The sequence below is a fragment of the Candidatus Krumholzibacteriia bacterium genome (genome assembly GCA_035649275.1).
Lineage (GTDB): Bacteria > Krumholzibacteriota > Krumholzibacteriia.
The window spans coordinates 1-57,671 of sequence record DASRJW010000150.1; the positions used below are offsets into that span (position 1 = coordinate 1).

43 protein-coding genes (1 of these 43 running past the window's edge) are annotated in these 57,671 nt (G+C 68.0%); 19 read left to right on the plus strand and 24 right to left on the minus strand.

All coding sequences use genetic code 11. The features are described 5' to 3' along the window. Nucleotides 1-207 precede the first annotated feature (207 nt). On the minus strand, nucleotides 208-738 hold the full coding sequence (locus VFE28_16755) for a DUF4136 domain-containing protein (GenBank protein HZM17647.1): 531 nt from the start codon (nucleotides 736-738) through the stop codon (nucleotides 208-210). A gap of 62 nt (nucleotides 739-800) precedes the next feature. Beyond that, complete coding sequence (locus tag VFE28_16760; protein HZM17648.1) at nucleotides 801-2,933, minus strand: hypothetical protein; 2,133 nt, start codon at nucleotides 2,931-2,933, stop codon at nucleotides 801-803. 444 nt (nucleotides 2,934-3,377) lie between these two features. On the opposite strand from VFE28_16760, the gene VFE28_16765 reads away from it, so the two are divergent. The 3 genes from VFE28_16765 to VFE28_16775 all read left to right on the plus strand — a co-directional run bounded on the left by VFE28_16765 (nucleotide 3,378) and on the right by VFE28_16775 (nucleotide 12,567). Continuing rightward, on the plus strand, nucleotides 3,378-10,838 hold the full coding sequence (locus VFE28_16765) for a S8 family serine peptidase (protein HZM17649.1): 7,461 nt from the start codon (nucleotides 3,378-3,380) through the stop codon (nucleotides 10,836-10,838). 130 nt (nucleotides 10,839-10,968) lie between these two features. Further along, nucleotides 10,969-11,199, plus strand: coding sequence for a DUF2905 domain-containing protein (locus tag VFE28_16770; GenBank protein HZM17650.1), 231 nt, complete (start codon nucleotides 10,969-10,971; stop codon nucleotides 11,197-11,199). 102 nt (nucleotides 11,200-11,301) lie between these two features. Beyond that, a complete protein-coding gene (locus VFE28_16775; GenBank protein HZM17651.1) occupies nucleotides 11,302-12,567 on the plus strand; it encodes a nucleotide sugar dehydrogenase in 1,266 nt (421 codons plus the stop codon). Here the strand turns inward: VFE28_16775 and VFE28_16780 are convergent. The 7 genes from VFE28_16780 to VFE28_16810 all read right to left on the minus strand — a co-directional run bounded on the left by VFE28_16780 (nucleotide 12,552) and on the right by VFE28_16810 (nucleotide 18,257). Further along, the gene (locus VFE28_16780; GenBank protein ID HZM17652.1) at nucleotides 12,552-13,307 is read right to left on the minus strand and encodes a nucleoside phosphorylase; all 756 of its coding nucleotides are present in this window, start codon (nucleotides 13,305-13,307) and stop codon (nucleotides 12,552-12,554) included. The genes VFE28_16775 and VFE28_16780 overlap by 16 nt on opposite strands. A 53-nt stretch (nucleotides 13,308-13,360) precedes the next feature. Further along, entirely contained in the window at nucleotides 13,361-13,684 is a 324-nt protein-coding gene (gene erpA / locus VFE28_16785) for an iron-sulfur cluster insertion protein ErpA (GenBank protein ID HZM17653.1), read from the minus strand. Between the two features lie 31 nt (nucleotides 13,685-13,715). Beyond that, complete coding sequence (locus tag VFE28_16790) at nucleotides 13,716-14,126, minus strand: MerR family transcriptional regulator (protein ID HZM17654.1); 411 nt, start codon at nucleotides 14,124-14,126, stop codon at nucleotides 13,716-13,718. 41 nt (nucleotides 14,127-14,167) lie between these two features. Next, nucleotides 14,168-14,665, minus strand: coding sequence for a dihydrofolate reductase (locus tag VFE28_16795; protein HZM17655.1), 498 nt, complete (start codon nucleotides 14,663-14,665; stop codon nucleotides 14,168-14,170). A 3-nt stretch (nucleotides 14,666-14,668) separates the two neighbouring features. Then, nucleotides 14,669-15,463 (minus strand): thymidylate synthase, encoded by a 795-nt coding sequence (locus VFE28_16800; protein HZM17656.1) that lies wholly within the window; start codon nucleotides 15,461-15,463, stop codon nucleotides 14,669-14,671. 522 nt (nucleotides 15,464-15,985) lie between these two features. Further along, nucleotides 15,986-16,672 carry a response regulator transcription factor gene (locus VFE28_16805; protein ID HZM17657.1) on the minus strand — a complete coding sequence of 229 codons (687 nt, stop codon included), beginning with the start codon at nucleotides 16,670-16,672 and terminating at the stop codon, nucleotides 15,986-15,988. Beyond that, nucleotides 16,650-18,257 (minus strand): PAS domain S-box protein, encoded by a 1,608-nt coding sequence (locus VFE28_16810; protein HZM17658.1) that lies wholly within the window; start codon nucleotides 18,255-18,257, stop codon nucleotides 16,650-16,652. Before VFE28_16810 ends, VFE28_16805 begins: the two co-directional genes overlap by 23 nt. Nucleotides 18,258-18,784: 527 nt before the next feature. Between VFE28_16810 and VFE28_16815 the strand changes: the two genes are divergently transcribed. Together VFE28_16815 and VFE28_16820 are read left to right on the plus strand one after the other, a co-directional pair. Then, nucleotides 18,785-20,713, plus strand: coding sequence for an MASE1 domain-containing protein (locus tag VFE28_16815; protein ID HZM17659.1), 1,929 nt, complete (start codon nucleotides 18,785-18,787; stop codon nucleotides 20,711-20,713). A 9-nt stretch (nucleotides 20,714-20,722) separates the two neighbouring features. After that, nucleotides 20,723-21,442: an HAD-IA family hydrolase gene (locus VFE28_16820; protein ID HZM17660.1), complete on the plus strand. Its 720-nt coding sequence runs from the start codon at nucleotides 20,723-20,725 to the stop codon at nucleotides 21,440-21,442. Here the strand turns inward: VFE28_16820 and VFE28_16825 are convergent, their stop codons facing one another. Next, on the minus strand, nucleotides 21,443-23,560 hold the full coding sequence (locus VFE28_16825; protein HZM17661.1) for a prolyl oligopeptidase family serine peptidase: 2,118 nt from the start codon (nucleotides 23,558-23,560) through the stop codon (nucleotides 21,443-21,445). A 203-nt stretch (nucleotides 23,561-23,763) separates the two neighbouring features. Between VFE28_16825 and VFE28_16830 the strand changes: the two genes are divergently transcribed. After that, nucleotides 23,764-25,077 carry an NAD(P)/FAD-dependent oxidoreductase gene (locus VFE28_16830; GenBank protein ID HZM17662.1) on the plus strand — a complete coding sequence of 438 codons (1,314 nt, stop codon included), beginning with the start codon at nucleotides 23,764-23,766 and terminating at the stop codon, nucleotides 25,075-25,077. 838 nt (nucleotides 25,078-25,915) lie between these two features. Here the strand turns inward: VFE28_16830 and VFE28_16835 are convergent. From VFE28_16835 to VFE28_16855, 5 genes are all read right to left on the minus strand, one after another. Further along, nucleotides 25,916-26,524 carry a Reeler domain-containing protein gene (locus tag VFE28_16835; GenBank protein HZM17663.1) on the minus strand — a complete coding sequence of 203 codons (609 nt, stop codon included), beginning with the start codon at nucleotides 26,522-26,524 and terminating at the stop codon, nucleotides 25,916-25,918. A 29-nt stretch (nucleotides 26,525-26,553) separates the two neighbouring features. Then, nucleotides 26,554-27,597 carry a flippase-like domain-containing protein gene (locus VFE28_16840; GenBank protein ID HZM17664.1) on the minus strand — a complete coding sequence of 348 codons (1,044 nt, stop codon included), beginning with the start codon at nucleotides 27,595-27,597 and terminating at the stop codon, nucleotides 26,554-26,556. Next, on the minus strand, nucleotides 27,594-29,246 hold the full coding sequence (locus VFE28_16845) for a phosphatidylglycerol lysyltransferase domain-containing protein (GenBank protein HZM17665.1): 1,653 nt from the start codon (nucleotides 29,244-29,246) through the stop codon (nucleotides 27,594-27,596). The genes VFE28_16840 and VFE28_16845 overlap by 4 nt, the downstream gene beginning before the upstream one ends. 87 nt (nucleotides 29,247-29,333) lie before the next feature. Beyond that, nucleotides 29,334-29,783, minus strand: a complete 450-nt coding sequence (locus tag VFE28_16850; protein HZM17666.1) for a response regulator — start codon at nucleotides 29,781-29,783, stop codon at nucleotides 29,334-29,336. Continuing rightward, nucleotides 29,771-30,214 (minus strand): response regulator, encoded by a 444-nt coding sequence (locus VFE28_16855; protein ID HZM17667.1) that lies wholly within the window; start codon nucleotides 30,212-30,214, stop codon nucleotides 29,771-29,773. Before VFE28_16855 ends, VFE28_16850 begins: the two co-directional genes overlap by 13 nt. A 323-nt stretch (nucleotides 30,215-30,537) precedes the next feature. Between VFE28_16855 and VFE28_16860 the strand changes: the two genes are divergently transcribed. Beyond that, nucleotides 30,538-31,971, plus strand: a complete 1,434-nt coding sequence (locus VFE28_16860; GenBank protein HZM17668.1) for an AcvB/VirJ family lysyl-phosphatidylglycerol hydrolase — start codon at nucleotides 30,538-30,540, stop codon at nucleotides 31,969-31,971. A 12-nt stretch (nucleotides 31,972-31,983) separates the two neighbouring features. On the opposite strand, the gene VFE28_16865 is transcribed toward VFE28_16860, so the two are convergent. Then, on the minus strand, nucleotides 31,984-33,363 hold the full coding sequence (locus tag VFE28_16865; GenBank protein ID HZM17669.1) for a sigma-54 dependent transcriptional regulator: 1,380 nt from the start codon (nucleotides 33,361-33,363) through the stop codon (nucleotides 31,984-31,986). Then, entirely contained in the window at nucleotides 33,360-34,874 is a 1,515-nt protein-coding gene (locus VFE28_16870; GenBank protein ID HZM17670.1) for an ATP-binding protein, read from the minus strand. Before VFE28_16870 ends, VFE28_16865 begins: the two co-directional genes overlap by 4 nt. Before the next feature lie 392 nt (nucleotides 34,875-35,266). Between VFE28_16870 and VFE28_16875 the strand changes: the two genes are divergently transcribed. From VFE28_16875 to VFE28_16905, 7 genes are all read left to right on the plus strand, one after another. Then, complete coding sequence (locus VFE28_16875; GenBank protein HZM17671.1) at nucleotides 35,267-35,695, plus strand: peptidoglycan-binding domain-containing protein; 429 nt, start codon at nucleotides 35,267-35,269, stop codon at nucleotides 35,693-35,695. Nucleotides 35,696-35,946: 251 nt separating this feature from the next. Then, a complete protein-coding gene (locus VFE28_16880) occupies nucleotides 35,947-37,293 on the plus strand; it encodes an NAD(P)-dependent oxidoreductase (GenBank protein HZM17672.1) in 1,347 nt (448 codons plus the stop codon). Next, nucleotides 37,290-38,804 carry a glycosyltransferase family 39 protein gene (locus VFE28_16885; protein ID HZM17673.1) on the plus strand — a complete coding sequence of 505 codons (1,515 nt, stop codon included), beginning with the start codon at nucleotides 37,290-37,292 and terminating at the stop codon, nucleotides 38,802-38,804. The genes VFE28_16880 and VFE28_16885 overlap by 4 nt, the downstream gene beginning before the upstream one ends. A gap of 118 nt (nucleotides 38,805-38,922) precedes the next feature. Further along, nucleotides 38,923-39,615: a succinate dehydrogenase cytochrome b subunit gene (locus VFE28_16890; protein HZM17674.1), complete on the plus strand. Its 693-nt coding sequence runs from the start codon at nucleotides 38,923-38,925 to the stop codon at nucleotides 39,613-39,615. After that, nucleotides 39,612-41,546: a fumarate reductase/succinate dehydrogenase flavoprotein subunit gene (locus VFE28_16895; protein ID HZM17675.1), complete on the plus strand. Its 1,935-nt coding sequence runs from the start codon at nucleotides 39,612-39,614 to the stop codon at nucleotides 41,544-41,546. Before VFE28_16890 ends, VFE28_16895 begins: the two co-directional genes overlap by 4 nt. Then, nucleotides 41,546-42,349 carry a succinate dehydrogenase/fumarate reductase iron-sulfur subunit gene (locus VFE28_16900; GenBank protein ID HZM17676.1) on the plus strand — a complete coding sequence of 268 codons (804 nt, stop codon included), beginning with the start codon at nucleotides 41,546-41,548 and terminating at the stop codon, nucleotides 42,347-42,349. Before VFE28_16895 ends, VFE28_16900 begins: the two co-directional genes overlap by 1 nt. A gap of 9 nt (nucleotides 42,350-42,358) precedes the next feature. Continuing rightward, the gene (locus VFE28_16905; GenBank protein HZM17677.1) at nucleotides 42,359-43,237 is read left to right on the plus strand and encodes a DUF72 domain-containing protein; all 879 of its coding nucleotides are present in this window, start codon (nucleotides 42,359-42,361) and stop codon (nucleotides 43,235-43,237) included. Between the two features lie 59 nt (nucleotides 43,238-43,296). Here VFE28_16905 and VFE28_16910 read toward each other — a convergent pair whose 3' ends face one another. Together VFE28_16910 and VFE28_16915 are read right to left on the minus strand one after the other, a co-directional pair. Continuing rightward, on the minus strand, nucleotides 43,297-43,842 hold the full coding sequence (locus VFE28_16910; GenBank protein ID HZM17678.1) for a GNAT family protein: 546 nt from the start codon (nucleotides 43,840-43,842) through the stop codon (nucleotides 43,297-43,299). A 144-nt stretch (nucleotides 43,843-43,986) separates the two neighbouring features. Beyond that, nucleotides 43,987-44,484 carry a hypothetical protein gene (locus tag VFE28_16915; protein ID HZM17679.1) on the minus strand — a complete coding sequence of 166 codons (498 nt, stop codon included), beginning with the start codon at nucleotides 44,482-44,484 and terminating at the stop codon, nucleotides 43,987-43,989. Nucleotides 44,485-44,595: 111 nt separating this feature from the next. Here VFE28_16915 and VFE28_16920 point away from each other — a divergent pair, with 111 nt between their 5' ends. Continuing rightward, nucleotides 44,596-46,137, plus strand: coding sequence for a fused MFS/spermidine synthase (locus VFE28_16920; GenBank protein HZM17680.1), 1,542 nt, complete (start codon nucleotides 44,596-44,598; stop codon nucleotides 46,135-46,137). A 77-nt stretch (nucleotides 46,138-46,214) separates the two neighbouring features. Here VFE28_16920 and VFE28_16925 read toward each other — a convergent pair whose 3' ends face one another. Both VFE28_16925 and VFE28_16930 read right to left on the minus strand, forming a co-directional pair. Then, entirely contained in the window at nucleotides 46,215-46,442 is a 228-nt protein-coding gene (locus VFE28_16925; protein ID HZM17681.1) for a hypothetical protein, read from the minus strand. Nucleotides 46,443-46,766: 324 nt separating this feature from the next. Beyond that, nucleotides 46,767-47,909 (minus strand): hypothetical protein, encoded by a 1,143-nt coding sequence (locus VFE28_16930; GenBank protein HZM17682.1) that lies wholly within the window; start codon nucleotides 47,907-47,909, stop codon nucleotides 46,767-46,769. Between the two features lie 356 nt (nucleotides 47,910-48,265). Between VFE28_16930 and nrfH the strand changes: the two genes are divergently transcribed. Together nrfH and VFE28_16940 are read left to right on the plus strand one after the other, a co-directional pair. Beyond that, the gene (gene nrfH, locus VFE28_16935; GenBank protein ID HZM17683.1) at nucleotides 48,266-48,721 is read left to right on the plus strand and encodes a cytochrome c nitrite reductase small subunit; all 456 of its coding nucleotides are present in this window, start codon (nucleotides 48,266-48,268) and stop codon (nucleotides 48,719-48,721) included. 52 nt (nucleotides 48,722-48,773) lie between these two features. Further along, nucleotides 48,774-50,207, plus strand: coding sequence for an ammonia-forming cytochrome c nitrite reductase subunit c552 (locus VFE28_16940; GenBank protein HZM17684.1), 1,434 nt, complete (start codon nucleotides 48,774-48,776; stop codon nucleotides 50,205-50,207). Between the two features lie 123 nt (nucleotides 50,208-50,330). Here the strand turns inward: VFE28_16940 and VFE28_16945 are convergent, their stop codons facing one another. Together VFE28_16945 and VFE28_16950 are read right to left on the minus strand one after the other, a co-directional pair. After that, nucleotides 50,331-50,888 (minus strand): hypothetical protein, encoded by a 558-nt coding sequence (locus tag VFE28_16945; protein ID HZM17685.1) that lies wholly within the window; start codon nucleotides 50,886-50,888, stop codon nucleotides 50,331-50,333. 369 nt (nucleotides 50,889-51,257) lie between these two features. Next, a complete protein-coding gene (locus tag VFE28_16950; protein ID HZM17686.1) occupies nucleotides 51,258-52,199 on the minus strand; it encodes a hydroxymethylglutaryl-CoA lyase in 942 nt (313 codons plus the stop codon). Nucleotides 52,200-52,564: 365 nt separating this feature from the next. On the opposite strand from VFE28_16950, the gene VFE28_16955 reads away from it, so the two are divergent. Further along, complete coding sequence (locus tag VFE28_16955; GenBank protein HZM17687.1) at nucleotides 52,565-55,303, plus strand: FlgD immunoglobulin-like domain containing protein; 2,739 nt, start codon at nucleotides 52,565-52,567, stop codon at nucleotides 55,301-55,303. 21 nt (nucleotides 55,304-55,324) lie between these two features. On the opposite strand, the gene VFE28_16960 is transcribed toward VFE28_16955, so the two are convergent. Further along, nucleotides 55,325-56,740, minus strand: a complete 1,416-nt coding sequence (locus VFE28_16960; GenBank protein HZM17688.1) for a trypsin-like peptidase domain-containing protein — start codon at nucleotides 56,738-56,740, stop codon at nucleotides 55,325-55,327. Between the two features lie 673 nt (nucleotides 56,741-57,413). Between VFE28_16960 and VFE28_16965 the strand changes: the two genes are divergently transcribed. Continuing rightward, on the plus strand, nucleotides 57,414-57,671 hold the start of the coding sequence (locus VFE28_16965) for a hypothetical protein (protein HZM17689.1). Its footprint extends 840 nt past the window's final position; 258 of the gene's 1,098 nt are visible here — the first part of the coding sequence; its start codon is at nucleotides 57,414-57,416; its stop codon lies beyond the right edge, outside the window.

Genomic DNA, 57,671 nt, shown 5'->3' on the forward strand with positions numbered 1-57,671 from the left:
TCCTTCTTTGCGCCTTTCATCACCGCCAGGGCGAGCACGGTGGTCTGGCCAGTTGCCGAGGCAAAGCCCCCCTTGACGTCGTCTGGCGCCTCGGTCGTGGCGAGCTCGCCGTGTGGTACCAAAACGAAAGGAGACTGACGAGGCGAAAGTGAAGCATCGGCACGCTGGAGACAGCAGTGGGGCAGCAGGGGCGACCTCTCGCTCGTCCTACTTCTTGGGCGGGAACTCTTGCAGGATCTGCACGATGACGCCCTGGACTCGCTCACGCCCTTCGCCGCTCATCATGTCGGTCATGGCGGCGCCCCTCCAGATCCGGGTGTTCGTGGCCGGGTCGAGGAAATCCAGGGCCAGGACGACGGAGCCGTATTTTTTCGGATCCTGCGTCGGATTCCAGTCGGTGGTGCTCGGGGTCGGGTTGCTCAGCATGCGCTCGCTTGCGGCGACCCCATAGGTGAGGATGAGTGCGGCTTCCTCGCTCTTCTGAAAGCCCTTCTCCGCCAGCTCGGCGTCGGCCGCCGCTTTGATGCGCGCGTCCAGCTCGTCCACCGACACGTTCGCCGCCGTGAAGAGGTTCTGAAAGATGGTGGCCGCGGGCGTGTTCAACCAGCGATACGTGCGTGCCTTGGAAAAATCGAAGGCCGGATCGACGTTGGTGATCACGTCGACCTTACGCCCGGCGCAGCCCGCGAGAAGGACCAGCGCCAGCGCCGCGCACTGTTTGCCGAAGCTCGTCTTCAAGAGGCTCCTCCGGATTCGCATCCGAACAGGCCGCGCGAGAGTAGTGACCACGGCCACCGGGGTCAAGGCCTGGGAGCCTCATCGAGGCCGTTGAGCGTGCGCACGACGCGGAACAGATCCCCGGTGCGGTAGAAATCCACCGCCACCAGATTGGCCTTCTTCCGGCGCTCTTTCTCGCATTGCCGCACGCGCTTGAGCAGGAAGTCGTAGGCGTTGACGATCTCGGCGTTGCTCGGCTTCGGCGCCGGCGCGGTCTGGATCCAATGATTGATCTGGAACAACGGCGCCGTGGGGCCGCCGCGGTTCTGGGCGCAGGAGAACTCGTCCGGCGTGAGGAAGCGGTACGGCGTCTCCTGGTACGTGCCGAAGGCTGGGTGGATCCACGGCACACCCTCGCTCTGGTTCTCCATGCACACGAGTACGCGCTGATCCGTCGCCGCCATCTCCCGCAACGTCGGCCAAGGCGGCGCCGGATTGCCTTGGAAGACGAAGGGCAAGAGACCGCTGGTCTCGAAGCATGCCGCAATGTCCTGGGGTGTCACTCCCTCGTCTTGGATGACGACCACCAACACTTCCTGCGGATGGGCCACCAGGAAGTCGCGCATCTCCTCGAAGGCATCGGAAAGACGCGTCGCCCCCAGTTCGCAGAAGCCGTGGCACATGTAGAGCGACTCCTCGCCTTCCTGGCCTCCCAGGAGGTTGTTGCGGATGCGCATGGCGGCGTCCACGCCCTGCTTGCCGAGGACCTCCTCGTACTTCTGCTGCGCCGCCGATTCGTCCTCGATCATGGTCTTCACCTTGTCGCCCACGCGAACGCCGTGGTGCGCGTCGATGAGGAAGCCGCGGATGCCGTCCTCCAGCTGAGTTCGAATACCTTTCTCCTGGTTCGGGAACATCCAGTCCGCGATGTCGGCCCCCGACATCGAGTTGTGCGACGTCGGGAAGGTCACCTGGTCGAAGTGCCGATCGCAGAGTCTCGGATCTCCGTTGCAGCTATCCTCCTCGGCTGCCGCCGCTGCCGCCGGCGCCTGATTGCGCACCAGCCACAGGGCGCCGGCTCCGGCCAGGAGCACCACCAGGCTCCCCACCACCACGACCCCCGGCCAAGGCGACGCCTGCCTTTCGGCCGGCGCACCGAGGGCCGCTTCCAAGCGCCGCATCGAGCGCAGAGCGCTCGCGAAAAGTTCCTGGATTCCGAAGAACAAGAGGACCGAACCGGCCGGCACCAGGAGAACTTGCACCACCTGCAGCGGGCGGAGCATGACCGCGAGCCCCGCGGCGATGAGCAGGAGCCCGCGCAGGACGCCCCAGGCGATGTGCCGCGGCCGTCCAGCGACCAGGCGGTTGACGAAGCGAAGCGCCACACCCAAGTCCGCTTTCTCCAGCAGCGACGTCACCGCAGCGACCAGGACGAGGCCCAGGCTACCGAGAATCAGCGCGCGCAACGTCAAGGGACCGATGAAAGCCGCCCAGAGGCCGCGCACGAGACCTCCCGTGCTCTCGGAGCGGATGAGGAGCGCCGCCAGGCCACCGCCGCAAAAAGCGATCGCCGCCAGGAGGTAGGCGGTCACCGTCAGCCCCAGCCCCAGCCGCAACAGCGTCGCGTCCTTGCGACGCGACAGGGCCACTGCGGCGACCCCCGAGCCCAGGCCGAGGAGGAGGAGCAACACGGCACGGCGTCGCATGCGACGGGCGATGCTGAGCAAATCCTGCAGCGCTTTACCGCCTGGCAGGTCCCCGAGGGAGGCAATGGCGGCGCTGGCGCGCTGCGGCACCTTCTCCATGAGCTGCGGGTGCATGGCGAGAGCGTTGCGGAGCACGACACCGACGTCGGCGACCGTGAGGGAGATCTGCACCCCCGTCTCCGAGACCAGCTTGGCGTGACCCTCCCGTGCCGCCCGGCGCACGAGCGCCCGGAAGGGGCTGGAGGACACCACGTACTCCGTCGTCCCGAGCAGGATCGGACGGTAGGGAGTGAGATCGCGATATTGCGATATGAGTGCGTCGGTCAAATGGGAGGCCACCACCCGGGCCACTCCGGGTTCGTCGAGGCTGGCAGCGACCCGGCGGGCGAAGACGTCCGGATCGAAGAGCGTGCGCGCCACGAAAGTGACCAGGAGGCCGAGGACCAGGGCGGCCACACTGAGAACGCTGAGGACAGCGACCGCCAGGCGTCGGCTCCCAGTCATCGACATGGACCCTCCTCCCGCGGTTTGTATCCCGAGGACACACTACTGCAACGCAAAAGGTGCGGCCAGGCCCCTCGATCCGGGTGGAACCACCCAGCGGCCCCCCGCAGAGTCCAGCACGGCACGAGTCCCTACACCACGCGCAGTCTCTGCACCTCGCGAGTCTCTGAACCTCGCGAGTCTCTGAACCTCGCACGTCCGCTGAACGGATTTCTGGTCCACCACCGAGGGCCCACCATGAATCTTCATTCATGAACGGAAAATGTTGCTTCCTCGCGGCCAGCTCCCCTAGAGTGCCGATGCTGCTACGACATGGACCCACACGCTCGGGAGGTGTCACAACCTCGCGCTAGGTGCGCTTTCGCCTCCGCTCCGTTGCAACGTCGCTATCGACGTCCCCTGTCAGGGTGGGCGGCCCGCCTCCGCCTGCCCACTGATCGGAGGTATCGCATGACCTTCTCGCGCTTACGCATCGCCGCGGGGCTCCTCGCCGCGCTGACTACGCTGGCTTCCTCCGCGCTTGCTCAACCACCACCTCGACAAATCCCCGACGAAGTCCTGATCAAGTTCAAGCGCACCGCTCCGGCCAGCGAGCGCGCCCTCGTGCGGGCGAACCTGCACGCCCAGACCCTCCACGACTTTTCCCGTATCGGCGTGGAGCATCTCAAGGTTCAGGGCATGACCGTGGACCAGGCCATCCAGCGCTATCGAAACAACCCGCACGTCGAGTTCATCGAGCCCAACTACGAGATCCATGCGGAGCTCGTACCCAACGACCCGCGTTTCCCGGAGATGTACGGCCTCCGCAACACCGGGCAGACCGGCGGCACCGCCGGCGCGGACATCAAGGCCGTCAACGCCTGGGATGTTTTCACGGGCAACCCCAATACGATGATTGGCGTCATCGACACCGGCGTCGACTACAACCACCCCGACCTCGCCGCCAACGTCTGGACCAACCCGGGGGAGATCCCGGGAAACAGCATCGACGACGACCACAACGGCTACGTCGATGACGTCCATGGCTACGACTTCTTCAACAACGACGGCGATCCCTTCGACGACAACGGCCACGGCACGCACTGCTCCGGGACCATCGCCGCGGTGGGCAACAACAACATCGGCGTCACCGGCGTCAATTGGAACGCCAAGATCGTCGGCATCAAGTTCCTGAGCAGCGGCGGCAGCGGCTCCACGGACGGCGCCATCGCCGGGGTGAACTACGCCATCACCGTGGGCGTGCGCTTGACCAGCAACTCCTGGGGCGGCGGCGGCTTCAGCCAGGCGCTCCTGGACGCCATCAACGCCGCCGGCGCGGCGGGCCAGCTCTTCGTCGCCGCGGCGGGCAACTCCTCCGCCAACACCGACGTGAGCCCGCACTATCCCTCGGCATACAACAGCCCCTACATCATTGCGGTGGCCGCTTCGGACCACAACGACAACCTGGCGTCCTTCTCCAACTACGGCGCCACCACGGTCGACCTGGCGGCGCCGGGGGACGACATCCTCTCCACGCTCCCGGGCAACAGCTACGGCTTGCTCTCGGGAACTTCCATGGCGACGCCGCACGTCTCCGGCGTCGTGGGTCTGACCTGGGGCCGCTTCCCGAGCATGCAGAATCTCCTGGTGAAAGACCTGATCCTGAATCGCGTCGACGTGAAGGCCTCGCTGCAGGGACGGGTGCTCACCAACGGGCGTCTCAACGCCTTCATGACCATCGCCGACCCCGACACCCTCCCGCCCGGCGCGGTCGCCAACTTGAGCACCAGCGATCCCAGCTCGAACGCGCTGGTGCTGCACTGGACCGCCACGGGTGACGACGGCGGCACGGGCCGCGCCTCGAGCTACGACATCCGTTACTCCACCTCGCCCATCACCGACGCCAACTTCGGCTTGGCCACGCCGGTGACGGGACCGGACCCGCAGACCGCGGGGTCGGCGGAAACCTTCGAGGTGGGCGGCCTCGACTTCAGCACCACCTATTACTTCGCCCTCAAGGCGCTCGACGAGTACAGCAACCCAGGGCCCCTGTCGAACGTCGCCACCGGGACGACTCTCGGCATCCCCGACATCACCGCGGCGCCGGCGAGCTTCATGGCGGAGCTGCTCACCGGCGGCACCGACACCCAGGTGCTGACGCTCACCAACGATGGCGCCGGGACCCTCGACTTCACCATCCCGACACCGGTGCTGGCGTTTTCCACCCCGGTGATCTTCCCCTACGTGCCGCTCGCCAAGGGCGAGGACGACTGGCGCATCGGCGCCCCCGTCACCGACTCCCAGGGCGGCCCGGACGCTGCCGGCTACCGCTGGATGGACAGCAACGAGCCCGGCGGCCCGGCCTTTTCCTGGGTGGACATCACCGGCGTGGGCACGCAACTCGCCCTCACCGGCGACGACGCGATCTCGCCGGCGCTGCCGCTCGGCATGTCCTTCCCCTTCTACGGCACCTCCTTCAACTCGGTGCGCGTCTGCACCAACGGCTTCCTGTCGTTCACCGACGGCAGCACCGCTTTCGACAACCAGCTACTGCCGAACTCTGGCGCGCCGGCCAACCTGCTTGCCGCCTTCTGGGACGACCTGGACTTCGGGACGACGCCGCGGGTCTACACCTACTTCGACGGCATCCGCTTCATCGTCTCCTGGGTGGGCGCGCCGCACTACCAGAGCGGCGGCCCCTACACCTTCCAGGCCATCCTGTATCCGACGGGCGAGATCGTGGTGCAGTACCAGACCATGGGAGCACCGACGAACAGTGCCACGGTCGGCATCCAGAACGCCGCCAAGAGCATCGGCCTCACCACCGCGTACAACACCGACTACGTGGTGAACGGCCTGGCGGTGCGTTTCGCTCAGGTGCCGCAGTGGCTGACCGTGAGCCCGACGAGCGGCCGCATCCACGCCGGTCAGAGCCAGCTGGTGCAGGTGCACTTCGACGCCTCGGGACTCCTGGGCGGCAACTACAGCGGCTCGATCCACGTGCAGAGCAACGATCCCGACGAGAGCGACGTCGCTCTCACCGCCTCGTTGCACGTGATCGGCGCCCCGGACATCGGCGTCACCCCGGCGTCCCTCGCCTTCGGCACGGTGTTCGTCGGTGCTTCGCCGACGCAGAACCTCACCGTCTCGAATCCGGGCACCGATGACCTGGTCATCACCGGCATCACGAGCGACGATGCTTTCGTCACCACGGCGCCCTCGTCGTTCACCTTGCCGCCGCGGTCAGCGCAGCTCGTCACCGTCACCTACCATCCGACCTCGGTGCGGGCGACGAACGCGACGCTCTCCATCGCCAGCAACGACCCGGACTCGCCGACCACCACGGTGGCGGTGACCGGCGACGCCGTGCCGGCGCCGAGCTTCAGCGTCAACCCCGAGTCCTTCGACGTGTCCCTGCTCACCAACACGGCCACGACGCAGAACCTGCGGGTGACGAACAGCGGTGGCAGCAACTACGTCTTCACCGCCCAGGCCCTCACCTTCGCCGCTTCGGGCACCGTGGACGTCCAGGGCGACGCGGACAACGTCTTCATCGACAAGGGCATGCAAGACGTGCTCTCGGGGCCCCAGGCCGAACAGTCCGGCGGGCCCGACGTCTTCGGCTACACCTACCAGGACAGCGACGTGCCCGGCGGGCCCACCTTCAGCTGGGTGGACATCCGTGCCGTGGGCACCAACATCCCGATGACCGGGGATGACGTGAACACCGGGCCCTATCCCATCGGGTTCAACTTCCCGTTCTACGGGACCAACTTCAGCAATTTCCGGATCTCCACCAACGGCTTCGTGTCGTTCACCAGCACCCTCTCGGCTCTCAGCAACACGACGCTGCCGAACACCGGGAGCGGCGTTCCCGAGAACCTCTTGGCGGTGTTCTGGGACGACATGAACTTCCTCACCGTGCGCCGGGCTTACTACTACAACGACGGCACCCGCCTGATCATCCAGTACCAGGAAGTGCCGCGTTTCGGCGACTCGACGCACCCCAACACCTTCGAGATCATCCTCTATCCGACCGGTCAGATCGTGTACCAGTACCTCTCGATCACGGCGACGACGCGGAACAGCCACACGATCGGGATGCAGAACGCAGCCAAGACCGACGGCTTGCAGGTGGTCTTCAACAACGCGGCGTACATCCATGACGGCCTGGCGATCCGCTTCCGGCCGCCGGCTCGCTTCCTGACCGTGACTCCCCCGTCGGGCAGCGTGCCCCCTGGCGGTTTCGTGGATCTCACCGTCGGTTTCAACGCCGCCGGACTCTTCGGCGGCGACTACCACGGCGCCGTGCGACTCTCCGGCAACGATCCGATCCTGCCGCAACGGGACGTACCGGCCACGCTGCACGTGACGGGTGTGCCGGACTTGGCCACGACGCCGACCTCCATCGATTTCGGCGACATCTTCGTCGGCTTCCCGGCGCTCCGCCAGCTGACGGTGTTGAACGTCGGCACCGACGACCTCACCGTCACCAACATCGTCCCCAGCCATCCGGCTTACGGTGTCGACCAGACGGCCTTCACCATCCCGCCGCTCGGCAGTGCCGTCGTCTTCGTGAGCTTCAGCCCGCCCGGCCCGGGAGCGGTGCCGGCGACACTGACCATCGCGAGCGACGACCCGGACTCGCCGAACACCGTCGTTCCCCTGGCAGGGAACGGTCTGATCCCGCCGGACGTGGGCGTGGCGCCGACGTCGCTGGCGGCAACGCTGCCGATCCCCGGGAGCGACAGTCGGACCTTGACGGTGTCGAACACTGGTGGCAGCGAGCTCAACTTCGTGGCCGGCACCCTCCTCACCGCGAGCGAGGTGACCGTCTACGAGGACCTGCCGCTCGGCAAGGGCGACGTCGACCCGCGCCAGGGCATCCTGGGCTCCGGTGGACCCGACTTGTTCGGCTACACCTGGAGGGACAGTGACGAACCCAGCGGGCCGATCTTCGACTGGGTGGACATCTCAGGGATCGGCACGCCGCTTGTTCTGGCGAGCGACGACGAGACGCAGACGGGCATCCTGCTCGGCTTCGACTTCCCGTACTACGGCGGCACGTTCAACAGCGTGAACGTCTGCAGCAACGGCTGGTTGTCCTTCACCAACACCACCACCGACTTCACCAACGACCCGCTCCCCAACAGCGGGGCGCCGGAGAACATGCTGGCGGCGTTCTGGGACGACCTCACTCTCTCCTCGGGCAGGGCCTACAGCTACCGCGACGGCACCCGTTTCATCCTGGCGTACGTCGGGGTGCCGCGGCTCGGCTCGGGCGGTCCCTACACCTTCGAGGTGATCCTGTATCCCTCCGGGCGCATCGTGTACCAGTACTTGGAAATGCAGGGCACCCGGCTCAACGAGGCCACCATCGGCATCCAGAACGGGGCGCGGAACGACGGCCTCACCGTGGTGCACAACGCCAATTACGTGCACAACAACCTGGCCATCGAGCTCCGCACCATCCCCGACTGGATGGTCGTGAGTCCATCCTCGGGCACAGTGCCGGCCGGCGGCAGCCTGGATCTCCAGGTGGCGCTGAGCTCGGCCGGTCTCTTCGGCGGCGTCTACAACGGCTCGGTGCGCATCACCAGCAACGATCCGGATGAAGGCGTCGTCAACGTGCCGGCCGTGTTGACGGCCACCGGCACCACGGACATCGGCGTCGTGCCGGCGAGCCTCGACTTCAGCTGGCTGTACGTGAGCCAGTACCGCGATTTGGTGCTGCAGGTGCGCAACGAGGGCAGCGACGTGCTCACCGTGAGCGGCGCCTCGTTCACCAACCCGGTGTACGGCCTGGTGGGCGCCACCTTCCCGCTGGTGCTCGGCAACCACGGGGTGGCGAACCTCACGGTGCGCTTCGCACCGACCGGGGAGTGCAACCCCTGCAGCGGCGAACTGGTGCTCGCCTCGAACGACCCCGACGAGGCCCAGCTCCACGTGCCGCTCACCGGCATCGGGATCATTCCGCCCGAGGCCTCGGTCGATCCGACCAGCCTGCACGCGGCGACGGCCACGACACTCGGGCCCACGGCGATCCAGAAGACCAAGACGCTGCGCCTCTACAACACCGGCGGCAGCGACCTGAACTGGAACGCCCAGGCCTTGAGCCTGCTCCCGGCGGCGCTGGACATGACGCCCTCCGCCGAGACCGGAAAGGACCAGCCGGGCCTGCCCGGCGTGGCGCCGGAGGCTTCCGGCGGACCCGACGCCGCTGGTTATCGCTGGGCGGACAGCGACGATCCGACGCAGTGCCCACCCTTCGACTGGGTGGACATCACCGGCGTCGGCACGCAGATCCCGTTCACCGGCGACGACCAGAACCAAGGTCCGTTCCCGCTGCCCTTCCCGGTCACCTTCTACGGGAACACCTTCAACTCCTTCCGTGCGTGCACGAACGGCTGGATCTCGTTCACCAGCACGGTGACCACGTTCAGCAACACGACGCTCCCCAATGCGGGGAGCAGCGTGCCAGAGAACGCGCTCGCGGCCTTCTGGGACGATCTCACCTTCAGCGCCGCGGGCGATGTCTACTATCACTACGATGGACAGAAGTTCATCATCTCGTACGTGAACGTACCGCGCCTCACCTCCGGCGGGCCGTACACGTTCCAGATCCTGATCTACCCGAGCGGGACGATCGACTTCCAGTACCTGAACATGCAGGGCACCCGCCTCAACGAGGCGACCATCGGCATCCAGAACGGGACCAAGGACATCGGCTTGCAGGTCGTCTTCAACGCTGCTTACGTGAAGAACAACCTGCGGATCCGCTTCTCCAACGCCCCGGGCTGGTTGACCGTGGCACCCACGAGCGGCACCGTGCCCGTCGGCGGTCATGCCGACCTGGCGGTGACCTTCAACGCCACCGGTCTGGCGGACGGCGACTACTCCGGCGGCGTCCGGATCGCGAGCAACGACCTCACGAACCCGACCCTCGAGGTTCCCGCCTCGATGCACGTCGGGGTCGTGCAGGTGGCGTTCGATCTCGATCCGGGCAGCCTGAACCGCAGCTCCAACGGCACCTGGGTGTCGGGATGGATCGAGCCGGGCGGCAGCTACGACCCGCACACCATCCTGAGACCGTCGGTGCTGCTGCAGCGGACCGTGCCCGTGGCGCCGAACTCGGCGTCGTCGTATGGCGACCCGGACAATGACGGCCTGCTGGAGGTGCAGTACAAGTTCGATCGCCTGCAGCTGTCGTCGCTCCTGCCCACGGGGAACGCCGTTCCGGTGGAGGTCATCGGCGAGATGGCGGACATCACCTGGTTCGCCGCCATCGACGAAATCCGCGTTCTCAAGCCGCGGGTCACCACCGTGGCGGGAGGTGGCGAAGGGACGAAGGACCTGACGCCGACCTACCGTGTGGCGGCGGTCGTGCAGCTCGACTGGGAGGCCCCCGAGGGCTACACCCCCGACTACTACGAGCTCTGGTTCTCCAGCGACGCCGGCGAGAGCTGGAGCCTCGTGGCGGGCAATGTGCACTCGCTCCAGTACGACTGGGTGGTTCCCGACGAACTGACCACGGCCGGCTTGCTCGAGCTCGTCGCCATGGACGACAAGGGCGTCATGGGCTCGTGGATCTCGCCGCAGTTCACCATCACCGACACGCCGACGGACACCGGGCCGCTGGCGCTGCCCACGGAGTACTCCGTGCGTCCCATCGGTGCGAACCCGGTGACAAACGGCAAGGCCAGCCTGGAGCTGGCGCTGCCGCAGGACGGCCCCGTCTCGGTGCGGATCTACGACGTGCGCGGCGCGCTGGTGCGCGACCTCGTCACCTCGCGGCCGTACCCGGCAGGGCGTCACGTCGTCGACTGGGACGCCACCAACCGCGCCGGTGTGCGGGTGAGCTCCGGCGTCTACTTCGTCCACACCCAGGCAGGTGCCAAGGACCTCAAGGTCCGCCTCACCGTCCTGCGTTAGCCTGAGCGCCGGGACGCCGCTACGGCGGCGCCCGCGCCGACACTCGAAGCCCCGGGGGTGCGAACTCCCGGGGCTTCGTCTTCGCTATCATCCAGCCGGCGAGTCATTGGGACGGAGGCGCGCGGTGAGCATGGACCCACAGCGGGAAATCGGCAGGCTGCTCCTCGTCGTGGGCCTCCTCCTCGCGGCGCTCGGCGTCCTGCTCTCCCTCGGCTCCAAGCTGCCGTTCCGGCTCGGGCGTCTCCCCGGCGACATCGTCATCAAGCGCGACCACTTCACCTTCTTCCTCCCCCTCGCCACCTCGCTCCTGGTGAGCCTCGGGCTCTCTCTCCTCTTCTGGCTCTGGCGGAGAAAGCCCTAGAGCCGCCGCCCAACCTGGCTATAATGGCCCGGTTTCATGCCTTCCGCCGGCGCGCCCGCGCTCGAACCTCTGCGGCCGCGGTGGGAACAGGAGGAAGCGCCGATGGAATCCCTGCAGGGCCGCACCGTCTGCGTCGTCGGGCTCGGCTACGTGGGCCTGCCGCTCGCCGTCGAGTTCGCCCGGTTGCACCGCGTCATCGGCCTGGACATCGACAAGGCGAAGATCGACGAGCTGCAGCGCGGCCACGACCGCATGCGCGAGGTGGAACCCGCCACCTTGCAGTCCGTTTCCATTGTCTACACCTCCGACCCGGCGCAGATCCGGGAAGCGGAGTTCGTCATCGTCTGCGTGCCCACGCCCATCGACGCGCACAACAATCCCGACCTGACGCTCGTCTGCGAAGCGAGCAGCATGGTGGGGAAGCATCTCGGCCCGGGCAGCACGGTGATCTACGAATCCACCGTCTACCCCGGCGTCACCGAGGACATCTGCCTGCGCATCCTGGAGCGGGAGTCCGGGCGGCGCTGCCCGGGGGACTTCGCCATCGGCTACAGCCCGGAGCGGGTCAACCCGGGCGACCGGGATCACACCATCCCGAACATCGTCAAAATCGTCTCCGGCTGCGACGGGCCGACCACGGAGCGCGTCGCCGCCCTCTACTCCGGTATCGTCCGCGCCGGCGTGCACCGGGCGCCGAACATCCGCACCGCCGAAGCGGCGAAGGTCATCGAGAACGTGCAGCGCGACCTGAACATCGCCCTGGTCAACGAGCTCGCCATGATCTTCGAGCGCATGGGCATCCGCACCCGCGACGTCGTCGAGGCCGCCGGCACCAAGTGGAACTTCCACAAGTACACGCCGGGTCTCGTGGGCGGGCACTGCATCGGCGTCGATCCCTACTACTTGACGCACAAGGCGCAAGAGCTCGGCTACCACCCGGAAATCATCCTCGCCGGCCGGCGTCTGAACGACAACATGCACCGTTACGTGGTGGCACGCTTGGTGCGCGAGCTGAACAAGAAGGGCGTGGCTTCCGCTCATGCCACCGTTCTCGTCCTCGGCCTCACCTTCAAGGAGAACTGCTCCGACGATCGCAACAGCCGCGCCCGGCATCTCATCCGCGAGCTCGAGACCTACGGCTACAAGGTTCTCGGCTGCGATCCCTGGCTCGCCGACGCGCGCATCCGCCAGCGCTTCGGAGTCGAGCCGGTGAGCCTGGCGGAAGCCAAGGCGCGCCTCGCCGCCCGGGCCGTGCAGGGCGTGGTCGTCGCCGCGCCGCACCACGAGTTCCGGGACCTGGCGCTCGATACCGCCGCTGTCGTCATCGACATCAAGGGCGGGTTACCGGGGAATTACGATTCTCTCTGAGCTTCGATGAGCCGGCGCACGGCGTCCACCGCGATCTGGATGACCCGGTCGAGGCCGGCCTCGAACTCCGGGCCTCCTTGCAGCCTCTCGCCTTGGGCGCCGTACTCCTCGCGGAGAGCGAGGATGCAGCCGGTGCGGATGCCGCACAGGCGCCCGACGACGAAGAGCGTCGCCGCTTCCATCTCCACCGAGAGCACGCCGGCACGTTGCAGCAGCGCGCCCCGCTCCGCCGCCGCTTCGCCCTTCCAGCGCCCGGCATAGTAGGCGTCGGAAGATTCGACCAAGCCGAGATGGGTGCGCTGGCCGCTCGCCGCCGCCGCTTGGCGCAAGGCCTGGACGACGTCGAAATCGGCGACGGCGGGATATCCGGCTTCGATGTAGGCGTGCGAAGCACCTTCGCTGCGTAGCGCGGCGGTGGCGATGATGGCGTCGCCGCGCCGCGGCCCAGGACCGACGGCGCCGGTGGTGCCGACGCGGAGGATGGTGTGGACGCCGGCGCTGCGCAGCTCTTCCACCGCGATGGCGACCGCAGGGCCGCCCATGCCGGACGACATCACCGACACCGGCGTGCCATCCAGCGTCCCGGTCACCGTGCGGTACTCGCGGTTCTCCGCCACCCGGCGCGGCTCTTTCAGGTGGCGGGCGATGCGGTCCACGCGCTCCCGGTCGCCGGGCAGGAGCACGTAGCCCCCGACCTCGCCGGGCTGCACGCGGATGTGATAGCGGGGATCCTCAGGCATAGGGCGCCCAGTGTGCCCGAGCCCGGCGACGGGTCAACGTCGCCGGGGCGGCGTCACACGGAGAAAGACTTGCCGCAGCCGCAGCTGCCCGTGGCGTTGGGGTTGGAGAAGCGGAAGCCCGCGCCGGTGAGGCTCTCGGTGTAGTCGACCTGCAGGCCCGCGAGATACACCGCGCTCATCGGATCGATGATGACCTCGACGTCGTCCTGCGCCACCACCGCATCCTCATCGTGTTTGTCGTCGAAGCCGAAGGTGTACTGGAAGCCGGCGCAGCCGCCGCCCTGCACGAAGAGCCGCAGCGCTTTCCCCTGCGCCTCGGGCTCGCTCTGCAGGATGTTCTTGATGCGGCCGACCGCTCGTTCCGTGAGGGTGATCATGGTTCTCCGTCTCCTTCGCGTCCCTTGCTCTTCAGTGACCCTCGACCGCCAGCCGTCGCGCTCCCGGGGCCTCGACCGGCTGGTAGTGGCCGCAGTCCTTGCATGCTTCCGGGGCCTGGCCGTCGAACAAGCGCTCCACCGCCGCGGCAGCCCGGGCGCAGTCGAACTTGCCCGGGCTCACGTCGAGCCGCGTGCGCCGGGCGCAACCCCGCAGGGCCCAACAGGGCAGGTAGTTCATGAAGGCCCGAATCCCCGCCAGGCTGACGCCGCCCTCGTGATTGATCTCCCGGATGCACCCCAACCAGCGCAGGTCGTCCTCGGTGTAGCGCCGCTGCTGGCCGCGCCGCTGGGGTACGAGCAGGCCCAGGCGCTCGTAGAGCATGAGGGTGCGCGGGTGCAGGCCCGCCCGTCTCGAGGCCTCGGCAATCCGAAAGGGCGCCACCGTTTCCATGCTCCCAAGCTACGACCTGACAACGTCCACTGTCAACTTCCAGGCGCCTGCCGCTCCAGAACGAGGAAGGTGCAAGCGTGGGGATTCTCGGCATCCGCCGGCTGTTCGCTGCGCTCCACCTCACGCCATTCCTCCGGGACGAGCGCCGGGAAGTGGGTATCCCCGGGCAATGGCGCCTGCACGAGGGTGAGGTAGATGCGCTCGGCCTGGGGCAGGAACGCCGCGTACACCTCGGCGCCGCCGATGACGAAGATGGCCGCGGCAGTCCGCGCCAGCTCCAGCGCCTCCTCGGCGCTGTGCGCCACCCGGCAACCCGGAGCGGCGAAATCGCGCTGCCGGGTGAGGACGATGTTGTCGCGCCCGACGAGGGGCTTGCCGATGGAGGCGAAAGTGCGCCGCCCCATGATCACCGCGTGCCCGAGCGTGAGACGCTTGAAGCGGCGCAAGTCCGCCGGCAGCCGCCAAGGCAAGGTGCCGTCGCGGCCGATGACCCGGTCCGGCGTCATGGCGACGATGAGGGCGAGGCGCATGCTTCACACCGCGATGGGGGCTTTGATCGCCTCGTGGCAGTGGTAGTCGCGGATCTCGATGTCTTCGAAGCGGAAAGCGTCGATCTCCCGCACCGCCGGGTTGAGCCACAGCTTCGGGGCCGGGAAAGGGGTCCGCGACAGCTGCAGGTCTGCCTGCTCCACGTGGCTCTTGTACAGGTGCACGTCGCCCAGGGTGTGGATGAACTCCCCCGGGCGGTAGCCGGTCACCTGGGCCACCATGGAGGTGAGCAACGCATAGGAAGCGATGTTGAAGGGGAGGCCGAGGAAGACGTCGGCGCTGCGCTGGTAGAGCTGGCAGGAGAGGCGCCCATCGGCGACGTAGAACTGGAAGAGCACGTGACAGGGCGGCAGCGCCATGCGCTCGAGATCACCGACGTTCCAGGCACTCACCAGGTGCCGGCGTGAATCCGGATCCGTCCGCAGCCGCGAGAGGACCTGCGCCAGCTGGTCTACCTTGCCGCCGTCCAGCGTCCGCCACGACCGCCACTGCGCTCCGTAGATCGGCCCGAGGTCGCCGTCCGCTCTCGCCCACTCGTCCCAGATGCGTACGCCCTCTGCCTGCAGCGCGCGCACGTTGGTCTCGCCGCGTAGGAACCAGAGGAGCTCGTGGATGATGGAGCGGAAGTGCAGCTTCTTCGTCGTCACCGCCGGGAAGCCCCGCTCCAGGTCGAAGCGCAGTTGCCAGCCGAAGAGACTGGTTGTCCCCACCCCAGTGCGGTCCTGTTTGGGGATGCCTTCGTGGCGCACACGGCGCAGCAGCTCGAGGTACGGCCCCACGTGCAGCCTCTCTGATTGCAAAGGGTTGCAGCGACGCTCCGGGCTGGAGTGTGGCAGCCGTCGGAGGCAGCGTCAAGCCGGTGGGATGTGATGGGGAATGGGGAGCGGATCCTTCACGGGGCCCGAATGGGGCCGGCGCCGGAGTCTACCTAGTGGTTGTGCCGGCCGGCCCCATTCGTCGCTGCACCGCGGAGAGCGCAGGATCGCGGTGCGGAGCCGCGAGGTCAGGGGTGCGTGGGGAAGGCGGTCTGACCTCGCACAGCTCTCTTTTCTCCCCCCTCGACTGCTGCTGACGGGGAGCATCGTAGCTGTGCGCGAGTTTCTATGGAGTCGGGCGTTCTGCCGTTTCTCGCCTCGGAGAGATCCTCAAGATGTGATCAGGAAGCACCTGATCCCACGGTCAGGGGGGAGGAGGAAAGCCGCGGAAGTCGGCCCCCGTCGCGGGCCTCGAGCGGAGCGCCGGAACGCACTGAAGCGGACCTCAGCGAGGGCGCGCCCGCAGGTGGGCCACGCCGACGGCCTTCAGATCGGCTCCATGAACCAGGTCGCCGAGAAGCGCACCAGCTCGCGCCCCGATTCCAAGCCCAGCTTGGTCTTGATGTGATCCAAGTGGGTCTCGATGGTCTTGACGCTGAGACAGAGCTGCTCCGCCACTTCGCGGGTCGACAGCCCCCGCCCCACCAGCTGGAAGACCTCCATCTCGCGATCGGTCAGCACCTCGAGGGGGGACGTGGTTTGCACCGTACCGTTCTCCCCCACCAGCCGATGCAGGAGCCGCTCCTTCATGCGGGTGCTCAGGTAGATCTCCCCACGGAGCACCTGCCGGATGGCCTCGACGATGCGCTCGGTGGCTTCGTGCTTCATGACGTACCCCATGGCGCCGGCGCGCAGCGCCCGCTCGGCGTGCAGGGATTCGTCGTGCATCGACAGCACCAGGATGGGCAGGTCCGCGACCCAATGGCGCATGTCCTTGATCAAACCCAAGCCGCCCCCGCCCCCGGCCAGCGTCAGGTCCACCACCACCACGTCCGGGCGACTGGTGCGGAGCACCTCGATCGCTTCCGCCGCCGTGGCCGCCTCGGCGTGCACGATGAAATCTTCCTCCCCACCGATGAGCTGGGCGATTCCGCGCCGGACGATGGGATGGTCGTCGACGATGAGCACCTTCCAGCGTCGCCCGTTGGGTTCAAGACGTCCTCGGACGGTCACCGCTCACTCCCTTCACGCTGCAACGGACGACGGTACCGCCGCCGTCCCCACCATGGATTTCCAAGCTGCCACCGATGAGACCGGCCCGTTGGCGCATGGTGTGCAAGCCGAGGCCACCGGCGCCGGGCGCAGGAGGGAAGCCGCGACCGTCGTCGGCGACCTCCAAGACGATCTGCTCCGTGTCGGCGCGTAGTGCGAGGCGCACGTGCCGCGCCTGGCCGTGACGAAGCGCGTTGTTGATCGCCTCCTGGGCGATGCGATACAGGTGCGTGGCGAAGATGCTGTCGTGGATGGGCACCGCTTTCGGGCAATCGAAGCTACAGAGGAGGCCGAGGCGGCTGGTGGCGCTCGCGAGGTCCGCCAACGCCGCGGTGAGACCGTTCGTCTGCACCTCCACGGGGAAGAGACCCTTGGCGATCCGGCGCACCTGCTCCAGCACTTGTTTGGCGCCGGCGGTGATGAACGCGGCCTCGCTCGTCAACGCCGAACCCTGCGCCGCGAGCTTCGACTCCAAGCTCTTGGCCAGGAGCGACAATCCGGTCAGCTCGCCGCCCAGACCATCGTGCAATTCCTGTCCCAACTTCTGCTCTTCGCGCCAGACCGACTCGGAAAGCTGGCGTTCCAGCTGTTTGCGCCGCGAGATATCGCGGATCGCCGCCGTCACCACCAGGCCGTTCTCCATCTGCAAGGGACTCAAGCTGATCTCGGCGGGGAACTCGCTGCCGTCCCGCCGGCGGGCGTAGAGGTTGAGCCCTGCCCCCATCGGCCGGAAGCGCGGATCGGCCTCGAAGCTCTGTCGATGTTCTGTGTGCAGCCCGCGTTTCTCTTCCGGCACCAGGAAATCCACCGCTTGCCCGAGCAACTCCGTTCGCGAATAACCGAACATGCGCTCCGTTTGCGCGTTGACCATGACGATGCGCCCGTCTCGTCCGACCATGACCATCGCGTCCGGTGCCGATTCGAGGAGACTCCGGAACATCTCCTCCGCCCGACGGCGCTCGATCACCTGTCCGAGCTGCGTGCCGATGACGGCCATCGCCTCGAGAAACGGCTCCTCCGCTTCCATCCCTTCGTGGGTGAAGCACTCGAGCACCGCCACGATATCGTTGGCACCGCGGAGCGGGAAGGCAAAACCGGTGTGTAGACCCGAAGCGCGCGCCGCCTCTCGCCGTAGGAATTCGGGCCGCTCCTGCAGCTCCGACCACCAGAGCGGTCGCTGCTCCGAGACCACACGGCCCGCGAGGCTGAGGCCGGGCCGCCCGCGGGTGCCCATGGTCGCGGCGACGAAAGCGCTACAGCGCGACGGATCGGTGAGTTGCCAAACATCCAACGGGATCAGATCGCGCGTCGTCCCGTCCAGACGCCAGGCGTGGCCTACGGGCCAGCCGGTGTAGGCGCAGAGGCGCTCCACCACCGCTCGCAGCAGGGCCTCGTTGGAGTCCGCCGCACTGGCAGCGAGGGTCACGTCGTGCAGGAGACGTAGCAGGTCCAAGTTCATCGTTGGTACGAGCTGCACGACGTCGTCCTGCGTTTCCCGCTTGGCAGTCACCTTGTCCTCCGCTCCGGCGCCTCGTGACCAGAACATCTCGACCTTCCCGACTCGCATTCATGCGAGACCGGTGGCCAATGCCAAGCCCCCCTAGGTGTCGTCGCGTGGCGGAGTTCCCAGAGCATAACACTTGTGAGCCAGGAACTTGCACGCGAAAACAGCCCTCGTTAGGGGTTCTCCGGGTCACTCGCCTAGGGGTTTACCTGATGCCTATTCCAGGGCCTCCCTGGCGTCTCCACCCGGAAGTTCCCCGCTGTTAAGGGAGGGTGAAGACCGGAGAGAATGGGTTGCATCCGGGGCGAAACAGCAGTTAAAAGAGCCCAGCGACGCCGGGAGGCCTTCCATGGTACGTGGCCCGCGCAAGCCCTCGGCATCCCCCGCCGCGGCGCGGATCGTGCGAGAGGGGGGATTCCACCAGCGATCCGCACACAGGCCGGGCTCGGCCCGGCACTTCGTTCGAACGTGCATTCCCACCTGGCGTGACTCTGCACCCGATCGGGGGGCTCCTCTGTACGGCGACTCCTGGAGTCGTCGCGTGCCCCCCTCTCGCATTCTCTGGCGACATGCATCGACGTGCTTGGCTCCATGACGGCGGCTGGATCGTCGCCCTTGCGCTCGTCTACCTCCTGACCGCGCGGCTCGGGCTGAGCCTCGCTTTCCTGCACCGCAGTGCCAGCCCGGTGTGGCCGCCGACGGGCATCGCCCTCGCGGCGCTCCTCCTCCGCGGTCTGCGCCTGTGGCCGGGCATCACCCTGGGCGCACTCGCGGCGAACCTGCTCACCTCGGGGAACTGGCCCACGTCGCTGGGGATCGCCGCTGGCAACACGCTCGAAGCCGTGGTGGGAGCGCTCCTCGTCGGTCGCTACGCTCGAGGCGCGCGCGCCCTCGAACGGCCGCGTGACTTCTTCCGCTACGTCGGTCTCGGGGCTCTCGTCAGCCCCTTGCTGAGCGCCAGCATCGGCGTTACCAGCCTCTGCCTGGGCGGGCTGGCTGCCTGGTCGAGCTTCGCGCCCATCGCTTCGACCTGGTGGCTCGGCGATGCGGTCGGCGCCCTCGTGGTGGGACCGCCGTTCCTCGTTTTCCGGGGTTGGCGCCCGCGTCTCGGCGCGGGAGTGTCGCTCCGGGCCGCCGCGCTCTCGTGTCTCGCCCTTCTCATCGCCTTTCTCGTTTTCTGGGGCCTCGTTCCGGGAGCAGGGCGCACCGCGCCCCTCGCTTTCCTCTGCATCCCCTTCTTGGTGTGGGCCGCGTTCCGCTTCGAGCAACGCGGCGCTGCCCTCCTCGGCCTCGCTCTCACCGCCATTGCGGTGAGCGGCACGGTGCGAGGCTACGGGCCCTTCGTCCGGCAGGCGCAGAACACCTCTCTCTTCATCCTGCAGGCCTTCCTCGGCACCGTGATGGTCATGGCGCTCGCGCTCGCCGCCGTCGTCTCCGAGCGCCGGCGCGTCGGCGAGGCCTTGCGCGCCCGCGCGCAAGCCCAGCTGAGCGCGACCGAACACAACCTGACCAAGGCGCAGGCTCTGGCACACCTCGGGTCCTGGGCCTGGGACATCGACAGCGACCGCGTGCAGTGGTCCGACGAGCTCTACCGCATCTACGGTCTCGAGCCCGGATCTCTCGCCTTGAGCTACGACGCCTACCTCTCCCGCGTGCACCCGGAGGACCGCGATCTCGTCGCCTCCGCCATCGATCGGGCCCGTCATACCGGCGAAGCATTCGGCTTCGAGGACCGCATCGTCCGGCCCGACGGCTCGGCGCGCTGGCTCCACTGCCTGGGAGAAGTCGTGCAGCGGGACGGCAGAGCGGTGGCGATGCACGGCACGGCGCGGGACATCACCGAGCACAAGGTGATGGAGCTCGAGCGCCGCCGGCTCGAGCTCGAGCTCCTGGAGGTGAGCCACCGCGAGCAGCTCCGGCTCGGGCAGGACCTGCACGACGACCTGGGCCAGCTCCTTACCGGCGTCTCTTTCCTGGCCAAGACGCTGGAGAAGAAGCTCGCCGCCCTCGCCCTTGCCGAGGCCGGGGCCATGGGAGAGATTCTCTCTCTCCTCGATCTCGCCATGACCAAGACGCGCAGTCTTGCCCGGGGGCTACCGGAGGCGGTCGTGCTCGGCGAGGGGTTGCCGAGCGCGCTGCAGGATCTCGCCGCCGACACGGAGAGGCGCTTCAACGTCGCCTGTGTCTTCACCGGTGATCACTTCGACCATCACTGCGGCCGCCACGTCACGATGCATCTGTACCGCATCGCGCAGGAAGCCACGAGCAACGCCGTGCGCCATGGCAAAGCAGCGCGGATCGCGATCAACCTCGCCGCCGTCTACTCCGGTCTCACCCTCGCCATCCAGGACGACGGCGTCGGCTTCGACCCCGACGGGAACACCGAGGGCCTGGGGCTCCGCCTCATGCGCTACCGCGCCGAGCTCCTCGGCGGTCAACTGCAGGTCCAGAGCGCTCCGGGCGAAACCACCGTCCGCTGCTCGATCAGTTCGCTATGATCCCGAGGTATGGACCGGCGCCTGACCCACGTCTTCTTCGACGTGACCCACACCTTGCTCGACGTTCGCGGTTCGGTGGGTGAGATCTACGCTCGCTGCGCGGCTCGGCACGGCTTGCAGGTCGAGCCCGGGTTGGTGGAACGCAGCTTCCAGGAGGCCATCGCCGGGATCCCGCAGCCTGTCGCCCCAGGTCTCGCCGAGGCGGAGATCCAAGCCCGCGAGCGCGGCTGGTGGCACGAGGTGGCGCGCCGCTCGCTCGCGCCTTTCGGACCCTTTCCTGATTTCGAGGCTTTCTTCGCCGAGGTCTTCGAAGCCTTCCGCCACCGCGATGCCTGGGTGCTCCTGCCGGGAGTCGCCGAGGCCCTGCGGCTCTTCCGCACCCGGGGTCTACGTCTCGGCATCATCTCGGACATCGATTCGCGGCTGTTCGACGTGCTCGCCGCCTTCGGCCTCGAAGCGACCTTCGACGTCGTCTGCCTCTCGTTCCGCTGCGGCTACCAGAAGCCCGATGTGCGCCTGTTCCACGCGGCTCTCGGCCTCGCCGGTGTCCCGGCGGCGCAGGCCGCGCACGTCGGCGACAGCCTGCGCTCGGACGTGCAAGGGGCGCTCGGCGCCGGCATGCACGCCATCCATCTGGATACAACCCGAGACGGCGGCGCGCCCTCCGGCGCCCACGTGGTGCACCGCTGGTCCGATCTGCCGGCCCTCCTCGAGCGCCTCGGCCGCTGATCAGGGCGCCGCCGCGGCCGGCGTCGCGAGCGTCATGTGCAGCCGGTCCATGGCGAAGCCATAGAGGTCGGCGTTCTCCTCGATCTGCTTCGCGGTCGGCTTGCCTCCGCCATGCCCCGCCTTGGTCTCCACCCGGAGCAGGATCGGATGGTCCGAGACGTTGCAGGCTTGCACCGCGGCGGCGAATTTCTTGGCGTGCGCCGGGTACACCCGCGTGTCCGTGTCCGCCGTGGTGATCAGCATGGGAGGGAACTTCGTTCCCGGCCGCACGTTGTGCACCGGCGAATAGGCATAGAGGAAGCGGAAGTGCTCCGCATTCTTCGGATCGCCGTATTCCGGCACCCAGTAGGAGCCGATCGTCCACAGCTGATAGCGCAGCATGTCGGTCACGGGCACGCGGGAGATGACGGCGCCGTAGAGATCCGGCCGCTGCAGGGCGCAAGCCGCGGTGAGGAGACCGCCGTTGCTGCCACCCTCGATGGCGAGGCGCGACGTGCGCGTGTAGTCGTTGGCCACCAGCCACTCGGCGGCGGCGATGAAATCGTCGAAGACGTTCTGCTTCTTCTCCAGCATGCCAGCCTTGTGCCACTCCTCACCGAACTCGCCGCCGCCGCGCAGGTTCGGCAGGGCGAAGACGCCGCCCTGCTCCAGCCAGAAGAGGCGCGAGGTGGAGAAGTTCGGCGTACGGCTGATGTTGAAGCCACCGTAGCCGGTGAGCCAGACGGGGTTGTTGCCGTCCAGCATCAGGCCGCGCTTGTGCACCAGGAACATCGGGACCTTGGTGCCGTCCTTCGACTCGTAGAACACCTGCCGGGTCACGAACGGCGCCGGGTCGAAGCGCATCTCCGCCTTCTGATAGAGGGAGAGCTTGCCCGTCGCGAGATCCAGGCGATAGTTCTGCGTCGGGAAGAGGAAGGAGCTAAAGCCGACGAAGCAGTCCGGGTCCTCGGGCCTGCCGCTCACCCCGGTGACGGCGCCGAGAGTCGGCATCTCCACTTCCTGCTGCAAGGCGCCGTCCAGGCCGTAGATGCGCAAGCGGTGGTAAGCATTGTGCATGCTCGACACCACGAGCTGCCGCTGCACCAAGCGGGAGGTGCTGATGACGTCGCTCACGTGCTCCGGGACCACCGTCTTCGGCTCGCGGCTCGGTGCTTCCATGTCCACCACCACGATGCGCCGCCGCGGCGCTCCCAGGTCGGTCTCGAAGAAGAGCTTGCTGCCGCTCGCTTCGATGAACTCGAACTCGGCAGTGAAGCCGGCGAAGAGCGGCGCGAGCGAAGACGACTTGGCCTGCAGATCCTGGACGAAGATCTCGTCCTTGCCAGCGCTCCCCTTCCACACCTGCACCACGAGCCAGCGGCCACCGTGGCTCACGTCGGGGCTGAAGCCGAGATCCCCGTCTTCCGGCCGTTCGTAGACCAGGCGGTCCTTGCTCTGCGCCTGCCCCAGGACATGGAAGTAGACCTTCTGGAAGTGTTCTTCCTTCTCGGGATAGCGACAGTAGAAGAAGCCGCTCTTGTCTCCGGCCCAGGCGATCTCGGTAAAGCGCACGCGCTCCAGCTTGTCGGCGCGATCCTTCCCCGAGGCCACGTCGCGGACGTGGAGCACCTGCCAGTCGCTGCCGCTCTGACTGAGGCCGTACGCCAGAAGGGCGCCGTCATCGCTGGTCTCCGAGGCGCCGAGGGAGATGGTGCCGTCGGCGCTCAGCGCGTTGGGATCGAGGAGGACTTCGAGCTTCCCGTCCAGGCCCTTCCGCTTGTAGAGCACCGATTGGTTCTGCAAGCCGTCGTTCTTGGAGGCGAAGACCCAGTTGCCTTCCTTTGTCGGCAGGCCATAGCGCGGGTAGTCCTGCAGCTCGGTCAAGCGGCGCACCATGGCCTCCCGGGCGGGCAAGCCGTCGAGATAGGTCCGGGTCACCTGATTCTGTGACTCCCCCCACTGCTGCACTTCCGGGTCGTCCACGTTCTCGAGCCAGCGGTACGGGTCGGCGACGCTGGTGCCGAAGAAATCGTCGACCTGGTCGACCTTGCGGGTCTCGACGGGTTTTGCGGCGAGCGCCGGCAAGGCCATGGCGACGAGGCAGGCGCCGAGAAGGAAGAACAAGCGTGCTTTCTTCATCACCAAGACCCTCCTGTGGGGCTCCCCTGGGGTCAAGCCGTGCGGCCGGCCCCGGTTCCGGTCTGTTGCATGCGGACGAGTATGTTACACCCGAAGAGCACCAATCGGGAGAGCCAGCGCACCGCTGGCGCTGCCACCGGGCCGCCCCCTCACCGCTGCCTCGGGCCATATCTTCCCGCTGTCCCGGGACGTATCTTCCCGCCGTGGACCCGAAGCCCTCTCAGCAGGCGCAGCCGCTCGCCGCGAAGCGCGAGACTTCCCGCCCGAGGGTCGTCATCGTCGGCGGCGGCTTCGGCGGTCTCACCGCCGCCCGCAAGCTGCGGCGCGCCCCGGTCGACCTGATCCTCGTGGACCGCAGGAACCATCACCTGTTCCAGCCCTTGCTCTATCAGGTGGCGACGGCCGGCCTCTCGCCCGCCGACATCGCCGAACCGCTGCGGCGCATTCTCCGCCGGCAGAAGAACGCGACGGTGCTCCTGGCGCAGGCGAGCGGCGTTGATCTGCAACGCCGCACCCTGCGTCTGGAGGATGGTGAGCTTGCCTACGATTTTCTCGTTCTCGCCTGCGGCGCCACGCATTCCTGGTTCGGCCACGACGCCTGGGCCCGGCATGCCCTGGGGTTGAAGACGCTCGAGGATGCCCTCGAGATCCGCCGTCGCGTTCTCCTGGCCTACGAGCGCGCCGAGCGCACCGACGACGAGGCCGAGCGCGAAGCGCTCATGACCTTCGTCGTCATCGGCGGCGGCCCGACGGGCGTGGAGATGGCAGGCGCGCTGGCGGAAATCGCCCGGCAGACGCTGCAGAAAGACTTCCGCCGCATCCATCCGGAAACCGCGCGCGTCCTCCTCGTCGAAGCCGGGCCGCAGGTGCTGAACACTTTCGCTCCCTCCCTTTCCACTCGCGCCGCGCGTTCGCTCCGCAAGATCGGCGTCGAGGTTCTCGCTGGCACGCCGGTCACCGACATCGAAGACGGCGTGGTGCGCTTGGGCGAGAAGAGCATCCGGGCGGGAAACATCATTTGGGCTGCCGGCGTCCGCGCCGTGCCCCTCGGCGCCACCCTCGGAGTCCCTCTCGATCGCGCCGGCCGCGTTCTCGTCGAGAAGGACTGCACCGTCCCCGGCCATCCCGAGGTCTACGTCCTCGGCGACATGGCGCGCCTGGTGGACGCAGCAGGCGTCGAAGTGCCCGGCGTCGCCCAGGGTGCCATCCAGGCGGGCCGGCTCGTAGCGCGCAACATCGTCCACAGCCTGAGGAACGAAGCGCGCGAGCCGCTCACCTACAAGGATCTCGGGATGTTAGCGACGATCGGCCGTGCCCATGCGGTGGTGCAGCTGGGAAGCATACGCTTCGCTGGCTACTTCGCCTGGCTCTTCTGGGCCTTCCTCCACATCGCGCTCCTCATCGGCTTCGACAAGCGCCTCATCGTGATGGTGGAGTGGATCTGGGCCTACTTCACCTTCGACCGCGGCGCCCGGCTCATCACGGGTGATCGCCGTGATTCCGATCCGCCGCAATGACTGTCGGCCCCGTCGACTCGAGACAGACGACCCTCTCGGTTGCTTGACTGGTTGCACGGAACTCGTATTTTTCGACCGGGGGTCCCTTGGAGAGGCTGCTATCGTGAGCCGATGCTGGGTCTCGGTGCTCTTGTGGCTCGGCGCCGCGAGGGAGGCGCCCGTCCTCGCCCAGAGCTGCGCGGACTATTCCCAGCACCCGGAACCCGTCGGATCCGTGGACACGCCTGGGGCAAACGCCGTGTCTGTGGCGATCCAAGGCGAGTTCGCTTACTTGGCGACCGTCGCTGGTCTGCGCGTCCTGGACATCCGGAACCCTGTCAAACCAGTTCTCGTTGGTTCATTGCCAGGATTTGCCCGGGCCGTTGCCGTCGAGGACACCACGGCCTACCTCACCGGTGACGGTTCACTCCGTGTCGTCGATATCCGCGACCCTTCCGCGCCTGCCATCGTGGGAACCGTCTCGACCCCGGCTGAACCTCGCGCGATGGTTGTGGGTTGGGCTACGGGTCTTGCCGTTGCCGGGGACTTGCTGTGCGTCGCCGCCGGGCCCTTTCTGCACGTGCTCGATGTCCGCGATTCGCTTCGAGTTGGCTGATCCGATTCCTGTGCGCTTGAGCCTGCACGACGTCACGGGGAGCGAAGTGGCACGTCTGCTACAAAGGCTCGCCCCCGCGGGCGTGAGTAGCGTCACCTGGGACGGCCGAGACGCAAACGGCAGGCCGGTGGCCGCCGGCGTGTACTTCGTCCGGCTCGAGTCCCCGGACGGCGTGCGCACACACAAGCTCGTTCTTGCTCGTTGAGTTGACCCCTCCTACGGATGCTCACGAAAACGCCACCATCACCGGAAGAGGTTCTTGATCGCGGACCAGCTCGGCGCGCGCACCGGCACACCGCCTTCCATCAGCGTGTAGAGGAGCAATGTCTCCTGTCCGTACCACTCGTACTGCGACCGCACGCCGACCAGGTGGAAGGTGACGCTGCCGGTGCCGATGGCCGGAGCCGTCCACAGGAAGGTGTCCGATGTGCGCCGAACTTCGGGCGGATAGGCGCGAGCGAAAGCATGCGTGACGCTCGAGGTCGGAGTGGAACAGGGCCCGTTGTGGTAGAGCGCCGAGTCCGTCCACGTGAAGACACCAGCCCCACCGAGGTTCGGCGTCCCGGGTACGCCGCGGACGCACTGCAGGAGAAAACCCGGATAGGCAGCGGTGTTGGAGATCTCGACTGTGTACGTCGCGCCGGGAGAATAGTGGGTGACGGGACCGGTGTCGTCGAAGACGCGGATGACGAAGCCACCCGTCCCAGCTTGCCCGCCGCCCATCTGGTACCAGCCAGCGCTCGGATACGAGCAGGTCCCGGCTCCGCTGCTGTAGCCCCAGACGGGCGCGGCTGCAGCCCAAACGATGCTGGCCCAGGCAAAGACGAAGCGTCGCGGCAGCGGCGAGGGCATGCCGGGCTCCTTCGTGAGATGAGGCGAGATCATAGCTCCCGGGCGGGGATCTCCTGCATCGGGGAGGACCTGATTTCGCCGCGCAGCAAGCGCACGTAAAGCAGCAGACTGACCGCGAACGGCAGCAAGTAATAGAGGACTCGGAACAGCATCGACGCGAGCACGGCGCGTTCGTAGTCGACACCGAGGAGAGCGTAGGTGCCGACCATGGAGCCTTCCTGAACGCCCATGCCGCCTGGGAGCATGGAGAGGAAGCCGAGGGTGACGCCGAGAGCGAAGCCGGTGAGCAGCACGCCCGGGTGGAGCGCCTCGCCGAGCGCCCTGAAGCAGAAGTCCAGGGCGAGGACGCTCGTCGCCCAGTCGGCGAGCACGAGGAGCACCGGGAGCACGAGGAGGCGAGGGCGGGCGCGGATGGCATCCATTCCGGCGCCGAGTGTCGCATCCAGATGACGGAGGACGGGCTCGACATCGCGCCGGAGCAGGCGCCGGGAGGCGGCGCCGACGAACCGCGCTGCCTTGGATCGCGCCGCACGGTGCCCCAGGAGCACGGTGCTGCCCGCGAGAAGGAGAAGCGCGAGCGCCGAGGCGGCGGCGAGGGACTCCGTCTGAGTGCGCCCGAGAGGGTGGCGGAGCAGGAGATACAGCAACCCGAGTGGCAGGAGCGACATCATCACGATGTGGTTGAGATAGGAGTGCACCAGGGAAGCGGCGAGCACGTCCCCCGCCGCGAGGCCGCGGCGGCGCAGGAGAACGAGGCGGAGCGAGTAGCCGGCAGTTCCCCCGATCGAGAGCAGGTTGTTGAGGGCGAAGGAGATGAAGCCGATCTCGAGCAGATCGCGCCGCGGCAAGCGGATGCCGAAGACACGGTGGATGGCCGTGTAGCCGCCGCTCAGACAACCATAAGAGAGGGCGGTGCAGAGGACCGCCACGGGCACGTAGATCCAGCGGGCTTGATGCAGCACCTGGGCCGCATCGCGCGCGTCCATCGACGCCAAGAGGATACCGAGGAGCGCACACACCAGCACCAGGGCCACGCCCTTGCCGCGCCGCGTGCTCTTGCCTTCTTCCTTCATCCCTCCGTCACCCGCGTCAGCGCCAGTCCCGCGCGCACCAAACCTGCCGGTCCGCCCTCGTAGACGAGGAAACGCTCCTCCCAAGCGGGTTCGAACTTGGCCTTGTACGCCCGCAATCCTTTGTAAGAGAAGAAGCGGTTCAGCCGCTCGTAGACCTGGTGCACGGCGCGCTCCTCGAGCGGCGCCCCGGGGCGGTCCCCGACACCGGAGAGTGGTGCGAGCCCGAGGCTGAAGCGACGATACCGCGCCGAGAGGGCCAGCAAGACCTCCAGGAAGAGGAAGTCCATGGTCCCGTTGGGCACCTCCACTCGATGGCGCATGAGGTCGATGGTGCTGTCGCCCTCCGGGTAGCAAGGGATCAGGTTGACGAAACCGAGGCCGCTTCCCGAGCGGTCGCGGACCACGAAGAACGGCGTTTGGCTCGTGTGGGCGTGGTCGAAGCGACCGAGGGTGAAGCTACGCTCGCGCCGGCCCGGGAGCGACAGCCACTCGTTGGAGATCCGTTGCACCTCGTCGAAGAGAACCTCCGGATGCGGCGGCTCGTGTCGCGTCACCTGCAAGCCGAGCGTTTGGGCCCGCCGGCGCACCCGCTGGAAGCCGCTCGCTTCCTGCGTCCGCGTGATGAACACCTGCAGATCCACCAAGGCTTCTTCGCCCACCTTGAGCTCGTGCATGCCGAGCTGGCGATACAGCGGCAAGGCGTCGGGCAGCGTCTGATGGAAGGCGAGCTGCCAGCCGTTGTCGGCGCAGAAGCTGGCGAAACGCCGCACCGTTTCCTCCAGCTCGTCGGCCGGACCGGCGGGATCGCCCAGGCTGATGGCACACCCGAGCGCGGCTCGATAGGCGATGAACGAACGCCCCGAGGGGGAGAAGTAGAACGATTTGTCCGGCCAGAGCTTGAAGTGGTCCAGGGCGGACCTCCCGTGCACCGCGAGGATCTCCGCGGCCTGGGCTCGTTCATGCGGCAACGTCCGCAAGCGAAAGGCCAGCGGCCGGAAGAGCGAGTACACCGCGATGAGCCCGGCCGTGAGACCGAGGAACTGCAGCGAATCCAGGAACCAGCGCGCGTGGCGTGTGTGCGGCACCAAGTCCGGATTCCCCGCCAGCGAGTACTGGCGCAGGATGCGGATCCAGGCATCGTGGAGACGGAAGTTGATGCCGAAGTCGCGCCGGTCGAGGAGCCAGAACCCCAGCGTGCCGTAGGCGAGCGCGGCGACCAGGCTGATTACGACGAGCCCCACGCCGCGCGCCACGCTGACAGGCTCGTAGTGCACGGTGAAACGCCGGCGGAACAGGAGGAGGAGCACGGCGGTGGTGCCGGGGGCGACCGCCAGCGTCGTGTGGTGGCCACGCCCGAGATGGGCCGCGGCGGCCACGACCGAGGCGATCGTCGCCAGCCACCAGGCCGCTCGCCGCCGCCGCCGCAGGTGATGGGCGAGATACAGGAGCAGGAAGCCGGTGGCCAGGGTGAGGAGCCTGCTCCAGTGGTGCAACCCGAAGGGCAGGACGGCACCGAGTCGCGGCGACTCCGGCACACGGGTGAACAGCGAGTGCAGGACGCCGAGGGCGCCGTTGGCGAAGGTCGCGCCGGCGACCAGCCAGAGCGGCCAGTCGCGGCGGGCCACCCGCTGCAGACTCTCGCCTCGCATGGCGATCCGACCCTGCCAGAGCTCGACGCCGGCAGTCGGCACACCAGGAGGCGCCCCGAGGGTCCGGCAGGAGGCTGGGCCGGAACCTCAGCGCCCGTGCGCTGGTCGCGACCACCGGTCGATGAGCGCTTCGAGCTGCTCGGACTCGAAGGGCTTGTCCAGGACGGCGCAGGCCCCGAAGCGGGGCGCGCGCTGGTGGAGGGTAGGATCGCCGAAGGCCGTGATCAAGATGACAGGGATGGAGCGGCCGCTCTGCCGCAGGTACTCGATGGCCTGCAGCCCGGTGACCCCCGGCATACGGAGGTCGGTGATCACGAGCTGCGCCGGGGTGGCGTTGCGCTCGCAGTCCTCGACCCGCTCCAGGAGTTCGGAGCCGTTGCCCGCCTCGACGACCTCGTAGCCGGCGCGCCGCAGGCTCCACGCGAGCAGCCGCCGCATTTCCAGGTCGTCCTCGGCGAGCACCAGGCGGGCGCCCGGGGTGAGGAGCGCGGGTTCCGCCCGCGGCCGTGGCGTGACGGACTCCATCACTCGGGACATGCGAGGACCTCTTCCACGAGACGAGTCAGGACCTCCATGTCGAAGGGCTTGTCGAGCACTGCCGTGGCGCCGAGTCGCCGCGCTTCCGCATGAGTCGGCTCATCACCAAAGGCGGTAATGACGAGCAGCGGAGCGCGGCAACCCAGTTCGCGCAGCCATTCGAGGGCCTCGAGTCCCGTGACGCCCGGCATGCGGACGTCGGTGATCACGACGTCCACCGGGTCGCCCCGTCGCTCCGAGGTGGCGACCTCTTCGAGGAGCTGCAATCCATTCGGCATGGGCACGACGTCGTGTCCTTGCTTGAGCAATGCGCCGGCGAGGAGATAGCGCATCTCGTCGTCGTCCTCGGCGAGCAGCACCCGCGCCCGCCGCGAAACGTGCATGCCACGGCGCTCCTTCGCCCGCCGCGGACGGACCCGCGTCTCTGTCATGATGCACCTCCCGTGCTGCCCCTCGCGTTGCATGCGACATACCAGCGGCAGGGCAGCGAGAGCGGCGCGCCGCGCGCCCGAGCCCGTGGCGGTGCGCCCCGCTGCGTCCAAGGAGCGCGAGGGCGGGTGTTTTCTCCGGTCGCGGCGCCTGGGCCCGCGCCGGGTCGAGGAATTCTGCCCCGCGGGGCAGGACGCCACGGCCGGACCGGGCGGGGCTATGATCGGTGTAGCTGAGGTGAAAGAGGGAACCGATGCGGGCTGCGGTTCTATCGGTGCTGTTCTTGGCAAGCATGGCAGCGGCCTCCGCCGCCAGCGAGGATTCCTTGTCTGTCGGCCGGTTCGGTCGGGTCCACCTCTACCAGCAGTTTCCTTCTCCCGCGCGCGTCGTGCTCTTCGTCTCCGGGGACGGCGGCTGGAACCAGGGCGTGGTGGACATGGCGCGCGAGCTGGCGGCGTTGGACGCGCTGGTCGCGGGCATCGACATCACCCATTACCTGAAGGAGCTGCGGCAGAGCTCCGAGCGTTGCCTCTACCCCGCGGCGGATTTCGAGGCGCTGAGCCAGGCGGTGCAGAAGAGCCGGGGCTTCGGGCGCTACGTGACGCCGGTGCTCGTGGGCTACTCGTCCGGGGCCACGCTCGTCTACGCGGCGATCGCGCAGGCTCCGCCGGCCGCCTTCCGCGGTGCCATCAGCTTGGGCTTCTGCCCCGACCTGGCGGTGACCCACCCGCTGTGCCCGGGTAGTGGGCTCGCCACACGACCGACTCCCCGCGGCACCGGCCTGATCGTGCTCCCGGACGCAGCTCTCGAGGTGCCGTGGATCGCTCTGCAGGGAACGATCGACCAAGTCTGCGATCCGGAGAGCACGCTCGCTTACGTGAAGAAGGTGCATGGCGCCGAGGTCGTCATGCTGCCCAAGGTCGGGCACGGCTACTCGGTGCCCAGCCACTGGATGCCCCAGTTCAAGGCGGCATTCGAGCGCCTCTCGGCCCGTCCTGATCCGTCCGCGGTGGGCATGCGCCTGCAGGTGCCGCCGGCAGCAAGCGGCGCCAGTACAACAGGTGAGCCACCCAAGAGCGCGGTGGCGCCAGCACCGGTCGCGGCCACGCCCCAGACACTCGCGGCCCCCGAGCTCGAGCATCTGCCGCTCACCGAAGTCGCGCCGCACCCTCCCGAGTCGGATCTTCTGGCGTTGCATTTGACCGGGGACGGCGGCTACGGCGTCACCGACCACGGGATTGCCACGATGCTCGCGCAGCACGGGACTCCGGTCGTCGTCCTCAACTCGCTGCACTACTTCTGGAATCCCCGTACGCCGGATGCCATCGCCGCTGACGTCGAGAGCATCCTGCGTCACTATTTGACGGCCTGGAAGAAGGAGCGCGCCATCCTCATCGGCTACTCGATGGGCGCCGACGTCCTCCCCTTCGTGGTGGAGCGCCTGCCTGCGGATCTGAAGCGGCGCATCGCCCTCGTCGCCTTTCTCGGCCTGGGATCGAGCGCCGACTTCGAGCTCCGTGTCTCCGGCTGGCTGGGGGGCGCGCACCGCCCGCCGTCGCTCCCGGTGCGCCCGGAGGTGGAGAAGCTGCGCGGCCTGCGCATGCTCTGCTTCTATGGCGCCGAGGACGACGATGCACTGTGCAAGGATCTGGATCCCGGTTTGGTGGAGAGCGTGGGCCTCCATGGCGGACATCGGATCGGCGGCAACTATGGAGCCATCGCCGAGGCGATCTTGCACGAGATCGTCGCCGGGCGTTGAGTCACGGCAGCTTCAAGACGCTCCGGACTCGGACTCGTCGTCGGCCCAGCTCTCCAGCTTGCGATACAGCGTCTTGCGATCGAGACCGAGGATGCGGGCCGCCAGCGTCTTGTTGCCGCCCGCCGCTTCGAGGACGCGGCGGATGTAGCGCCGCTCGACCTGATCGAGCGGCACCAGCTCGGACGGATCGTCGCTGGCGAGGACGATCTGCGTCCGCCGGGAGTCCCGGACCTTTTCGGGCAGATCGTCGAGAGTGATCTGCTCGAAGCGCGCCAGCGCCACGGCGCGCTCGATCGAGTTGCGCAGCTCGCGCACGTTCCCCGGCCAGGCATAGGCCAGCAACTTCTCCGCCGCGGCTCCCGACAAACCCGCGACACGCTTGCCGGCCTGGGCAGCGCAGTCCTCGAGGAAGCGCTGCGCCAGGAGCAGGATGTCGTTGCCGCGCAGGCGCAGCGGCGGCACCTCGATGGGGATGACGCTGATGCGGAAGAAGAGATCCTCGCGGAAGCGCTTCTCCTCCACCGCGGCTTCCAGGTCGATGTTCGTGGCGGCGATGAGACGCACGTCGATGGGGGTTTCGGTGTCGCCGCCGAGCGGACGGATCTTCCGTTCTTGGAGAGCGCGCAGCAGCTTGGGCTGCAGACCGACCGGCATGTCACCGATCTCGTCGAGGAAGAGCGTGCCGCCGTGGGCCTGCTGGAAGAGACCGGCGCGGGCGGTCCGGGCGTCGGTGAAGGCGCCGCGGGCATGGCCGAAGAGCTCGCTTTCCAGCAGGGTCTCGGGCATGGCGGCGCAGTTGACCGCGACGAAGGGCCCGGCGCTGCGCCGGCCGCGGCGGTGCAGCGCTTGCGCCACCAGCTCCTTGCCCGTGCCGCTCTCGCCAGTGATGAGCACCGAGGCGTCCGTCTCGGCGACGCGCTCGAGAAGGCCGTAGAGCTTGCGCATCGCCGGGCTCCCGCCTACGAGCTCGCCGAACAACTGCGACTCCCCCACCGCCCGCCGCAGGCGCTTGACCTCCTCGCGCAAGGCGCGGTGCTGCGCCGCCCGTTCCAGCGCCAGCACCAGCGCCTCGACCTCCACCGGCTTGGTGATGAAGTCGTAGGCACCGGCGCGGATGGCGGCGACGGCACTCTCGAAGCTGCCGAAGGAAGTGATGACGATCACCGGCACGTCGGGTCGGTTGGCGGCGACCCGCGTGCACAGCTCGAGACCATTCGTGCCTTGCATCTTGATGTCCGTGAGCACCACGTCGAAGTCCTCGGCGGCGAGGAGTTCGAGAGCCGTGTCGGCGGAGAGGCGCCACAGCGCGGTGATGCCGCGGCGCCCGAGAGACTCCGCCAGCATCTCGCACATGTTCTGGTCGTCGTCGACGACGAGCACCCGACCGTTCACGCCCGGCCTCCCCGGGCCAGAGCGGCCCCGGCGGCCGGCACCCCCATCTCCGGCGCTTCGCCTGGCAGGTGGATGCCGAAGCAGCTGCCCTTCCCACGGTGCGACTCGACGCTGATCCAGCCGCCATGGTCCCGCACGATGCCGTAGGCCACCGCCAGACCCATTCCCGTGCCTTCCCCCACCTCCTTGGTGGTGAAGAAGGGGTCGAAGATGTGGGGCAGGTTTTCCGGCGCGATCCCGTCGCCTTCGTCGCGCACCGACAAGGTGAGATACTCGGCCACGGCGCCACCGACCTCCGCCGGCGGCTGCAGGCGTTCGCGCCCGAGTTGCACCTGCACCACGCCACCGGCGCGCATCGACTGGAGCGCGTTCACGACCAGATTGGTGAGCACCTGCTCCATCTGCCCGCCGTCCACGAGCCCGACGAGCGGCCCCGCGTCCCCCTCGAGTCGTACCTCCACGCCACGCTTCTTGGCCAGCGGCGCGAGCAACGCCAGGGTCCGCTCGGCGAGGCGGCGGAGATCCTGGGGCGCGGCCTCCGGCGTGCGCCGGCGCGTCAGGTCGAGCAGCTGGCGGATGACGCCGGTGATGCGCTGCGCCTGTTCGAAGACGATGCGGGCGCCGTCGGCGGCCTCGGCGCCCGTCACCTCTCCGGTGGAGATCATCTTGGCGCGCTGCGACACCACGTTGAGCGGCGTCCCGAGCTCGTGCGCCACCCCGGCCGCGAGCTGTCCCACCGTGGCCAGACGGTCGGCGTGACGCAGCTGCTCCAGCGCGGCGATGCGCGCCGCGGTTTCCGACACCAGCTGCTTGTGCGCTGCATCGAGGCGCTCGCACATCGCATCGAGCTCGCGGGCGAGCATGCCGATCTCGTCTCGCTGCCGCAGGGCGAGCGGCCCGGAAAGATCCCCGGCGCCGGCGCGCCGCGCCTTGTCCACCAAGCCCTGGATCGGCCGTCCCACGAGCCAGGCGCCGAGCACGCCCGCCAGGAGGCTGAAGAGCGCCGCGAGAGTCGCCGTGGTGATGAGCCGGTGCACCGCCAGCGAGCGGAGATAACGCTGCTTGGCCTGCAGTGGCTCCGAGACCTCCAGGGCACCACGGAGCTGGCCTTCCACCTGCACCGGGATATACGTGAACAACCGGTCTCTCCCGTCCTCGGCGCGCAACGGGCGCGTCACCACCTCGTCCTTCCCCAAGCCGGCGAGCTCGGCTTGCGGCAGGCGCGGGGCGAAAGCACTGCCCGCCGCTGCTTCCGGTTCGACCCAGCGGAAATGCAGCCTGGAGGCGCGGTCGTTGGCGTGCTGGACGAGCAGCAGGGCGCGCGACAATCCCTCCCGCTGCAGGACGTCGGCGAGGGCCGTGGCCAGAGCGCGGCCGGTGTCGCGCTCGTCCGTGCGCATGTCCGCTTCGAGGAGACGCGTCTCGCGCCAGATGCCCACCCAGGCGTCGAGCGCCAGGACGACGCACATCGCCAGGACCAAGACCAGCGTCAGCTTGCTCGCGAGCTTCATGGGTCCCTTTAGGGAGCGGCTCGGTCGACCCGAATTCTAGACGTTAGACCTGGTACGGACGCCCTCGCAAGTCGGTCCCAGGATGCCACGGCGTGGCGAATCTCCCCAGTGCGCGCCGGCGCGAGCCGCGCGCCGGATCGCGACGTGGCCGGCACGAGCGAGGCGAAAGTGGACACGCGCGCCGCGCGGCAAGGAAAGTCGCCACCAGGCCGGAAGTCGCGCACGGTGCGCACGTTACCGTCGAGGGCGCGGATTGGCGCGGAAGTCGCTCTTCGATCCTCTGTGTCGGGTCCGGCGGGGCTCCCCCGGGTTCACGCCACCCGCCCCGCCCTGGACCCGTACACAAGTCACCGAGGTGGCGCAGCGCCCGCCGCCCCAGGAGGTTGAGGCTCATGCGACCGCGCAACATTCTCATACTGTGCGTCGGCGTCCTGCTCGTGACGAGCGTGGCGCTGGCGGGAGGAACCACCCCGGCCACGGGCAAACGGCAGCCGGCCGTCGGCAGCGCCAACTCGGCGACGAGCGCCGCAAGCAAGACGAGCGCATCGAACAAGAAGGAGATGCATCACATGCAGCTGAACAAGGAGCAGACCCTCGCTTTGCAGAATGCCCTGGTGAAGAGCGGCGACTTCAAGGGCAAAGTGGATGGCGTCTTCGGCGAGAAGACCCGCGAAGCCCTACGCCATTATCAACACACCAATCAGCTGCCCGTCACCGGCCAACCGGACGAGAAGACCATGGCGAAGCTGGGCATCCCGATCGCTGCTGCTCCGGCCAAGTCCGAGAAGAGCCCGACCGGGAGCTCCACGAGCCCCTACTGAGAAACATCATCCGGTCGACGCCGAGGAGCCGTTCGTAGCGACCGCCCCACGCGGCGGCAGCACCTGGTCTCGAACGGCTCTGCTTCCGGGCCCGGCCCCCCACGGCCGGGCCCGGTTTATTCTGTCCTCGCCGCGCCTCTGCGGTCCGGCCCAACCATCCACCCTTGGTTGGGCCCCGCGGCATCGTCTACCATGGATGGTTTGAAGCGCTGCCCGGAGCCGCCGCCCGGGCCGTTCCCGCGAGGCCGTGAATGAAGAACCGCGCCCCCCGGCTCACGGACGTCCAGTACGCCTGCAACTTCGCCGACATCCAGAAGCCCCTCACCTCGGCCCAGGCGTTCGTCGAATCCTCCCGCTGCCTCTTCTGCTTCGAGGCGCCGTGCATCACCGCCTGCCCGACGCACATCGACGTCCCGAGCTTCATCCAGAAGATCCGCAACGAGAACGTCCGTGGCGCCGCCCGGGTCATCCTGGACGCGAATCCCTTGGGTGCGAGCTGCGCTCGGGTCTGTCCGGTGGAGGTGCTCTGCGAGGGCGCCTGCGTGCTGCACCACAATCTGGAGAAGCCCGTGGAGATCGGCCGCCTGCAGCGCTTCGCCACCGATTGGTACTTCGAGCGCGGCATGCCGGCGCTGTTCCCGCTGCCGCCGGCCAACGGCCACCGCGTCGCCCTCGTCGGCGCCGGTCCCGCGTCTCTCGGCTGTGCCGCGGCGCTCCGCCGTCTGGGCTACGCCGCCGTGGTCTTCGACCGCAACCCCGAGCCGGGAGGCCTCAACACCTACGGCATCGCCCAATACAAGATGACACCCGAGGACAGCCTGCGGGAAATCGAGTTCGTCCGTTCCCTGGGGGCCGAATTCCGCTGCGGCGTGGAAGTGGGAACGCAGCTGACGCTCGACTCGCTGCGCCAGGATCACGACGCCGTCTTCCTCGGCATCGGTCTCGGGGGAACGCACCGTCTCGAAATCCCCGGTGCCGACAAGAACGGCGTCGTCGACGCTCTCCATTTCATCCGCGACTACAAGACGCGGCCCTACGGTGATGTCCCCGTCGGCCGTCGCGTCGCTGTCATCGGCGGCGGCAACACCGCCATCGACGCGGCGACGGCGGCGGTGCGCCTCGGCGCCGAGCGCACCTGGATCGTCTATCGGCGCAGCGAAGCCGAGATGCCCGCGTTTCACTACGAGATCGAGCTGGCGAAGCGAGACGGCGTCGTCTTCCAGTGGCTCGCCGCACCGAGCGAAATCCTGGGCGACGGCGGTGTGGCCGGCCTGCGCTGCCAGTGCATGCGCCTCGGGCCTCCCGACGCCCGCGGCCGCGCCCGGCCCGAGCCCGTCCCGGGCAGCGACTTCGTTCTCGAGGTGGACATGGTGATCGCCGCCACCGGCCAGGAGAAGTTGGGCGAGTGGCTCGGGGCGATCCAGGGCCTCGCGCTCGATGGGGGTCGCGTGGTGGTGGACGCGGAGACGGGGATGACCTCCGTCCCCGGTCTCTTCGCCGGCGGCGATTGCGCCAACGGCGGCCTGGAGGTGGTGAACGCCGTCGCCGAGGGCACGCGCGCCGCCTTCGGCATCGACGCCTGGATGCGCTCCCGGTGAGGAACGCGACGCGCCTCCCCTGGTGGATCGCCGGCGCCACCACGCTCTTCCATCTGCTCACCGCGGCACGCGGCGGTATCTTCCGCGACGAGCTCTACTACCTCGCTTGTTCCGAGCACCTCGGCCTCGGCTATGTCGACCAGCCGCCCCTCGTCGGTTATACCGCCTGGCTCGCCCGCCACCTCTTCGGCACATCCCTGCTGGGACTGCGCTTCCTGCCCGCTCTCGCTGCCGGTGGCACCGTGGCTCTGACGGCAGGAATGGCGCGCCGGCTCGGTGGCGGCCGCTTCGCCGTGTCGCTGGCAGCCGTGCTCGCGGCGCTGGCTCCGGTGTACGTTTCGATCTTCAGCATTCTTTCCATGAATGCCTTCGACGTGCTCCTCTGGGCAGCAGCGTTCTTCCTCCTGCTCCGGATTCTCGAGGGTGGCGCGCCTCGCGACTGGCTGCTCTTCGGTCTTGTTGCCGGCCTCGGCCTCGAGAACAAGCTGAGCATGGGCTTCTTGGGCGCTGGCGTCGCCGCCGGATTGCTCCTCGCCCGCGAGTGGCAGCAGTTTCGCCGCCCCTGGCTCTGGCTCGGTGGCGCGCTCGCCCTTCTCCTCTTCTTGCCGCACTGCCTCTGGCAAGCAGTACACGGTTGGCCCGCCCACGAGTTCATGGCCCATGCCATGGGGAGCAAGAACGCGCCACTCTCGCTCTTCGACACCCTGCGCACCTGGACCCTGCAGATGAACCCGTCGGCCGTACCCATCGTGCTCGCCGGTCTCGTGTTCCTCCTCGTTCGACCGGCGGGGAAGCCGTACCGCGCCCTCGGCTGGGCGAGCCTCGTCATCACCGGCCTGCTTCTGTCGCAGCGGTCCAAGCCCTACTACCTCTCGCCCCTCTTCACGCTTCTCTTCGCCGCGGGCAGCGTCGTCGCCGGCCACGTCACCGCGCCTCGGCGCCTTGGTTGGATCCGCGCCGTTCTCCTCGTCGCCTGCACCGGCGTCGGCCTCGCGCTCACGCCCCGGGCCAAGCCGCTTCTCCCGACCGAAGCTTACCTGGCCTACGCTGCGCGCCTCGGTCTCTCGACGCCGGCGGAAGAGAACCACGAGATGGGCCGCTTGCCGCAGTTCTTCGCCGATCGCATCGGCTGGCGCGAGCTGGCCGAAACCGTGGCGCGAGTCGCCGACAGTCTCACGCCGGAAGAACGGCAAGGCCTCTGTGTCTTCGGCCAGAACTACGGCCAGGCGGGCGCCATCGATTTCTACGGCCCCAGCCTCGGCCTGCCGAAGGCGCTCTCGGGGCACAACAGCTACTTCTTGTGGGGACCGCGCGGCTGCCGCGGTGATGTCGTCATCGTCATCGACGGCGACCTCGAGGATCTCCAGGAGGTGTTCGAGAGCGCCGAGCTCGCCACGACCTACACCTGCAGCGATTGCATGCCGTACGAGAACGACAAGCCCATCTGGATCGCCCGCCACCTGAAGCGACCCATGGAAAACCTCTGGCCCCAGGTGCGCCACTACAACTGACCCCCTTGCCTTCACCGCGCCGAGACCGTAGCGTGGACCGCCGGTGTGCCGGCGCCGCGCCGGGCTGGCACCTTGGCTGTCTCCGGGACGTCCGGATCCGAGTGCACGAGGACGGTCCATGACATCGGCGCTCGACGCCTTGCGTTCCTCCATCGGCGCGAAGCTGGTGATGGCGGTCACCGGCATCGTTCTCCTTCTCTTCGTCATCGGTCACCTGCTCGGCAACCTCCAGGTCTTCCTCGGCCCGGAAGCCCTCAATCATTACGCCCGGAAACTGCACTCGGTGCCGCGCTTGCTCTGGATCTTGCGTCTCGGTCTCATCGCCTGCGTCCTCCTCCACATTCTCGCCGCCATCCGCGTCGCCATCCTCAACCGGACGGCGCGGCCGCAACGCTATGTCAAGCTCCGGGCCCAGGCGGCGAGCTGGACGGCGCGGACGCTCCAGCTGAGCGGCGGAGCCATCGCCCTCTACGTCGTCTACCACCTGATGCACTTCACCTTCCGCAACGTGCACACGCAGTACGTGCACGAGGTGGAAGGACACGTCGATGTCTACTCCATGGTGGTCGGCAGCTTCCAGCAACCCGGGATCGCTCTCGTCTACACACTTTCCATGGTGCTCTTGGGGCTGCACCTGAGCCACGGCATCGGCGGCTTCCTGCAGACCCTCGGCGTCGGCCATCCGCGCTACAGCAAGAACCTACGATGGTTGGGGCCGGTGCTGGCGACGTTGCTCACCCTGGGTTACATCTCGATTCCCGTCGCCGTGCTCCTCGGTCTCGTCGCCCCGCCAGCAGGAGGAGGGCCATGAGCCCCACCACGGACACCAGGCTGCTCGAGTCACGCTGCCCCACCGGGCCGCTCGCCGAACGCTGGGACAAAGCGCGCTTCGAGATGAAGCTCGTCAACCCGGCGAACAAGCGCAAGTTCAGCGTCATCGTCGTGGGGTCGGGCCTGGCGGGTGGGGCCGCAGCGGCGTCGCTCGCCGAGCTGGGCTACGAGGTCGACTGCTTCTGCTACCAGGACAGCGCCCGGCGCGCCCACAGCATCGCCGCCCAGGGCGGGATCAACGCGGCGAAGAACTACCAGAACGACGGCGACAGCGTGCTGCGCTTGTTCTACGACACGGTGAAGGGCGGCGACTTCCGCGCCCGCGAATCCAACGTCCACCGCCTGGCCCAGATCAGCACCAGCATCATCGATCAGTGCGTCGCCCAGGGGGTGCCCTTCGCGCGGGAGTACGGCGGCCAGCTGGCGAATCGCTCCTTTGGCGGCGCCCAGGTATCGCGCACCTTCTATGCCCGGGGCCAGACCGGGCAGCAGCTACTCCTCGGCGCCTACCAGGCGCTGTCGCGGCAGGTGGGCGCCGGCAAGGTGCGCATGCACGCGCGCACTGAGATGCTCGACCTCGTCGTTGCCGACGGTCGCGCCGCCGGCATCGTCACCCGCGACCTCGTGAGTGGCGAGGTGAAGTCCTGGTCGGCACAGGCGGTGCTACTGGCCACGGGGGGTTATGGCAACGTCTTCTATCTCTCGACCAATGCCAAGGGCTGCAACGTCACCGCCACCTTTCGCGCCTGGAAGCGTGGCGCTTTCTTCGCCAACCCCTGCTTCACGCAGATCCACCCGACCTGCATCCCCGTCGCCGGCGAGTACCAGTCGAAGCTCACCCTCATGTCCGAGTCACTGCGCAACGACGGACGCATCTGGGTGCCGAAGCAGCAGGGCGATCGCCGTGCGGCAAGGGACATCCCGGAGGAAGAGCGCGACTACTACCTGGAGCGCCGCTACCCGAGCTTCGGCAACTTGTCCCCACGCGACATCGCCTCCCGCGCCGCCAAAGCGGTCTGCGATGCGGGGCGCGGTGTCGGCCCCTCGGGTCTCGGCGTCTACCTCGACTTCGCCGACGCCATCCGCCGGCTGGGCCGAGAGGTCATCGAGGAGCGCTACGGCAACCTCTTCCAGATGTACGAGCGCATCACCGGCGAAGACCCCTACACCACGCCCATGCGCATCTTCCCGGCGGTGCACTACACCATGGGCGGCACCTGGGTGGACTACCACCTGATGAGCACGATCCCCGGTCTCTTCGTCCTCGGCGAGGCGAACTTCTCCGACCACGGCGCCAACCGGCTCGGTGCCAGCGCCCTCATGCAAGGACTGGCGGACGGCTACTTCATCATTCCCTCCACCCTGGGCCACTACTTCGCCACCACGGTGCCACCACGATGCGGCACCGACCACGCCGCCTTTCGCGCCGTGGAGAGCGAGGTGCAGGAGCGGACCCGCCGTCTCCTCGCCGTGCGCGGCAAACGCAGCGTCGACAGCTTCCACCGCGAGCTCGGACTCCTGCTCTGGGAGAAGTGCGGCATGGCCCGCAACGCCGACGGCCTGCGCCAGGCACTGCAGCGCCTGCCGGCGCTGCGCGAGGAGTTCTGGAGCGACGTCAACGTCCTCGGCAGCAACGAGGAATACAACATCTGTCTCGAGATGGCGGGCCGCGTCGCCGACTTCCTCGAGTTCGCCGAGCTGCTCTGCACCGACGCTCTGGAGCGCGAGGAATCCTGCGGGGGCCACTTCCGCGAGGAGTACCAGACCGAGGAAGGCGAGGCCCGGCGCAACGACGCCAAGTTCTGCCACGTGAGCGCCTGGGAGTACACCGGTCCGGGGAAGGCGCCGAAGCTGCACAAGGAGCCGCTGGTCTTCGAGTTCGTGCACCCGACGCAGAGGAGCTACAAGTGATGCGCCTCACGCTCCGCATCTGGCGCCAGAAGGATGCCCGCACCGCCGGCCGGCTGGTCCCCTACGAGCTCGATGAGGTGAGCCCCCACATGTCCTTCCTGGAAATGCTGGACGTGCTCAACGAGAAGCTCCTCCGGGGCGGCGAGGAGCCCATCGCCTTCGACCACGATTGCCGCGAAGGCATTTGCGGCACCTGCTCGCTCGTCATCGACGGCGTCCCCCACGGTCCGGAACGCGCCACCACCACCTGTCAGCTGCACATGCGCAAGTTCCGCGACGGCCAGACCATCACGGTCGAGCCCTTCCGCGCCCGCGCCTTCCCGGTCATCCGGGATCTCGTCGTCGACCGCTCGGCGTTCGACCGGGTCATCCAGGCGGGCGGCTTCGTCGCCGTCAACACCGGCAGCGCCCCCGAGGGCAACGCCATCCCGGTGCCCAAGCACGAGGCCGAGATCGCCATGGACGCGGCGGCGTGCATCGGCTGCGGCGCCTGCGTCGCTGCCTGCCCGAACGCCTCCGCCATGCTCTTCGTCGCCGCCAAGGTCGCGCACCTGGCGCACTTGCCGCAGGGGCAGCCGGAGCGCAACGAGCGCGTGCGCGCCATGGTGCAGGCCATGGACGCCGAGCGCTTCGGCTTCTGCTCGCACCAGTTCGAATGCGAGGCGGTCTGCCCGAAGGAGATCAGCGGCCGCTTCATCGGGGAGCTCAACCGCGAGTACACTCGAGCGGTGCTGCGGCAGCAGGAGGAGGCGCCGCGCCTACCCGCTGCAGGCCGCGCCGGCATGAGTGGCGGCGCTGGCTGACGAGCCGCCATGAGCATGCAACCAGGCTTCTTCGATCCCGACCCCCTCCCCGGTCCGAGCCGCGTGCGCTTCGGCACTTCCTCCTTCTCGGCTCCCGAGTGGGTGGGAACCTTCTACCCCCGGGGTACGCGCCCGGGCGACTTCCTCCGCCACTACGCCACGCAGTTCGACACCGTGGAAGTGGACGCCACCTACTACCACGTGCCGGCGCCGGAAACCGTGGACGCATGGGTGGCAAAGACACCGCCACACTTTGCGCTCGCCGCCAAGTTCCCCCGCTCCATCGTGCATGGCGGCGAAGGACCCGAGCCCGACCCGACCCGGTTGCTGACGCCCGACGCCACCTACGCCGAGCGCGACACGTTTCTCGAGGTCATGAGCCGTCTCGGCGAGCGCTGCGGGCCGCTGGTGCTCCAGTTCCCGCACTTCTCGCCCCTCGTCTTCCGCGAGCGCGCCCCGTTTTGCGACCGCCTCGAAGCCTTCCTCGCCGATTTGCCGCGGGAGTTCGCCTACGCCGTCGAGATCCGCAACCCGTACTGGCTGGACGCCGACTTCGCCGCTCTCTGTCGGCGGTGGCAGGTGGCCCTCGTCCTCGTCGACCGCGCCGGCATGCCCCACGGCGCCGACGTCGCCACCCAGTTCGACCCGTGCACCGCGCCTTTTGCCTATCTCCGTCTCCTCGGCGACCGGCAGCGCATCGAACGCATCACCACGCGCTGGGAACGCGAGGTCATCGACCACCGCCAGAGCCTGGAGCGCTGGGCGGCGCTCCTCGCGCAGCTCGCCGCCCGCACCACCGTCTTCGTCTTCGCCAACAACCACTACGCTGGCCACGCCCCCACCACGATCCGCCGCTTGCAACAGCTGTTCCGCGCCGCCGCGGGCTAAATGCCCACACGTTCGACGCCGGGCGCGTCCGTCACGAAGCCGCATCCCGATCGCGTGAACTACCGAGTGCTGGAGGGCTCCCGCCGGTAACCATCCCGCAGGAGGGCGAAGAGCTTCTGGTCGAGGAGCGTGCCGTTCTTGAGCACGCTCTGCCGCAGCACGCCCTCGCAGACGAAGCCGTTCTTCTCCAGGACGCGCTCCGAGGCGGGGTTGCCGGCGAAGACGTAGGCGTAGAGCCGGACGAGGTCGGAGTTTTCGAAGGCATGCGCGACCAGGGCACTCACCGCTCGCGTGACGATGCCGCGGCCCCAGAAGGGTTCGCCCAGCCAGTAGCCGATCTCGGCGCTCTTGCGGTGCACGTCCATCTGCGGCACGAAGCCGATGCCGCCGATGAGCTCCGCGGCGTTGGCGATGGCGAAGTTCGTCTCCTCCTCCTGTGCCAGGGCCGCCGCCACCCAGCGCAAGGCGTCACGGCGCGTGTAGGGGTAGGGGAAGCTGTCGCGCAGATGGCGGGAGACGTTGGGATTGTTGGCGTACTTGTGGACGGCGGCGCTGTCACGCTTCTCGTAGCTGCGGATGCAGATCGAGCCGATGTCGATGCGCATGCCAAGCTCCCGGGCGGTGCCCTGCTTGCCTCGGACGACGTCCTGGCCCCGAAAAGCGACGGCGCGGTGGGCCAGCTCTCTTGCCGCCCACCGCGCCGCCGGGATCCACCTGCCTGGCGGGAGCTCCCGCCCGGCGGCTGCAACCTACCGGCTGCTCGTCATCATGGTTTCGCACTTCGTCTTCAGCGCCGACACCTGGGCCTTCACCTTGGGATCGTTGGAGCTGATCACCAGGATGTCGCCGGTCTTCGTGGTCCCGTGGGCCACGACGGCACCGGCCTTGTGGACGCCGCGAATGTCCTGGCACATCGAGCAGAGCTGCTTCTGCGCATCCGCATCGCTGAGCGCCATGCAAGCCTGGGCGGACTGGTCCAACTTCGCGTCCACTCCATGGAGCAGCTTGACCTTGGCGGGGTCCGACACGGTGTGGATCATGGCCATGCCGTTGTCGAGCTGCACGACTTCTCCCTGCATGACCGGCATCAGCTCGTCGAACACGGGCACGAAGTTCTTGCACATGAGACACTTGCCGAACTCTGCCTTCATGGCCTCCATCTCCGCCTTGTCCCCCGTATGCCCCGCCCACACGGGCAACGCAGCGAGAAGAGCGAGAATCGAGGCAGCAACGACGATCTTCCTCATGGAACCCTCCTAGTATGGGGACTTGCCCCGCGCGGTTTCGCCTGGACGGAAAAACCGCCTACGAGCATAGTGGCGTGGTTCCGAATGTCAACAGGGGCGAAAGGCACGCCCATGACGCAGCTCGCACTGTATGCCGTTGTCGCCATCGCCGGTGCTGCGGTGCTCGCCATCGAGATCCTGGGCACGCGACTTCTCGGGCCCTTCTACGGCGTCAGCCTCTTCCTGTGGTCGGCGCTCATCACCGTGACCCTGGCGGCTCTGGCCGCGGGCTACGCTCTGGGCGGGCGCTGGGCCGACCGGGGCCCGCGCCTGTCGCGTCTGGGAGTGCTTCTGGCCGTAGCTGGCGGTTGGATCCTCCTGGTGCCCTGGATCCGCCATCCCCTTCTCGGCGCCCTGGAGACTCTCGGTCTCCGCGCTGCCGTGCTCGCCGCCGCGCTTCTGCTCTTCGCGCCGCCGCTTGTCTGTCTCGGCATGGTGAGCCCCTACGCCGTGCGTCTCAAGGTGGCGCGTCTCGATGCCGTCGGGCGCACCGCCGGCGATCTCTATGCCCTCTCCACCCTGGCCAGCGTGCTCTCGGCGCTGGGCACGGGTTTTTACCTGATTCCCCTCGTGGGCGTGACGAGGCTCCTGTTGCTCGTGGGCTTCCTCCTCCTCGGCGGCGCCGCACTCGCCCTCGTCGCGGATCGACGCGCCCGCACCGGCATGGGCGCTGTCGTGGCGCTCGGAGTCCTCGGTGGCTTCTCCTGGCGCAGCGCCGTCGAGGGCGCGGCGCCGGAGAGCGGCCTGCGGGCGCTACTCGACACCCCGTACGCCGAGATCCGCGTCCTCGAGCAGAACGACATCCGTTACCTGCTCCTCGACGGCGGCGTACACACCGCCATGGAGGCGAACACCTGGTTGCCGGCACAGCGCTACGTGCCCGCCCTCGGCCTGGCGAAGCTCTTCTTCGCGCGCCCTGGCCGCTTGCTCCTGGTCGGCCTGGGTGGCGGCGCCGTGGTGAAGGACTATGCCGCCGATGCCTGGCGCATCGACGCCGTGGAGATCGATCCCGGGGTGATCGCGATGGCGCGCAAACATTTCGATCTGCGCACCGCCCAGTGCAACGTCATCTGCCAGGACGGCCGGCGCTTCCTGCGGGAGAGCGACGCGTCCTACGACCTCATCGTCCTCGACGCCTTCGGCAGCAGCTCCATCCCCTTTCATCTGGTGACGCAGGAGATGTTCGCTCTCGTGGCGGCGCGTCTCGCCCCGGAAGGGATCCTCGCCGTCAACGTGGAGACGCGCCGTTGGGACGACCCGCTGCTCGCCGCCATCGCGGCGACCATGGCCACCAGTTTCCCGGAAATCACCGCGCTCCCCACAGCGGAACCGCCGAACACGCTCGGGAACGTGATCCTCCTCGGGGCGCGCCGCCCGCTCGAGCTACCGGACGAAGCGGTCCCGCACCCCAAGGACTATCTCGACGATCCTGCCCTGCACTGGCAGGTCTTGCAAAAGAACCACGCCTGGGAAAACCGCTATCGCCCCGAGACCGCGGGCGTTCCGATCCTCACCGACGAGCGCAATCCGATCGAGCTGTGGGCCGAGTCAGTGAACCGCGTAGCGCGCCGATCGCTGCACGAGTTCTTCCGCCAGGGTGGCCCGAGCTGGTAGGGGTCGAGCTTCGGCCCTGGAAGCCTGAGCTGTGGGAGTCAGTGGGCGGCCCGTTTTGTGAGCTGTGGGCATTATTTTTAATGTTGCTGGCGGAGCGGACGGATCTCCCCGGACTCGAAGATCTCCACCGGGTAGCCCTCGAGCGTCTTGGGGATTCTCGCTTCCAGCTCGGGGGTGCGCTGGATCACCATGACCCTGATGCAGGGCTTGCCGTCCGCGGTCTCGCCGAGGAACGTCCCGACCACACCTTCGAGCTTCATGAGCGCCGGAGTGTGCGCCTCTTGCACTTGCTCGATGGGCCGCATGGGAAGCCTCCCTTCGGCGGCGACCGTGTCCGCTGGCGCTGCGACCTTGGGTGGCCCGGCCCGATCGCTCTCGCCACCGCAGCCGTAGAGCAGCACGACGAGAACCGTAGCAGCGGACCACCGGCATCCACTCGCTCGCCGTTCCCGCTCTCCGCCCAAGGGCCGACCTCCGAGGCCACGTGGCGGGTCAGCCACGTCGCTTCCTGGCCGCCTCTCGCACTAGACCACGAAAGCGAGCGGCGGGGAACGCGAAAGCGAAGCACCCGTCCACGGAAGCGTGGACGGGTGCCGTCGTCACCGGCGCGTGGCGCCGACCGGAAACACTCAGTTGCCCACCATCGTGGCACCGCCGCCGATCCAGGTGAGCACCTGCCCGATGGGGTTCGCCACCGCGATGGACGAGCTGCCGGCGAAGAGCAGTCCCACAGCGCGGGGGTCCGTGTTCACATCTTCCACCATGAGCGACCCCGAGTCGCCTCCAGCGAGGAAGCGACTGCCGCGGTTGCCGATGATGATCTGCCCGGAGTAGGTCTTGGTGAACGCAGCACCGCCGGCGCACTCGTTGTCGTAGGCGACGCTGACCGTGGCGTTCAAGCCGTCGACAGAGCTCCGCGACAGGCCCGTCGTGCGGCCGCTCTTCTTCACCTTCTGGCCGATGGAAGCCGCCACGGTCTGGGACGAGAGCGTGCCGATCTCGAGAATGGCGCCGTCCGTCCGCACCATGCCCGGGATGACCGCGGCGATGGCGGCGTCGACATTGCTTCCCGGCAGCGAGGCGCTGCCTGCGAGCGTCGCCACGTTTTGCGCGTTGGCCGCGACGCAGCCCACGTCGATGAGCCCCGGTTGGATGATCGGGTCACCGTTCGTGGCCACCCGGCCGTTGCCGCCGTTGACGATGTCCGAGCGGAAGACGTGATAGTTGCTCAAGATGTACTGCGTGCCACCCGTCTGGACGAGGGACCCCAGGGTGCCGCCGCAGCAGAAGCCGTTCGCCAGATCGAACCTCCAGCCGCCGGAGGTGCCGAGCTGGATGGGTGGCGTCTGTAGCGCCGTGTGGCTGACACCGCCGCCCGGGCCTTTGAACGCCACGATACGTCCGGTGACTTCCTGGACGACGGGGACGCCGTCCAGCTCCGCGGGCAAGCTCGAGGCGGCGACCTGTCTTTCCGTGTACACCTTGATCACCACGGCTCCGGCCGCGTCGAGACCCGTAGCCGTGCCGACGACATCGGGAAGTTGCATCAGCTGCTGCGTGTGGCGGTCTTGCACCGCCATGACCTCGAGCACGCGTTGCTGCAGCTTGCTCGGGAGAGCGTCGCTATCGCTGCCTTGGACGGACGGCGTCGCCGGCGCCGTGGGTTGGTCGGACACCTCACTGCAACCCACCCATACCAGACCGGCGATGGCGATGCAGGCGAGGAAACGGCCCAACCACGACCAGGACCGTGCTGCGGAACGATTGTGCATCACATCCTCCTGGCGAAACGGAGAAGGGAAGCGGAGAAGGGGTCGCATGAATTTCACCCCTCCGCCCCTCGAAGCGTCAAGCAGGAAGTGGTTGGACATCGTTCGTTTGCCGCGGTCCACGCTCTCACTCGCAGACTCCTCATGAGGGAAACCCCGATCTCCCGGGGCCCAAAACGCTCGTGAAGGTTTTCACCATGGGAACGATGCGATCCTCGGAACGAATCCGGAGGGCGGGCGCGAGCCTGGGGGCCCCGGCACCGGCGAGGGCGTGCCCGCCTAAACCCCCGTTGACTTCGGCTCCCCTTCTCGCTCTCCTAGGGCCTTGAAACTTCACGGCTTGGGGGACTCGAGGTTCCATGCAGGGTCGCGTCGCGGAAACGATGGTGCTCGGGGCTTTGTTGGGCCTGGCTGCCGGTCTCGGCATCTATACATTCGTCTACGCCAAGGGCGCCTCGTACCTGACCAACGACCCCGCCGCCTGCGCCAACTGCCACGTCATGCAGGAGTACTACGACGGTTGGCTCAAGTCGAGCCACCGCGCGGTGGCGGTGTGCAACGACTGCCACACGCCGCACGCCCTGCTCCCCAAGGTCGCCACCAAGGCTTCCAACGGCTACCATCACTCCTTCGCCTTCACCTCGCGGCGGTTCCCGGACGTGCTGCAGATCAAGCCCCACAACCTCGAGATCACCGAGCACGCCTGTCGCCGTTGCCATGGTGATGTGGTCGAAGCCATCGACGCGCCGGCAGCAGCGCACAGCGGCGAAGTCTCCTGCGTGCGCTGCCACGCTGGTGTAGGACACGCGCGTTGAAGGGATTGGAGTTGTCCCGCATGCAGCGACCCCGACTGCCGAGGTGGTACGCATGACCGCGAAGCCCCCGGCCCCGGAAGGAGCGCGCCACCCGCGGCGCGCCACTCTGTTCTTCACCGCTGGCGTCACCGCGCTCGTGAGCGCTGGGGTGATGGCGCTCCTGATCAGCATCGTGGAGCGCAAGCAGGAGGCACGCAATCCCTTCTATCGCGTCGTGGAGCTCGACGACGAGACCACGGACCCCCAGGTCTGGGGTCGCAACTTCCCCCTGCAGTACGACCTCTACCGGCGCACCGTGGATCAGCAGCGCACGCGCTTCGGCGGCAGCGAGGCGGTGCCGCGCACGCCGACGGCGGCCGACCCCCGCTCGGTGGTGGCGCAGTCGAAGCTCGAGCAGGATCCGCGGCTCGTCGCCATGTGGGCTGGCTATGCCTTCGCGCGCGATTTCCGCGAGGAGCGCGGCCACGCCTACATGCTGGTGGACCAGACCTACACCGAGCGCCAGATCGCCGCCAAGCAACCGGGCACCTGCCTGCACTGCCACGCCTCGGTGTACGTCCCGTACAAGAAGCTCGGGGATGGCGATCTCATCCGTGGCTTCGAGCGCATGAACCAGATGCCCTTCGCCGAGGCGCGGAAGCTCGTCGAGCACCCTGTGTCGTGCATCGACTGCCACGATCCCACCACGATGGCGCTGCGCGTCACCCGGCCCGGCTTCATCGAGGGCATCCGTGCCTTCCAGGCATCGAGGGGCGTGGCCGACTACGACGTCAACAAGATGGCGACACGGCAGGAGATGCGCGCTTTCGTCTGCGGCCAGTGCCACGTGGAGTACTACTTCAGAGGGCCGGAGAAGCGGCTGGTGTATCCGTGGTTCAAGGGCCTCCAAGCCGACAGCATCCTCTCCTATTACGACTCCGTCGGCTTCAAGGATTGGGTACACGCCGAAACCGGCGCCGAGGTCCTCAAGGCGCAGCATCCGGAGTTCGAGATGTGGAACCAGGGCATCCACGCCCGCTCCGGCGTGACCTGCGCCGACTGCCACATGCCGTACCTCCGGGTCGGGGGGCTCAAGATCAGCGACCACCACGTCCGGAGCCCGATCCTCAACATCAACCGCGCCTGCCAGCAGTGCCACAACTGGCCGGAAGCGGAGATCCGCGACCGCGTCGAGACCATCCAGGAACGCAACTTCGATTTGCGGAACCGGGCCATGAACGCCCTCGTGGCGCTCATCGGCGATCTTCGGGCGGCGCGGGACGCCGGACGCAGCGACGCCGAGCTGGAGGCGGCGCGTCGCCTGCAGCGGCGCGGGCAGTTCCTCCTCGACTTCGTCGAGGCGGAGAACTCGAGCGGCTTCCACGCCCCGCAGGAGGCGGCGCGCATTCTGGGTCAATCCATCGACCTTTGCCGTCAGGGGCAGATCGCGCTGCGGGATGCCGCGGCTGCTACGGATCGACCGGTCACGGGCTCGACCTCGAAGTGAGGCACGGAAGGAAGCCTGCCTTGCAACCGGCGTCGCGAGCTCCACGAAAGCGAAGGGCGCCGCGTTCGCGCCGCGGCGCCCAAGAGCGTTGATCCTGGTGTGTGGCTACCGGAGTTCCGGCGGCTACCGGAACAGGAGCTTCACGGCCCCCATGGTGGTGTTGGTGGGCTGGGTCTCGTCGCTCGTGATGGCCATCATGAGTCCCTTGACCAGCAGGCGGACGTAGGCCTGGTTGAACCAGCGGTCCGAAATCCCGGCCGTCTTCGACGGGCCGAAGGTCAGCTCCGCATGGTCCGTGGCGGTGACTCCGTTCACCGTGGCCGAGATGTCCACCAGCAGCACGCCGGAGCGGCCCGTGGGCACCACACCCGCCATCCACTCGTTTTTCACCTCGTGTCCGGAGAGTGTCACGGTGCGCGTCTCCGTCACCGAGCAGCCCGGAATCGAGGGCACGTTGGCCCGGAGCGTGACCACGCCCGTGGCCTTCTTCCCGACCAGGCTCTTCAGCGTGGCGGCGAACTTCACCTTTTGTCCCGTGGTGGCGCTGACGAAGTGGCCGGCGGTGTTCGTGCTCTGGTTCTTGATCTCCAGCTGCACTGCCACGTTCGCCGACGCCACCTTCGCACCCAGAGTGGCCGCGAGTGCCAGCGCCACGAAAACCGATGTCAGCATTGTCTTCATCGCAACCTTCCTTGGTCCCGTGGCATCACACTGCCGGCAGGTGCCGGGTGCACTACCGCGGAGAGGGCTCGTCTTCGGGGGCTTTCGGACCTGGGAACTGTCGCCGCCCCAGCCGTTCCTCGGCAGGTGATCGGCCACAGCGAGACCAGGGGCGCAGGAGGTCACGATGCGGGTTCCCAATTGACAATAAGCGTAACCATCGGATGGATGGAGCGTCAAGAAACCGGGGGTTCGGCGCGCTCGCGGCACCGTTTTCCGCGCTTTGTGGGCGTCTTCACCAAAATGTGGGGAGCGCGCCTTGGGCCAAACTCCCCAAGGGCGCTGGGTTCGTCACGTGACGCTCGGGTCCCGTGCTAGGCACTCGTGACGCTAGGCACTCGCTGCGGTGCCACCGCGCCGCCGGCGTCGCGCCGCCACCAAGGCCCGCAGCACCCGCGACGGGAGAGGTACCCCGAGACGCGCCTCGACGAGGAGCGAAGCATCGGCGAGACGTTCCAGGTCCACGCCGGTCTCGATGCCCATGCCGTGCAGCAGGTAGACCAGATCCTCCGTGGCGACGTTGCCCGTCGCTCCTGGCGCGTAGGGACAGCCGCCGAGACCGCCCGCCGAGGCATCGAAGACGTGCACCCCGTGGCGGAGCGCCTGCAGCACGTTGGCGGCCGCCATGCCGTAAGTGTCGTGGAAGTGGAGCGCGATGGTTCCCAGCGCGAAGGCCGGGAGCACGATGTCGAGCACCGTGTCCACCTGTGCTGGCACGGCGACGCCAATGGTGTCACCGAGCGAAACTTCCTGCACGCCCAGCGCGAAGAGGTCCCGCGTCACCTCGAGGACGCGCTCTGGCGGCACCGGGCCCTCGTAGGGGCAGCCGAAACATGTGGAGACGTAGCCGCGCACGCGCAACCCCGCCTCGCGCGCCCGGCGCACCACGGGCTGGAAGCGTTGCAGCGACTCGGCGATGCTGGCCTGAATGTTCTTGCGGTTGAACGTCTCGCTCGCGGCGGTGAAGACGGCGATCTCTTCCACCCCGCAGGCGAGCGCCGCGTCGAGACCGCGTTCGTTGGGGACGAGGGCGGGGTAGCGGACGCCGGGACGGCGCACGAGCTGCCGGTACACCTCGTCGCTGTCCGCCATCTGCGGCACGGCCCGAGGCTGCACGAAGGCTCCCGCCTCCACCACGGTGAGCCCGGCTGCCGCCAGCGCCTCGACGAACCGCGCTTTGAACGGCGCGTCCAGGGCGGTATCGATGTTCTGCAGGCCGTCCCGCGGCCCCACCTCGACCAGCGTTACGCGTCCAGGCAAACCGGTGCTCATACCTTCCTTTCTTCTAAACGTCTATCTTAGCAGTCTCTTCGCCGCCTCGACCGAAGCCCCCAGAACTCTAGCGCCGCGCAAAACCTTCGCGTTTCCTACAGGTTTCCCCTAAGGAGGTGAAACCGTTTCTCCGGCGCAAGAGCTGCCGCCACACAAGGCCTGGCCCACGCAGGCGCTTTCTGCACGGGCACCGCCGCGACGCTGCCGGCGCTGGCGAAAACCGGGTTTCGATCGCACCTAGGAGTGCGCTATGCTGTTGGCAGTCGGCGCGGGCGATCCTCCCGCGGATCCCTGCGCGGTGCAGATTCTCTCTTTCACCATTCTCTCCGCCGCTCGAGAAACAGCACGCGATTGGAGCCGAAGGCATGCGCCCGCTTCCTCGGATCGCCTTGAGCTTCCTCCTGGTTTCCAGTCTGACGAGCCCGACCCTGGCGGCGTTCGTCAATTTCGAGAGCCAGCACGTCCACCCGCTCGCTCTCGCTGCCGACGGCAACCGGCTGTTCGCCGTCAACACCCCCGACAACCGCCTGGCGGTGTTCGATCTCTCCGCTGGGGGCGCGACCCTGGCCTTCGAGGTCCCCGTGGGGCTCGAGCCCGTCGGTGTGGCAGTGCTGGACGCCACCCACGTTTGGGTGGCAAATCACGTTTCCGACTCGGTGAGCATCGTGGATCTCGCGGCCCGCAACGTGGTGGCCACGCTCAGCGTGGGCGACGAGCCCACGGACATCGTCTTCGCCGGCTCGCCGCGGCGTGCTTTCGTCTGCGTCTCGCAAGAGGACGCCATCAAGATCTACGATCCCGCCAACCTGGCGACGCCGCCGGTCGTCGTTCCCCTCTTCGGCAACGATCCGCGGGCGCTCGCGGTGAGCCCCGATGGCGGCACGGTCTACGCCGGCATCTTCGCCAGCGGCAACCAGACCACCGTCGCCGGCGAGGACGACGTGGTGGCCCACGGCGGCCTGCCGAGCCCGAACCCGCCGGGGCGGCCCAACGTCGGCCTGGTGTTGCGCTGGCTGAACGGCGCCTGGCGGGACGAGCTCAATAGGAGCTTCAGCGACACCCACCCGTACACCCTGCCCGACCACGATGTCGCCGTCCTCGACGCCAACGCCGCGGTGCCCGTGCCCACCTACATCGACCACTTGGGCACGATCCTCTTCGATCTCGGCGTGCACCCGGTGACCGGAGCGGTCTGGGTGACGAATACCGACGCCCTGAACCACATTCGCTTCGAGCCCAACCTGCGCGGCCGCTTCCTCCGCACCCGCGTCGCCATCGTCGACCCCGCGGCGCCGTCGAGCCCGACCCTCGTGGACCTGAACCCGCACATCAATTACGCCGTCACCCCGGGGCCGCAGTCGGAGATCGACCAGAGCCTGTCGCAGCCCGGCGCTCTCGTCTTCAGCGCCGATGGCGCCCTCGTCTACGTCGCCGCCTTGGGCTCCGCCAAGGTGGGCGTTCTCAACGCCACCGGTCAGGTCATGGCGCGCATCGACGTCAACGAAGGCCCGAGCGGCCTCGCCCTCGACGAGGTCCGCCACCGTCTCTACGTGCTGCATCGCTTCACCAACTCCCTCTCGGTGGTGAACACGGACACGCGCCAAGTGCTCTCCACCGTGGCGCTCTTCGATCCGAGCCCGTCGGTGATCAAAAACGGGCGCCGCTTCCTCTACGACGGCCGTCTCTCTTCCGGCCACGGCGATCTCGCCTGCGCTTCCTGCCATGCGGGTAGCGACATGGATCACCTCGCCTGGGATCTCGGCGACCCGAACGGCTCCTCGCAGCCCCCGCCGCAAAACCAGCTCGATCCGCTGCTCACCAACTTCCATCCCATGAAGGGTCCGATGACCACGCAGACGCTGCGCGGTTTGAACGGCACCGAGCCCTTGCACTGGCGGGGCGACCGGGCCGGCTTCGCCGATTTCAACGGCGCCTTCATCAGCCTCATGGGCAGGAACGCGCAGCTGTCCGCCGGCGACATGCAGTCGTTCACCAACTTCATCATGACCGTCCAGGACCCGCCGAACCCGAACCAGAACTTGGACCGCTCCTTCCCCAATCCCGCGGTGGGCCCGAGCCCCCAGCGCGGCCACGATCTCTTCGTGGGGGCTCCTCTCGACGGACCCTTCCGCTGTGCCGACTGCCACGCTCTGCCGACGGGAACGAACGGGCAGCTGGTGAACCGGTTCGCCCTGCAAGAATCGCAGGACATGAAGATCCCGCAGCTGCGCAACCTCTACGAGAAAACCGGTTTCACCGGCACGCCGGGGGAGAAGAAGCGCGGCTTCGGCTTCATCCACGATGGCTCGAGCCCGACGCTCTTCGACTTCCTGCAGTTCCCGGGCTTCAGCTTCGCCAACGACACCGCCCGGCGCGACATGGAAGCGTTCCTCCTCGCCTTCGACACCGGCATGGCGCCGTCGGTGGGCGCGCAGCGCAGCGTCGACGTGACCACGAAGAACAGCAGCGATTTCAACGCCTGGCTGCAGACGATGCTGGGACAGGTCGGGCTCGGGAACTGCGACGTCGTCGTGAAGGGGCTGCGCGGCGGCTTCCAGCGTGGTTGGTTCTACGAAGGCAACGGCTTCTTCCGCCCCGATCACAGCGCCGAGCACTCGCTCTCCACCCAGGACCTCCTGGCCCTCGTGGTGCCCGGCACGAGCTTCACCTTCACGGGTGTGCCGTCGGGCAGCGGCACGCGCATCGGCATCGATCGCGACGAGGACGGTTTCCCCGACCGCACGGAGATCGCCGCCGGTTCGGATCCCGCCAATGCCAGCTCGCAGCCCACGGTCACAGCGACGGGCCCGTCGCCCTCCGAGGGCTCGCAACAGCGCTTGAGCAGTTGGCCCAATCCGGCACCCGCCTCGGGCGCCACCATTTCCTTCGCTCTCGACGCCCGCGGCCCGGTGCAGGTGCGGGTGTTCGACGCCAGCGGCCGGCTGGTGACGACGCTTCTCGACGGCATGGCCGGTCCCGGGGAAATGCGCTTGCGCTGGGATGGCACCGATCGCCGCGGCAACACCGTGGCCTCAGGGGTGTACTTCTACCGCGTGGACGAGGTCGCCCGCCGGCGCTCGAATTCGCTGCTGCTCGTGCGCTGAGGCTCGAGCTCGGAGATGAAACTACTCCAGCTCGAAAGCAACGAACTGCAACAGGCCGTTGCGCTCCACCTGGAGCGCAACGGCTGCTAAGGGCTTCAAGGCCGCGAGCTTCTGCCGCAGCTCCTGCAGCGTGCGCACCGGCTGGCCATTGATCTGGTGGATCACGTCCCCCGGCAGGAGGCCGAGATCCAGGTAGGGCGCATCCGCAGCCCGGCTGACGACGACGACGCCTTGGGTCTGCCGCAACCCCTCCAGGTGCGCCGCCACTTCCGGCGTGATGTCGAGGCCCAGGATCCCGAGCTGCGTCACCACGTGGGTGTCGGGATGCACGAGCGGCAGGAGCTCGCCGGCGACATCGCGCCGCTCGACGATCCCCACCTGCACGCGCCGCGTCTCCCCGCCGCGCAAGTATTCGAGCGTCGCGCTCTGCCCGCTGCGCAGGCGGTAGAGGTTCACGTCGAACTGCCGCCCGTTCTCCATCGGCTTGCCTTCCACGCTCACGACCACGTCGCCCACCTTGAGCCCCGCCTTCTCCGCCGGGCTCCCGGGCAGCACGTCCCCCAGGATCACGCCCCAGTCCCGCTGCAGCCCCAGCGCCGCCGCCATGGTCGGGGTCAGCGTCTGCGCCTGCACGCCGATGCTGCCGCGGCGCACCGTGCCGGAAGCGCGCAGCTGCTCGAAGACGTTGCGCACGATGTTGCTCGGCGCGGCGAAACCGATGCCCTCGCTGCCACCGGAACGGGAGAGGATGAGGGTGTTGATGCCGATGACCCGGCCTTCCGCGTCCACCAGCGGACCGCCGCTGTTGCCCGGGTTGATCGGGGCGTCGGTCTGCAGGTAGATCATCGGATCCTCGTCGCGCAGCTGCCGCGCCACCGAGCTCACCACGCCGACGGTGACGGAATTCTGCAGCCCCAACGGGCTGCCGAAAGCGAAGACCAGCTGGCCGGCACGGACGCTGTCCGAATCGGCGAGCTCCAGGGCGAGCAAGTCCGTCCGCGGCACCTTCAACACCGCCAGGTCCGTTTCCGTGTCGATGCCGACAATTTGCGCCCCCAGCATCTCGCCCGCGGCGGAGAGGATCGAGCGCGGCGCCGCGGGCCCCTTGCTGGCGGTGGCGAGGCGCACCTGCACCCGCCGCGCTCCGCTGACCACATGGGCGTTGGTAACAATGTATCCATCCTTGCCCAGGATGACGCCGGAACCGGTGCTGCGCTGCAGCGAAAGCAGGTCGCCGGTGGCCTCGACGATGCCGCCGCGCCCGCTGTAGCCGCTCACGAACACCTGCACCACCGCCGGCCGCACCGCCTCCGCCAAGGTCTCGATGGAATGGCTGAAGCGGACGAGGTCGAGCCCGGTGGGCTCCCCGCGGGCGAGGCCCGCGCTGGCGGCGAGGCCGAGGAGCAGGACGAGTGCGCGGCGATGTTGCATAGACATGCAGACTTCCCCGGCGCCGCTGCTGGCGCCGCGCTGCGGTGGAAACGTCGTGTGCTGCCGCTGTCGCCACCGGCAGCAGAGACGGTGTCATCCGTCACCGTAACGCCGACCGTGAGACGCGGGCGCGCCTGGGGCGCGCCCTGAGGGAGGATGGACCGGAAGCGCAGCCACGGCAAGGCGCTGCCTTTTCGGGCCTTCTGCCCCGCCGGCGGCCGCCCTGGAGGCTCCCCCGGCCCGATTGATCAGGGGTTACCAGGAAATTCATTTTTCTGCTGGCGCTCCCCGCTGCTTCTGCTATCATCTCCGTGGGACTTTACCTTTCCAGTTCGTGAGCGCCGCGGCAGCCGCCGCGCGCATCGTCTCGCCCAAGACATGCGTAACTCAAGGGGTGCAGGGCTGCGGAAGGGACTTGCGTTGGGTTGCGGAGGGCGACTAGAGTGGCGCGTCGAAGTGGCCGCTCTCTGCGAGTGGACTCTTTTTTGCAACTCCTAGCGTTGTGAACCACAAGTGCTGCAGTGCTCGTGCGTACTCCGGTACATGGACACGCCCGCGCTGCGACAAACAGGGGTGATCGGCCATTCCGAAGCGACCTCGTCCAACCAAGCCACAGAGCAGAACGGCGCCCGTTCCCGCAGTGCAGGAAGCGCAAAGGCAGGAGAAACTCGCGGCCGCCATGGGAGCCGCCCTGGAGAAAGCGCTCGAACCGCTGCGCCGTGATCTGGCGGCGATGCATGCCACCTGGCGTCAAGTGGCGGAAGCCGTGGCCTCCGGTCGCACCGGCGTGGACGGCAGCCCTTCGCGCCGCACTCTGGCAGCCGTGGTCGAGGTGCCGCAGCGCCGGGAAGTCATGGCCCCGTCGAGCTCGCCAGACGAAACTTGCTTGGTACCGCAGTGCGCTGCACCGGTGCTGGCAAAACAGCTCTGCGAGACG

Excerpts from the sequence above, each read along its gene's own strand:
- VFE28_16760 (HZM17648.1), bottom strand. The coding sequence starts at position 2,933 with ATGTCGATGACTGGGAGCCGACGCCTGGCGGTCGCTGTCCTCAGCGTT.
- VFE28_16765 (HZM17649.1), top strand. The coding sequence starts at position 3,378 with ATGACCTTCTCGCGCTTACGCATCGCCGCGGGGCTCCTCGCCGCGCTG.
- VFE28_16770 (HZM17650.1), top strand. The coding sequence starts at position 10,969 with ATGGACCCACAGCGGGAAATCGGCAGGCTGCTCCTCGTCGTGGGCCTC.
- VFE28_16775 (HZM17651.1), top strand. The coding sequence starts at position 11,302 with ATGGAATCCCTGCAGGGCCGCACCGTCTGCGTCGTCGGGCTCGGCTAC.
- VFE28_16780 (HZM17652.1), bottom strand. The coding sequence starts at position 13,307 with ATGCCTGAGGATCCCCGCTATCACATCCGCGTGCAGCCCGGCGAGGTC.
- erpA (HZM17653.1), bottom strand. The coding sequence starts at position 13,684 with ATGATCACCCTCACGGAACGAGCGGTCGGCCGCATCAAGAACATCCTG.
- VFE28_16795 (HZM17655.1), bottom strand. The coding sequence starts at position 14,665 with ATGCGCCTCGCCCTCATCGTCGCCATGACGCCGGACCGGGTCATCGGC.
- VFE28_16810 (HZM17658.1), bottom strand. The coding sequence starts at position 18,257 with ATGTTCTGGTCACGAGGCGCCGGAGCGGAGGACAAGGTGACTGCCAAG.
- VFE28_16815 (HZM17659.1), top strand. The coding sequence starts at position 18,785 with ATGCATCGACGTGCTTGGCTCCATGACGGCGGCTGGATCGTCGCCCTT.
- VFE28_16820 (HZM17660.1), top strand. The coding sequence starts at position 20,723 with ATGGACCGGCGCCTGACCCACGTCTTCTTCGACGTGACCCACACCTTG.
- VFE28_16825 (HZM17661.1), bottom strand. The coding sequence starts at position 23,560 with ATGAAGAAAGCACGCTTGTTCTTCCTTCTCGGCGCCTGCCTCGTCGCC.
- VFE28_16835 (HZM17663.1), bottom strand. The coding sequence starts at position 26,524 with ATGCCCTCGCCGCTGCCGCGACGCTTCGTCTTTGCCTGGGCCAGCATC.
- VFE28_16840 (HZM17664.1), bottom strand. The coding sequence starts at position 27,597 with ATGAAGGAAGAAGGCAAGAGCACGCGGCGCGGCAAGGGCGTGGCCCTG.
- VFE28_16845 (HZM17665.1), bottom strand. The coding sequence starts at position 29,246 with ATGCGAGGCGAGAGTCTGCAGCGGGTGGCCCGCCGCGACTGGCCGCTC.
- VFE28_16850 (HZM17666.1), bottom strand. The coding sequence starts at position 29,783 with ATGTCCCGAGTGATGGAGTCCGTCACGCCACGGCCGCGGGCGGAACCC.
- VFE28_16855 (HZM17667.1), bottom strand. The coding sequence starts at position 30,214 with ATGACAGAGACGCGGGTCCGTCCGCGGCGGGCGAAGGAGCGCCGTGGC.
- VFE28_16870 (HZM17670.1), bottom strand. The coding sequence starts at position 34,874 with ATGAAGCTCGCGAGCAAGCTGACGCTGGTCTTGGTCCTGGCGATGTGC.
- VFE28_16875 (HZM17671.1), top strand. The coding sequence starts at position 35,267 with ATGCGACCGCGCAACATTCTCATACTGTGCGTCGGCGTCCTGCTCGTG.
- VFE28_16880 (HZM17672.1), top strand. The coding sequence starts at position 35,947 with ATGAAGAACCGCGCCCCCCGGCTCACGGACGTCCAGTACGCCTGCAAC.
- VFE28_16890 (HZM17674.1), top strand. The coding sequence starts at position 38,923 with ATGACATCGGCGCTCGACGCCTTGCGTTCCTCCATCGGCGCGAAGCTG.
- VFE28_16895 (HZM17675.1), top strand. The coding sequence starts at position 39,612 with ATGAGCCCCACCACGGACACCAGGCTGCTCGAGTCACGCTGCCCCACC.
- VFE28_16900 (HZM17676.1), top strand. The coding sequence starts at position 41,546 with ATGCGCCTCACGCTCCGCATCTGGCGCCAGAAGGATGCCCGCACCGCC.
- VFE28_16905 (HZM17677.1), top strand. The coding sequence starts at position 42,359 with ATGAGCATGCAACCAGGCTTCTTCGATCCCGACCCCCTCCCCGGTCCG.
- VFE28_16910 (HZM17678.1), bottom strand. The coding sequence starts at position 43,842 with ATGCGCATCGACATCGGCTCGATCTGCATCCGCAGCTACGAGAAGCGT.
- VFE28_16915 (HZM17679.1), bottom strand. The coding sequence starts at position 44,484 with ATGAGGAAGATCGTCGTTGCTGCCTCGATTCTCGCTCTTCTCGCTGCG.
- VFE28_16920 (HZM17680.1), top strand. The coding sequence starts at position 44,596 with ATGACGCAGCTCGCACTGTATGCCGTTGTCGCCATCGCCGGTGCTGCG.
- VFE28_16925 (HZM17681.1), bottom strand. The coding sequence starts at position 46,442 with ATGCGGCCCATCGAGCAAGTGCAAGAGGCGCACACTCCGGCGCTCATG.
- VFE28_16930 (HZM17682.1), bottom strand. The coding sequence starts at position 47,909 with ATGCACAATCGTTCCGCAGCACGGTCCTGGTCGTGGTTGGGCCGTTTC.
- nrfH (HZM17683.1), top strand. The coding sequence starts at position 48,266 with ATGCAGGGTCGCGTCGCGGAAACGATGGTGCTCGGGGCTTTGTTGGGC.
- VFE28_16940 (HZM17684.1), top strand. The coding sequence starts at position 48,774 with ATGACCGCGAAGCCCCCGGCCCCGGAAGGAGCGCGCCACCCGCGGCGC.
- VFE28_16945 (HZM17685.1), bottom strand. The coding sequence starts at position 50,888 with ATGAAGACAATGCTGACATCGGTTTTCGTGGCGCTGGCACTCGCGGCC.
- VFE28_16950 (HZM17686.1), bottom strand. The coding sequence starts at position 52,199 with ATGAGCACCGGTTTGCCTGGACGCGTAACGCTGGTCGAGGTGGGGCCG.
- VFE28_16955 (HZM17687.1), top strand. The coding sequence starts at position 52,565 with ATGCGCCCGCTTCCTCGGATCGCCTTGAGCTTCCTCCTGGTTTCCAGT.
- VFE28_16960 (HZM17688.1), bottom strand. The coding sequence starts at position 56,740 with ATGTCTATGCAACATCGCCGCGCACTCGTCCTGCTCCTCGGCCTCGCC.